Source organism: Amycolatopsis sp. NPDC051061, assembly GCF_040682935.1.
Classification (GTDB): Bacteria; Actinomycetota; Actinomycetes; order Mycobacteriales; family Pseudonocardiaceae; genus Amycolatopsis.
Genome location: NZ_JBFBBZ010000022.1, coordinates 110813 through 166040, shown reverse-complemented (window position 1 = coordinate 166040; position 55228 = coordinate 110813). Strand labels below are relative to the sequence as shown.

Genomic DNA, 55228 nt, shown 5'->3' with positions numbered 1-55228 from the left:
CACCCCGCTTCGGGGGCCGCGGGGACGAGCTGGCGACCATCGAGTCGCGGCTCCTCGTCGCGGCCGCCGCCCACCGGTCGGCGACCCTGTGGATCAGCGGGATGCCGGGGATCGGCAAGACCGCGCTCGCCGTCCAGGCGGCCTACCTCCTGCGCGAACGCTTCCCCGACGGTCAGGTGCTGGTGCAGCTCGACGGCTTCACGCCGAAGGTGGCCCCGGTGCCGACCGAGGAGGCGCTGGCCGGCCTGCTGACGGCGCTCGGGGTGCCGCCCGAACAGCACCCGCCCACGGTCAGCCAGCGCATCGCCTGCTACCAGGCCGCGCTGGCGGGCACCCGCACGCTCATCGTGCTGGACAACGCGGCGGGCGAAGAGCAGGCGCAGCAGCTGCTGCCGGCCGAACCCGGGTGCGCCGCGCTGGTCACCAGCCGGCGGACCGGCGGTGTCGACATCGCGGACGAGATCCAGCTGGGTCCGCTGCGGCCCGAAGCGGCCATCGAGCTGTTCCACGGCCTCGTCGGCGCCGACCGGGTCCGGGGCGAGTCGGCACTCGTCGACAGCCTCGTGACGCGCTGCGGCTACGTCCCGCTGCCCATCAAGATGCTCGCCGCACAGCTCCGCCTGCACGGATCCTGGTCGCTGCGCGAACTGACGGCGCTGCTCGACGAGTCGGGACCGTGGCGGGACGCGCCCGGGCTGACCGGACGCGCCGCCGGTGCCTGCGCGGTCTCCTACGGGCAGCTGAACGAGCTCGAACAACGGTTGTTCCGGCTGTTCGGGCGGTTGCCGGGGCACGACCTGAGCGTGCCCGCCGCGGCCGCCCTGGTGGGGACGGCCCCCGCGCGGGCACGTGAACTGCTGGAAGGCCTGCTGGGCGCGAGCCTGCTGGAAGAACCCGCGCACGGGCGCTACCGGATCCTCGACCCGCTCAAGGAGTACGCGGGCGGGCTCCACCCGCCGGGCCCGGACACCGAGCTGCTCGACCCGCTCCTCGACTTCTACCTCGTCACGACGGCCAACGCGATCCGGGCCGCCTACCCGTTCGACCAGGACCGCCAGCCGGCCGTCCGGCGGGAGTGCCCGTCCGCGGTGCGGTTCGACGACAACCGGGCGGCGCTGACCTGGCTGTCCGGTGAGCGCTCGAACCTCCTCGCGGTGATGAGGTACGCGGCGCGGCACGACTTTCCCGAGCACACCTGGCAGCTGGCCGTCCTCTTGTGGCGCTACTACTACTCGGGCGGTCTCCTCGAAGAGTGGTCCGAGTCGCTCGAGCTCGCGCGGAAGTCGCTCGAAACCGACGCGGCGAACCGGCCGGGGCTCGCGTACGTCCTGCTGCGGCTGGCCGGGGCGCACCGGACCGCCGGCCGGGCCGCGCAATCGCTCGAACTGGCCACCGAGGCCTTGCACCTGTGGACCGAGCTGGGCGATGACCTCGGCCAGGCCGGCGCGCGGTGCGCCATCGCGTCCGTCCATTCGGATCGGGGCGACAACACGTCGGCGATCACCCACTACGAGTCGGCGTTGACGAAGTACGAGCACGTCGAAGACCTCCGGGGCCAGGCGCACGCGCTCAGCAACGTCGGCCAGCTCCACGAGCTGCAGGGCGATCTCGAGCTCGCCGAGGTGCGGCTCGTCGCGGCCACGGACCTGCTGCGCCGGCTCAGCCACACCCAGGGCCTCGCCCACACCTTGGACAACCTGGGGGTGGTGCGGCGCCGGCTGGGCCGCCACGCCGAAGCGCTGGCGAACCACGAAGAAGCCCGTGCGCTGGCCGAGGAGGTGGGCGACCGCAGCTGCGAGGCCTACGCGCTCAACAACATCGGGGTGGTGCACCGCCTCGAACAGCGGCTCGACGACGCCGTCCACCACCACGAACTCGCCCGCGCCGTCGCCGACACCGTCGCCGAGCCCGGCCTGCGCACCCAGCTGTACCTGGACCGGGCGGCGACGCAGCTGGAACGCGGCGACCACGGCCAGGCCCTGACGTCGTACCTCGCGGCGCTCGACCTCGCCCGGGGAACCGGTGACCGCGGCAAGCAGGCCCACGCGCACCGCGGCGCCGCGCAGGTGCTGCACCGGACCGGCGAACACGACTCCGCCGCCGGGCACTGGCGGGCCGCCCTCGAGGAGTTCGGCGGACTGGGGTGGTCGGAGGCGGCGGACGTGCGAGCCGAGCTGGCCCGGCACCGGTGCGGGTGCACCGCGGTGGGCTAGGCGGGCGAAACCCGGGCGACCCTCAACGCGGCACCCAGTTCGGGCAGCAGTTCGCGCACCGCGTCGTGGTTGTGCCACCGCGCCAGCGTCCGCGACAGCTGGCGGAGGTCGAGCCGCACGGTGGCGGAGTCGACGTGCACCGCGTCCGCGAGCACCTCACGGGTGAGCGAGCAGGCGTGCTCGATTTCGCCATTGCCCGCGTGCGCCAGTGCGCGGCGGGCGCCGAACCGCGCGCGGGCCCGCCGGGCGTCCGCGGCGATCCGGGGCAGCTCCCGGTCGAGGATTTCCGCGGCGTCGGCGGGCCGCCCGAGGTCGTAGAGCGACCAGCCTTCGGCCAAGGCGACTTCGTCGGCGACGCTGGCGGAACCCAGCACCGGCCGCGACACCCCGGGCGGCGCACCTTCGGTCAGAAACGCCCTCGCGCGCTCCAGTGCGCGCAAGTAGCCGTCGGGGGCGCCGGCCAGCGCGTGCCCCTGCGCTTCGCAGCGGGCCGCGAGCCCGAGGATCCGTGGCCCCACCGAAGGATCGGCCTGCGCGCGCACCGCCAGCTCGATGGTGGTGAGGGAATCCTGTTGGTACAGAGCCAGTTCGGCCTGCCGCACCAACGCGTAGCTGCCGAGGTGGTGATCTCCGCCGGAGGCGGCGAAGGTGACCGCCTTCGCCGTCCACCACGCGGCGGCTCGGTCGTCGCCCGCTTCCTGGCTCATCCAGCCCGCGTACTCCGCGGCCCGCGAAGCGTGGACGAGCAACTCGTCGCGCACCTCGGGCGCCACCGCACCTTCGGCGAGGGAACGCACGGTGTGCACATGAGCGACGACTTGCGGCAGCACGATGCCCGGCCGGCTCGTGGTACCGAGCCTGCGGTACTGCTCGAACGCCTGGTGCAGGCCGGCGATCGTCGTGGGGTCGGCCACGGACCGCGCCCCACCGGTCAGCGCGTACCCCACCGCGATCCCGAGCCCGGCGAGGATCTGCCGCCGCGGGAGCCGGTGGAAACCGGCTGTCCCTTCGGGATCCATCACCATCACCCACACCTCGTCGCCGTCGCCGTCGCCGTCGCCGGCTTCGGTTCCGGGCCGGGGTTCCGGCACCGCCGGCGCTTCCGGCCGCACGGGAACGATCATCGCGGCGAGCGTGCCGCCGGTCTCGAGGGCGCTGTCGCAGCGTTTCGCTATGTCGGCCGTCGGCGCACTCAGCCCGTTTTCGATCTTGCTCAGGTAGCTCTTGCTGTAATTGATCTTCCGGGCGAGTTTCTCGAGCGAAAGACCGCTGCCTTGCCGCAGCATCCGCAGATTTTCTCCGAACGACTCGACCACGCCCGCCTCCCCATTTCGCGAGGTTCACCCTGCGGGCAGTACAGCACCGTCGCCGAGCGAACGCAACGCACCGGACGGCAATCCGCTTCTTCGTCGGAAACCCACCGGAAGAACCGGATTGCCGTCCGGGCCATTCAGTCGATCCAAGAGTGCCCGTCGGGAGCCGCCGAAGGCGGCGACGGCACGACCGGAACCGAGACCGAACCATCGTCGGCGAGCGACGTGACGACGCCGAAACCCGGGATGGCGAGGGCCGCCAGCGTGGTGGCCACGGCGGCGGCCTTGGCCAGGGCGCGGAAGGACGACGAAACAGACATGATGACTCCTCGGAATTGATTCCCCGTCAGCGCGATTGCGCTTGTCCCAAGGATTCATCCGAGACGAGAGAACAGACAATGCGTTGCACGTCTCCCGCGTTTCCGGAAACGGTGAACGGGCTCAGCGCACACCCAGCGCGCGAACCATGAGCAAGGCGAACGCGCTGCCGGCGTGGGGCATCCGGCCCTCGACGACCAGCGACAACGCCTCTTCGAAGGGGAGCAGGTGTACCCGCAGGTCGGCTTCGCCGGGCTCCAAGCGCGCGGTGCCGCGAGTCAGCCCCGTCGCCAGGAAAGCGTGGTCGCGGTGGTTCGTGAAGGAATCCGCGCAGTTGACGGTGCCGAGGTGACGCCAGCCCTCAGCGGAGATCCCGGTCTCTTCACGCAGTTCCCTGGCCGCCGCGGCCCGGGGACCGGAGTCGGCGGGGTCGATCCGGCCGGCGGGCAGCCGCCACTGGGTTTCCTCGTGCGTGTAGATCCATTGCCGGGTCACGGCGACGCGACCGTCCTCGGCCAGCGCCACCACCGTCACGGAACCACCGGACAAGACGTGGTCGTACCGGCCGGGGGAACCGTCCGGGCGGGTCGCCGCGTCCTGCCGGACGTCGAACCACGGCGAGGAGAACACGCTGGTGGATTTCTGCCGCGACCAGGTGCGCGGTGGGGGCTTCGGCCCGTCGTCGATCACTTCCCGAGTCAAGCACACCGCCCCGCACGGCGATACACATCCGATCCACGCTCGATCCATCGAAGCCACGCATCATCGCCGCAAACGGGTGAGGGCGGCCTCCGCGTACCCGGTCGCCGCCGGCGGACGGAAGCACGGACATGATCGCTCCCGCCGTACGAAAAAGTCGGGACGCCGCCTCTCGACGGTCATCTCTCACCGGAAGTAACGAATCAAAAACGTCGTAACGAGGACGAGCTCGACGTCGATCCTTAGGACGTCGAATTCGCCGGGAGCGAGTTCGGGTTCCGCTTCGAACTCGATTGTCGACTGCCGTCGAATCCCGAAGGAGAAATGATCGATGCGTCGCATATTCATCAGCTACCGCACCGAGGACAGCGTGCACGTGGCGCGGGAAGTCGCGGCCGGATTCGCGAAGGAAACCGGATGGCACCGCGTTTTCCGCGATCGCGACTCGCTCCGGCCGGGCGAACTGTACCCGGGATCCATCCGGGACGCGGTTTCCGCGGCCGATCTCGTGCTCGCGATCATCGGGCCCCACTGGCTCGCCGCCCACGACGACCACGGACGCCCGCGGCTGGCCGATCCGCGGGACTGGGTCAGATCCGAACTGCGCACCGCCTTCGAACGCGGCATCCCGGTGGTTCCGGTGCTCCTCGACGACGTACGGCTGCCGTCCTTCACGGACTTGCCCGCCGACATCGCGTCGCTGTCCCGCTCGACGTACCGGCGGCTCCGCGACCACAGCTTCGCCACCGACCTCCGTGGACTGATCGCCGAACTCACCGGCGCGGACGAGGAGATCGCGGCCGGCGATCCCGGCCGGCCGGCGGCGAGCGGTCCGCGGAACCAGCACACGTCGGTGTCCGGCGGCGGCACCACCTACGTCAACCAGGGCCCGCAGACGATCCACCACCACGGAGCCGAAGGAGGCCGGCGATGACGTACCCACCCGATCGCGAAAGCGACCCGCGTGGCCGGCAGTTCACCCACACCGAAGGTGATGGCACGAACTACATCAACCAAGGCTCGCAGACGATCCACAACGGGGACGTCGACCAGAGCCGGAACATCTACCAGCAGGCCGCCCGTGCCCGCTCGCACGCCGGCCGGTGGGTGCTGGCGATCGTGCTCGTCGACGTCGTCTTCTTCGCCTACGGAGCCGCGGCCTACACCGGCAACGCGGACGACCACGGCGATCTCGTCCGCGCCGTGATCTTCTTCTTCCTGCTCGCCACCACCGGGAGCCTGATCCGCCGCTGGTTCCGCGCCGGCTGACCCCGCTCGGCCGAGGTCCACGGTGGACGCTTCGCGCGGTCCATTCCCGATCCACCGCCGTTCCACGGAGCCGGGACAAGCTCGGCACCACCGCCCCCCGATGTCCGGCGCACCCCACGCCACCTTCCGCCAGGAGCCGTCATGTCGAAGAACCCGGACCGAGAGTCCGAAAAGCTGCGCCGGAAGGCGCTCCGCTACGGTCCCGTGGCCCGGCTGGCCGACCGGCGGGCCGGGCGCCAGGACGGCAAGTCGGGCTTCCCCGCGCTGCCGGTGGAGAACGAGTTCGCCGCGACGCCGTACCACGGGGTGCGCCAGCACCACCTCAACGTGTTCGCCGCCCGCGAGCTGCTCCGGCAGGAAGAGGACATCCACCCGCTGGTGCGCCGGCGGGAAGAGCTCGAGGGCGAAATCGCCGGCGCCGAAGAAAAGGCGGCCGACGCCCGCGCCCGGCTCGCCGCGGTGCCGGCGGTGCCGCCGGAGGTGGAGCTGACCCGGCGGAACGCCGTCGAGTCCGGAGTGGACGAACAGCTGGTCCGGACGCGGCGGCAGCGGGAGCACGACCGGCGCCGGAACCCGCTCGTGCAGGAGGAACAGCGCGCGGCGGAGCAGGCCCGCGCACTCCACGTCGAGCTGGCCCGGCTGCTGGGAGCGATCGTCGCCCGCAAGCGGCTGACCACGGCCCGGATCCAGCTGCACCACGAACACGCCCAGCGGCGGTGCCGTACCTACGAGCGGCACCTCGTGCGCCGGCACCCCGACGGCGGCGCGCTCATCCCGCTGCTCGAACTGGGCCGGCCCCGGCTGCCGAGCTGGGTCCACGAACCCGAAACCCCGCTCGCGCCCGAGCCCGCGGCGCAGCACTGATTCCCCCAAGTCCCGAACACACCACCGCGAAGGATCCATCATGTTCCGCCGCCGCCGCGCCAGATCCGAACCGGCCCAGCCCACCTGGCAGGACGTCATGCCCGACCGGCCCGGGCCCGCCGACAAGCCCGGTCCCTTCCTGCAGCTGACCGAGATCGACCGCTGGCGCGCGGTGCCGTTCGACATGCCGCCCGCCCCCGATCGGGGCACCTGCCGCCAGCGCGTGCGCCAGCTGGTGGAACAGCTGGGCGACGCGGTCGACGAAGGCACCGGCGCGGCGCTCGACCTGGTCATCGAGTCCTGGGTGGCGGCCTGGATCGAGTCCGTGCGCACCGAGTACCTCGACCACCAGACCGTGCTGGCCCTGCACCTCGGCCAGGCGACGCAGTACCGCCGCGAGCTGCAGCTGCAGGCCGGTCACGCGGGCGAAGAGCTCGACCGCCTGAACGAGGCGTACGAGCGGTGCCGCGCCGAGCTCACCGGCCGCCCGCGGGACGCCGGCCCGGAGCGGCCGGTGCCCGTTCGCGACGACGACGAGGAGGACGAACGATGAAGCGGATCTTCGGCAGCCGAACGCGGCAGCCCGCCGGGTGGGCGGCCCCGGAGCTGCTCGCCGGCCGCGGCTCACTCGGTCTCGTCGCCGCCGGCTTCCTCATCCTCGTCGGCGCGCTGACCGACACCGCCGCGTTCAAGGCCGTGCTCGACCTGCTGCTCAACGAGGCCGAGGTCTTCTCCTGGCTGATGGCGCTGGGCGCGACCGCGCTGGCGCTGATGGCCGCCGCCACCGCGGGGGTCGCGCTCGCCGGGTTGCGCCACGGCCGCACCGGGGTCGTCCCGGCGATCGTGGTACTCACGATCGCCTGGCTGGCCCTGGGCCTCGTGCTCCTGGTGGTCCGCTGGCACAGCGCCGAGCTGACCGAGTCCGCGCTCGGGTTCGGCGCGGGAGCGGCACCGGACGACGCCAAGGTCGAGCGCGGCCACTACGCCGCCTGGTTCTTCTTCGCCCTCTACCTCGTGAGCGGGCTGTGCACCGCGTTCGAAGCCGAACGCCTCTACAACCCCGTGTACTTCGCCCACCGTCGCTTCGTCCGCCAATCGGCGCGGCAGAACGCCGAAGTCGCCCGGCTCGACGCGCTGAAGGCCCGCGCGGACTCCGTCGTCGACCAGTGCGTCGGGGAGTTCGACCGGGAGGACGAGCGGATGACGGCCGCGATCCGGGAGCGCCAGGCACTCGGCGCCGAGCTCGCGAACTACGCGCGGCACCTGATGGCCGTGCACCTGCAGGATCCGGCCAAGACCGGCGTGACGGAGACCGGGCCGGTGCCGCTGCCCTCGCCCGGCCCGGCCGCGGAGCCGGACGACGACGGTGACGAGGAACTGCGGCGGGCCGGATGAGCCGGTGGTACCAGCGGTTCCTCGGCCAGGAAGCCGCTCAGGCACCGAAACCCCGCTGCCCGCACTGCCGCCAAGAGCTCGACGTGTGCGTGGCCTGCTCGGGCGCTTACGACCCGGGCCGGCTCTGCCAAGAGTGCATGTCGGGACTCGTCTGCCCGGCCTGCCGGCGGCACTGGACCTGGAACTGAACGGAGCGAACGCATGCGATCCCGCCGAAGCCGCCGCACGTCGATCGGGCCACTGGGCCGGTATCCGGACGTCGCCCTGCGCGCGGCCGGCACGCCGGCGCCCCCCGCGCCCCTCCCGCCGACCCGGTGGCCGGCCGGGCCGCCGCCCCTGGCCCACGGGGTCGACTTCACCTTCGCCCGGTGCCGCGGCCGGCACCCGGTCCGCTGGCGGCCGGGGCTCCCCATCACCGTCAGACCGGCCGAGTCCGCGGGGTGGCCGTCCCCGGCCGGCCTCGAGGAGGTCGTCGCCGAGCTGAGCCTGCTGACCGGGCTCGAGCTGCGGACGGCCGCCGCGCACCCCCCGGCGGCGCGGGCGGCGGACGTGGCCCCGGGCAGCATCGTCGTCCGTCCCGCCGCCGTCGGCGAAGCCTGCTGCGAGCTCAGCGCGGCGCACGGCGACGCGTACCTCGACCGCGGTCTTTGCGTGCTGGATCCCGGCCCGGCCGCCGCGCACCTGCGCCACCAGCTGGGACACGCGCTGGGCCTCGGCCACGCCCTGCGGGCCGGCGCCGTCATGCACCCCGGCCCCGCCACCGGGTCGTTCGGGCCCGGGGACCGCCACGGCTTGGCGGCCCTCGGTCCCGGCGCCACCCGGCCCGACATCCGAAAGTTGTGAGGAACCGTGTTCAGATCTCGTCGTCTCCCCCGCGTCCTGCTCGCTGTGGTGGTGCTGCTGCCCGCCCTGGCCGCGTGCGGCCCCGAATCGGCCGCCGTGGCACCCGCGGCCGCGCAGACCGGGCCGTGCCCGGCGGCGGGACCGCTCGCCGTCGCGGCCGGCGGCCGCGCCGGCAGCCCCCAGCCGGTCCTTCCGGAGCAGGTCGGGCGGCTCGTCCAGGCCGCGGTCGCCACGGTCCATGGCCACACCGAGGGGCCGAAGGTCTCGGTGGTCAGCGTCGACGGGCGCCCCGAGGTCACGGCCTCCGCGATGTTCTTTTCCGACGGCAACAACAGCGCCGCCCTGGAAAACGACCGGGCCGGCTTCGTCCGGAAGTTCGCCACCGCGGTGACATCGGTGCGAGCGAAGGTCGCCGAGGCGGACGTGCTCGGCGCGCTCGCCGTCGCCGCCCACGCGACCGGCGACGGCGCGGGCACGGTCGTGCTCGTCGACTCCGGCCTGCAGACCGTGCCACCGCTGGACTTCCGCCAGCCGGGTCTGCTCGACGCCGACCCCGGCGAGGTCGCGGGCGCGCTCGGCGACGCCGTCCCGGACCTGCGGCACAAGACCGTCCTGCTCGCCGGGATCGGCGACACGGCGGCACCGCAGGCGCCGCTCGACACGGCCCGCCACAACCAGCTGACCGAGCTGTACAAGGCGATCGCCAAGGCCGGGCAAGCGGACTGCGTCGCCGTGCTGCCCGAGCCCCACGGCGGAGCGGCCCCGGCCGGGGTGCCGGCGGTCGGCGCGGTCCCGGTCCCTCCGCCCGGCAACCTCGACCCGGACCAGTTCACGAAGCTCGTCCTGCCCGACGACGGCAAGGTCGGGTTCCGGCCGGACAGCGCGGAGTTCCGCGACGCCGCGGCGGCGGGCGAGGTGATCGCGCCGGTCGCCCGCTGGCTTGCCGCCCGGGGCCGTCGCGGCGTGCGGCTGACCGGGACGACCGCCCGCACCGGCGACCGGGCGGGCCAGATCGCGCTGGCCGACGCCCGGGCGAACGCGGTGGCCGGGCTCCTCGTCGAGCGGGGAGCCGAGCGTGCGCAGATCGCCACCGCCGGCGTCGGCAGTTATTTCGACGGTTACGTGCCCGACCACCACCCCGACGGCTCGCTGATCCCGGCCGCCGCGGCGCGCAACCGGACGGTGATCGTCGAGGTGACGCGCCGATGAGGTGCCGCCCCGGAACGGAACAGGAGCAGCCATGACCGACGAATCCGAGTACGAGTACGACTACTGCCTGTCGTTCGCGGCCGAAGAACGCGACTACGTCGAGGAGGTGGCCAAGCACCTCGTCGCCGCGGGTCTCCGCGTCTTCCTCGACTCCGACGAAACCGCGGACCTGCTGGGCGCGGATCTCTACACGCGGCTCGACGAGATCTACAACCACCGGTCGCGGTACTGCGTCCTGTTCGCTTCCGCGGCCTTCGCGCGCCGGATGTGGACCCGGCACGAACGGCGCTCGGCGCAGGACCGGGAGTTCCGGAGCGGGGACGGCTACCTCCTGCCGGTGCGGTTCGACGACACCGCGATCCCGGGGCTGCGCACGACCACGGGGCACGTCGACGCCGCCGTGACGTCGCCGGCGACCCTGGCCGCCCTGCTGGTGGCCAAACTCGGCGGCGGATCCGGCCCCGCGCCGGTCGCGTCGTCGATCGTCGTGCTGGCGGGCGGATCGCCGGACGTCCTCGGCGAAGTGCTGGACCACGCGCTGGCCGAATGCCGGGTCACGCTGTCCCCGGACCAGCTGTCCCCCGGCGCCTTCCGGACCGTCGCGGTGGTCCCGGAGTCCGCGCTGCCGGCCGCCGAGGTCGTGACGACGCTGGCCGGCGCGATCGAGCGGGCGGCGCGCGGCCGTCGGGCCGGCACCGTCCGGATCGCCGTGCACCGCGGCCAGATCCCGCTGTCCGGCCACCTGGCCACGCTCGACGTCACCACCGCGATCGAGGCCGCGCTGTCCGCCGCCGTCACCGATGTCCTGGACCGGGTACCCAGCGCGGACTGCGCGATCGTCGTCACCCAACGGGTCTACGACACGGTGATCCGGCGGGGCCGGGGTGGCAGCAACCCGTCGCTGTACACGCTCGTCACCACCGCGACCGGGACGGCTCTGTACGTGCGGCTGCCCGGCTACCCGCGGCTGCCCGGCCCGGATTCCTCGCCGCCCACGCCCGCGCCCGGACCCAGGTCTGTCCACCGCGGCAGCCGCTTCGAGTTCAACGGCCCGACGACCGCCCACCACATCGGCGACAACCACGGGGGTGCGGTCCATGACGACTGAGCCGCCCGAAGACAAGGAACCGGAACCGGCCGAAGACGCCGAAGCCAAGCCCTCGCCCGAGGATTCTCAGCAGGAAAAGACCGCCGACAAAGACAAGAAGACCGACGAGAAGTCCGAAAAGGACGAAGAAAAGGAGGAAGAGGACGACATCCGGGCCGCGCAGGACAAGGCGGCCGACCCGGAGAGCGCGCAGTCGTGGGGCCGGTTCAGCGACCAGGTCGACGCGGCCGTGCGGTCCTTGCTCGGCTGGGGCGCCGGCGGGCTGGCCGGTTCCTTCGGGACCGCGAACTTCTTCCTGGGCGACACCTCCGTCGGCCAGGTCGGCGACCGGCACGGAGCCGCCGGGTACCACGACGTCGACCTGCGGCTCCGCAGCGGGGAAGTACCCGGATCGGTGCTCGAACGCATCGAACAGTCCTATGTGGAGCCGGACGGGTACGCCGAGCTGCGGTACCGCCTCGAGCACCGGCAGCTGCTCATCATCCACGCCAAGAAGGGCACCGGCCGGACGACGACCGCGTTGCGCCTTCTGAACGAGACGTGCCGGGCCGGTGTCAGCAAACTGGATCCCGATCGTCCGCTCAAGGAGTTGACCACCCAGCATCTCGAGCCTGCGCACGGCTACCTCCTCGAGTCGTTGGATCCTCGCCAGGCCGCGGAGTTCCGGACTTTCCACGCGGAGCAGCTCGAGCGGATGATGCGCGAGCAAGGCTGCATGCTGGTCGTCATCGTCGACGAGTCCGTCCGCTTGATCGAAAGCGAAATCGGCGACTTCGTCGTGACGGACTTCGGCCGGATCCAGCCGAAGCCGCTACTGGAAAGGTATCTCGCCTGGGAACTCGCCGACTCCGCGACGGCGGACCGGGAGCTGCTGGCCCGGCCCGAAGTCCGCGAGATCGTGGAGCAGCTCGGTGAAGAGCTCCCGCCGCGGGAGCTGGCCAGGCTGGGCCGGTTGCTGATCGACGTCGCCAACGACCGCCTCGACCTCGCCTACGTCCGTGACCGTTATTCGCACGCCAGCTCGGTCGACTTCTCCCGGTGGTTCGACGCTTTGGCGGATACCGACCAGCGCGCGTTCGTGATCGCGCTGGCGATCTTCAACGACGAATCCGTCCAGACGGTGTCGGCGGCGGCGAGGTTGCTCGCGAACCGGTTCCAGCGGCTCGAAGTACCGCGCCGCGAGGATCGCGCCCGGCGCGTCTTCGCCACGCAGCTCTCCCAGCGGGTCGAGGCGGCCAGGGCGGAGCTCGTCGACAGCACGCAGGACACGAACCACGGCCAGGTGCAGGTCCGGAAGCTGCGGTTCCGGGACGAGCGGTTCCCCGCCCGGGTCCTGGACTGGCTGCGGCTGCAGTACACCGACGCCCTCGACGTCGTCCTGGACTGGTTGTTCGACCTCGGCGGGGACGACGAGCACGAGGTCCGCGCCCGGGTCGGCGTCGCGGTCGGGGCGTTGAGCCAATACGACTTCACCTACGTCTTCAACCGGATGATCTTCCGCTGGGCCGGTTCCGGCATCGCGGACGAGCGGCGCGCGGCGGTCGCGGCGCTCCGCGTGCCGGGGCAGCTCCCGGAGCTCGAGCACGTGGTCACCAAGGTGCTCAAGCACTGGGCCGAGCGCGGAACGCCCGCACTGCGCGCGACCGCCGCGGAAGCCCTGGGCAGCATGCCGACGATCAGCACGCGGCAAGCGCTGATCGTGATGCGCAAGGCCGCCACCCGGGCCACCGCCTACTCCGTCGGCGTGGGACTGAACGACCTTTTCCTGCGCGCCGATCCCGGGCAGGTCCTCGAAGCGCTCGTCCGCTGGTCAGACGACGGCCGCGCGCCCGACCGGCGCGACACCGCCCTGCTGACCGTGCTGATCATGTCGCGCTACGTACGGGTCCGGGTGGAGACCAGCTCGGAGCGCTGGCCGGTCCTGCTGTGGCTGGCCGACCAGGACGAAGACCGGCGGACACAGATCCTCGTGCTGTTCTCGCGGATGCTGCAGACCGCCGACTTCCTGCGCGACACGAACCAGGTGTTCAAGGACTGGGTCCGGATCTCCGGCAAGGACGACACGATCGCCGAGCCGCTGGCCCGCCTGCTCCACGACATCGGCCGGCACTCGGGTGACCTCGCCGGCATCCGCTACGACCTCGAGCAGTGGGCCGGTGCCCGGCAAGGCCCCACCGCCGCCGCACGGACCGTGCTCCGGCTCTTCGACGAGAAAGAGGAGAACTCATGACGACCCAGTCAGCGTCCCCGAACGACGCCGCGCCCGAGAAACCCGAGCCGGCTCCCACCGCGGCACCGGAGACTCCGCCCGAACCGCCGCCCGAACCGCCGGCCGGGCCGATCGTCCGGACGGTCGAGGTCAGCCGCACCTCCCTCCGCAAGGACAACCCGGCGACCTCCGGTCATTCGGCGGTCGTCTACGTGACGAAGAGCGGCGAGTACCGGCTCGGCACCGGCCGGCTCACCATGGGCGAGCTGTGGCTGGCAACGCCGCGAGAGATGTACTTGGTCGACGTCCAACCGCACTACGAGACCTATTCGATCGAGCTGCCTTCGAAGGAAGAGGCGTTCTACTTCACCGCGAGCGTTCGCGTGACGTGGCAGGTCCACGACCCGATCGCCGCGGTGAAGGCGCAGAAGGTCGAGCCACGTGCCGTCATCCGCGACATCCTCGAACGGCGGCTGCGGGACGTCACCCGCGATTTCGAGGTCGAGCAGAGCGCGAGAGCCGAGCGGAAGATCGACCACGGGTTCGGCCACCAGGTGATCCGGATCTCCGACGTCGTCGACGTCACCAGCTGCTCTGCGGTGCTCACTCTCGAAGAGAGCACGCGCGAGCACATGGCGAAACGGACTCAGCTGATCCGCGACCGGGAGACAGCGGTGGGTGCGCACGAGCTGAACTTGCTGCACGCCGGGCACCAGCGGGACCTGGAAATCATGAAGGAAAAGCACGAACTCGAGCTCAAGCAGGAGCGCCTGAGGTTCTACGCCGAGGTGCTTCGCGAAGGCGACATCAACATGCTCGCGCTGCGACTGTCGGGCAACAAGGAGGACGTCCAGGACGTGCTGGAACTGTGGAAGGACCAGAAGCAGCTCGACTACGACCGTTCGCTGACGGTGCTCAACACGCTGCTGGAAGCCCGGCTGGTGACCCGGCGGGACGTCGCCGGCCTGCTGGCCGACGCCAACGACACGCTCGTCGGCAAGCCCCACGTCCCGGACCCGCCCAAACCCGTGACGGCGAAGTCCAGCCGAACCGACCAGGACGACGAAGAAGACGAGGACGAAGACGATGGCGCCATGGCTTGAGGTGCTCAGCCCGGTAGCCGACGTGCCGGTGCTCGGTGGCCTGGTCGGACTGCTCGACGACGCGGCCACCCAGTTCGGGTTCCCGTTCTGGCTCCGGACCTTCGCGGAGCTGGTCGTCGCCGTGGTGCTGACGTTCATCCTGTTGCGCGTGCTCACGGCCAAGCTGTTCCCGTGGCTGGGCGGCGCACTGGTCCACCCGTTGACGCTGCTCACCCGGGGGCTGCTGGTCCTGTTGCTGCTCCCCGACCTCGGCGCCGGCCGGCTCGCGCGCCGGTTCGGCCGCACGCCGCCGGAAGTCGTGTACGGCTACGGCTCCGGTGTCATGGCCGTCATCGAGGGGATCGACGACCTGCTCAAGCGAGCGCTGCCCAAGCTCTCGCTGACCCGGACGATCCGGCCGTGGCTGCTGGCCGTCCTGCTGGCCGCCGGATTCCTGCTCTGGAACAACCAGGACTGCGCGTCGGGTACCGCACCGCGGTGCGCGAGCCCGGTGCAGGTGTGGCTGGCCTCGTTCGACCAGTGACCCGGCCGGCCCCGGCCTACCCGGTGTGACGGTCCGGGAGCCGTCACACCGGGCGTGGGTCACCAGCCGACCGCGACCACCAGCCACTGCGGGTCCCCGTGGGAGACGAACGAGGACTGGCCCGCCACGTCGTCGTACGGGAAGCCGTACGCCAGGTGGTTGATCCCGTGGTCGTGCCAGTACTTCGCGTAGTAGTTGGCCGGAGCCGCCTTGTAGTAGTTCGCCGGGTCCTGCTGCTGCGACTGCGGCAGCTGTGCCGTGTGGCGGTTCAGCGCCGCGCACATGTTCGGGTTGCCCGCCAGCGAACCGGCGCAGCCGGTGATGTTCGACGTCGGCTCGTTGACGCCCACCGACTGCGCGTACGCGGTGAAGTAGTTCGCGTACCGGCCGCCCGCGCGGAAGTCCGGGGCGCTGCCCGGGGCCGGGATCCGGTACGGCGCGTTCACCGTCGCCAGGCCCTTGAACTCCGTCGGCACCTCGGCCTGGAACTTGGCGAACGTGGCCGACCGGTCCTCCTGGAAGGTCCCGTAGTCGTCGCCCACCTGGACGTCGTAGCCGTCGTGCGCGTGCAGCCGCATGGCCAGCTTCAGCGCGAACGCGTCCACCCGGGTGGTGTTGCCGTTGAACACGTCCGGGCCGACGGTGAACTCGATGAAGTCGGCGTACTGGCCGTTCGGGGTGCCGAGGTAGAAGTACATCCGGCCAGCGGAATTGGCGGGCATGTCGATGTAGGGCTGCTCGGCGATCGAGTGGGTCTGGCCGCCGAAGTTCCAGAACACCTGGCTGTCCGGGTACTTGCCGTTGGTCCGGTTGAGCACCTTCACGGTGAGCACGTTGCGCGCGGCCGGGATGCTCGCGGTGTCACCCCAGAACGAGTCGGGCGGGACGCCGGCGCCGGGCTGCGTGGTCCCGCCGCCGGTGCCGAACACCTGGAATTCCCACAGCGAGACGCCGTACGGGGTGGCCCGCGCGGTCGTGGCGACGCGCACGTACCGCCCGGCCCCGGTCACGTTCAGCGTCTGCGTGCCCCCGGTTCCGGTCGTCGTCTGGTACACAGTGGACCACGCGGATCCGTTGTCGGACAACTGGATCTGGTAGGCCGTGGCGTAGGCGGCTTCCCAGTTCAGCACGACGCGGCCGACGGTCGCCGCACCGCCGAGGTCGACTTGGATCCACTGTGGATCGCTGAACTGCGAGGACCAGCGGGTGCCGGTGTTGCCGTCCACCGCGGCGGACGCCGGCGTCCCGGCGTTCTCCACCGAGGACGCCGTGGCGGCCTTTCCTTGCGAAATAAGCGTGTCGGCGGCGTTCGCCGGCGGGGCGGCGAGGCCGAGCAAGGCGACTGCGAGAGCCGCCGCGAGCGTCGCCAAGCGGGTACCGGGTCCGCGGCGACTGCGCCGCGGCTGGGCGTTCGAGGGCATGGTTCCTCCCTGGCCGGGAAAGGGGCGGACCCGCCGCCGGTCAGGGGACGGCGTCGTCCGGCTCGCCCCCTGAGCGCCGGGCGGATGCCCTCGAGGGCCGGCGGGGGACGACGGTGAAAAGGTTCATACCACCGCCCCCGCCTGTCAACCCTTGACAGCCGGGCGCCGCGGAGCGATCCTCGGAACCGGTTCCACCTCGACCCCTCTGCGTGGCGCCGCCACCCGCTCGGAGGCCGGCTCACCGGGAGTCAGCCATGTCCAGCGGTGCCCTTCGCACGATCGACGCGCTCGGCGGAACGCTCCCGTCCGGACGCCGGAGGCCACCTCGACCGCGGCCGAGGTGGCCCCGCGGATCAGGCCGCGCGTTCGCCCGGTTCCGGCCTCGTTTCGGGCGGAACGACGACCGGGGTCACCGGCGCCCGGTCCCGGCCGATGCGCTGGGCCAGCACGTTGGCCGGCCGCTCGACCAGCACGTAGCTGATCGTCGCCGCCACGATGCTGCCGCCGAGGACGAAGGCCAGCAGAGGCCAGAAGCCCACCTGGCCGCGCAGGCCGACCAGCGAGTCCGGGACCTTGCCGAACACACTGCCGTTGCCGAACCACAGGTAGATCATCAGCAGGTGCCAGAGGTAGATCCCGTACGAGATCCGGCCGAGGAACCGGACCGGGCGGTTGGTGAGCACCCCGTCCATCAGCCGGGAGCGCACGCCCGGCACCGTGAGCGGCGCGACGATCAGCACCGCGAACACCGTGATGAACACCAGCGCCAGCATCTCCTGGGCGAGGGCGCCGTAGTCGCCCATGCCCGGGTGCCCGAAGAACTCCGGCAGGTTGACCACGTACACCCCCAGCGCCAGCAGCCAGCACAGGTTCGGGTGCCGGACGATCAACCGGTACACCGCCGGCGGCCGGTCCACGGCCTGCGAGTACGCCGACAGCGTGCCGAGGAACATCCCGGCGGCGAAGAGCGAGAAGTACCCGAACGGCCAGAACGACAGGTAGAACACGTCCGTGCCGAGCGCCGGCAGGTACGCCATCGCCGTCCAGGCGAACCCGATCAGGGTGAAGACCGCCAGCGGCAGCACCAGCCGGCGGGCGCGGGCGCCGGGCGTCGACGCCTTGCGCGCGTAGCGGCCGCCGATCCACGCCACCACCGGGATCAGCAGGTAGAACGTCATCTCGGCGGGCACCGTCCACGTCGGCTCCATGCCGGCCATGGAAATGCCGTCGGGCCAGAAGAAGTGGAAGAGCAGGAACGGCCGCAGCACGTACCAGACACCGTCGATGCTGCGCAGGTTCAGCAGCAGCAGGTCGGCGACCACGAGCAGGAAGTAGGCCGGCAGGATCCGCAGCGCCCGCCGGGTCAGGAACGAGCCGACGGCCGGCTTGGGCGCGCCCGTGATGACCGACCGGGCGAACCCGCGGAACAGCAGCATTCCGGAAAGGACGAACAACGGTCCCAGGCAGACGGCGAGCCCGTTGCTGACCAGGCCCCAGATTCCCGCGCCGGGCTGGCCCATCCACGCGCTGACGCCGCTGATGAAGGCGACGTGGTAGACGAGCACCCCGACCGCGGCGAGCCCGCGGACGCCGTCGAGCGTCGGGACGCGCACCTTCGTACCTGGTGCCGGTAGCGGCCCGGTGGGCCTGACTGCGTTCCCCATGATGAACCCCTTCGAAGTCCAGAGAAGCCCATCGTTGACGCCGGATGTCGGGGCGCTCATCTCCGTTGGTGCGGTCCACAAGGGAAAACCGCAGCTCGGAAGCTCACCGACCGGCCACAGAGGACGGTGGATATTTTCGCACCGAGTCCACTTCGGACAAAAGAGACGTCCCCGGTGCGAGGCACCGGGGACGTCCTTGGGAACCTGCGCCTCAGCCGGCGAAGAACTCCTCGAGCACCGGCGCCAGCACGTCCGGCGCCACGTCGTGGCCCTGTCCTTCGAGGGTCCGCTCCCGCGCGTCGGCCAGCACGCCGGCCAGCGCCTTGGCCGCGTTGTGCATCACCGGGCCGCTGGCGCCGCCGTCGGAGACCAGCACCGGGACCCGCACCCCGGCCCAGCGGTCGGCCGAGACCGAGCCGTCGCCCATCAGCGCCGAGTCGTAGACCAGGGTGTGCGCCACCGACTCGAAGCCCGGCCACATCGGCGCCCCGCGCATCTGCGAGACGAACTCCGGCGGCACGGCCGCACCGTGGACGAGGAAGTGCTCGACGGCGTCACCCGGACGCCCCGCCTCGACCAGCTCCACCAGCTTGTCGTGGTAGCCCTCGGGCAGCGGCGGGCGGAGGTTGTCGACGATGAACGGCGCCTCGTAGACCGCGACCTTGGCGACCTTCGCGGCCGGGAGCCGCGCCGCGGCGTCCAGCGCCAGCACCGCGCCGGAGGACATGCCGAACAGGGACGCGGTCCCGCCGGCGGCGTCGACGAGCGCCTCGATGTCCTCGACCTCGCGGTCGGTCGAATACGGCTTGGTGTCGCCGCTTTCGCCGCGGCCCCGGCGGTCGTAGTGGATCGCGCCGAACCGCTCGCCGAGCAGCTGCGCCAGCTGCGCGGTGCTCGGATCGAAGGCGCGGAACTGGAAGGCGCCGCCGACCAGGATGACCGGCGGCCCGTCGCCGTAACGGTCGTAGGCGATCTTGGTGCCGTCCTGGGACGTTACCTCACTCATGGACTTCCTCCTCGTTGCTACAGGACACTGAGCACCCCGCCGTCGACGCGCAGTGCCACACCGTTCACATAGGACGCTTCGGCCGAAACCAGGTAGCCGACCGCGTGCGCGACGTCCGACGGCGTGCCGAGCCGCCGGGCCGGGATCCGTTTGACCATGGCCGCTTCCAGCACCGCCGGATCGCGGCCGAGCGCCCGCGCGCGGTCCGCGGCGACGGTCCGGTACATCGTGGAGTCGACCGGGCCGGCAAGGATTTCGTTGGCGGTGACGCCGGAACCGGCGTAGTCGGCGACGACGCTCTGGCAGAGGCCGCGCAGCGCGCTCTTCGTCAGGTTGTAGGGCGCGTTCCCCGGCGCGGCCACCTGCCCGAAGATCGAGCTGAGGTAGACGATCCGGCCGTGGCCCGCCGCCGTCATGGCGGGCAGGCAGGCCTGCGTCAGCCGGACGGCGCTCAGCACGTTGACGGCGAGCGTCCGGCGCAGGGTGTCCGCCGGCACGTCCGCGAGCTTCTCCCGGCCGAGGTTCACCCCGGCGCAGCAGACGAGGACGTCGAATCCGCCCGGGGGCAGCACTTCGGCGTCGGTCAGCTCGTCTATCCGGGTGTAGTCCGCCTGGAACGGCTTCGCGCCGGTCTCGTCCGCGAGCGCGGTCGCGGCGTCGGTGCCCGAGCGGTACTGGAACCAGACCTCGTGGCCCGAGCCGGCCAGCGTGCGCACGACCTCGGCACCGAGATCTCCCGTGCCACCGGACACGAAGGCCCGATATCCCCGCTCTACCACGGCGTATCACGCTGCCACCGGCGCCGGGGCGCCGCATCTCCGAACGTGCTGCCCGCCGGTTCTTCCGGATTGCGGGACGCCGGGACGACAGCCGGGAAAGCCGCGATCGCGCCTACTCTGACCGAAACGGCTTTCGTACGAACTGGGGAATGACCGGCCATGCTCGAAAATGATTTCGCACCCGCACCACCGAACTATTCGACGTATCTCGTCCTGGACGAAATGCTCGCTACGCAGCGCCCGGTTTCCGGGGAGCACGACGAACTGTTGTTCATCGTCGTGCACCAGGTCTACGAGCTGTGGTTCAAGCAGCTGCTGCACGAGCTCGCCAAGCTCCAGTCCGATCTGGCCGGTGGCCGCGCCGCGCAAGCGTTGCACACCCTCCACCGCTGCCTGACCGTGCTGCGGCTCGCGGTGTCCCAAGTGGACGTCGTGGAGACGATGACCGCGCGGGACTTCGCGCGGTTCCGCGACGAGCTCGGCACCGGCAGTGGCCTGCAGTCGGCCCAGTTCCGCGAGCTGGAGGCCGTACTGGGCCGCCGTGACGGCCGCATCACCGACGGTCACCTCGCGGGCAGCGCCGACCGGCTGCGGATCGAGGCCGCACTGGCCCGACCGTCCCTTTTCGACACTTTTGTCGAGTTTCTCGCCACCCAGGGCTATCCGGTCCCGCTGCGCCGCGATCCGGCGGCGCCGCCCGAGCCGTCGGCGGCGGTGCAACGCGTGCTGGTGCGCGTTTACGACGACGACGGCCTGCCCGCGCAGCTCTGCGAGCGCCTGACCGACTTCGACCGCATCTGGCAGGAATGGCGCTACCGGCACGTGCGGCTCGTCGAACGAATGATCGGCACGCTGCCCGGGACCGGCGGCTCGGCCGGAGCGTCCTATCTGTACACAACATTGTTCAAGCCGGTTTTTCCCGATCTCTGGATTATCCGCGGGAATTTCTGACGAAGTCCGGGAGCGCACGAGCGAAGATGCCCGTCGCCCGGCGCCCCTCGCATACTCGAATTCGATCACCGCGGCTTCCGCGTGCGCGGGTGAGATCCTGGAGGACGTTCGTGCAGCCCGATATTCCCGGTGTCCCGGTTCCGCCCGGGATGGACGCGCTCGCCGCGACCGTGCGCACGGCGGAAGAAGAGCTTTCCCGGAGTCGCGTGGCCCGGCCGCCGGCCCGCCACGAGGCGGACTTCGACGCGCTGATCGCGGCGGACCTGAAGATCGAGCCCCGCGACTGGATGCCGGAGGGCTACCGCGCGGCGCTTGTGCGCCAGCTCGCACAGCACGCGCACTCCGAGGTCGTCGGGATGCAGCCCGAGGCGAACTGGATCACCCGCGCGCCCGACCTGGCGCGCAAGGCCATCCTGATCGCCAAGGTCCAGGACGAGGCCGGGCACGGGCTCTACCTCTATTCCGCGGCGGAGACGCTCGGCGTGTCACGCGCCGAACTGCTCGACGCGCTCCACAGTGGACGGCAGAAGTACCTGTCGTTCATCAACTACCCCACGCTGACTTGGGCCGACACCGGCGCGCTGGCCTGGCTCACCGACGGCGCGGCGGTCGTCAACCAGGTCACCCTCTGCCGGACGTCCTACGGCCCGTACGCGCGCGCGATGGTGCGCGTCTGCCGCGAAGAGTCCTTCCACCACCGGCAGGGCTTCGACTCGCTGCGCGCGCTGACCCACGGGACGCCGGCCCAGCGGAAGATGGCGCAGGACGCGGTCGACCGCTGGTGGTACCCGGCGCTGGCGATGTTCGGCCCGCCCGACGAGCACTCGACGCACTCGGCCCGGTCGATGGCCTGGCGGATCAAGCGCTGCGGCAACGACGAGCTGCGGCAGCGGTTCGTCGACCTCTGCGTGCCGCAGGCGGCGGCGCTCGGCGTCGAGCTGCCCGATCCCGCCCTGCGCCGGGACGCCGGAAGCGGGCACCACGTGTTCACCCCACCGGACTTCGCCGAGCTCAAGCGGGTCGTCGCCGGGCACGGCCCGTGCAACCGGCAGCGGCTGCGCCACCGGCGGGCCGCCCACGAGGACGGCGCGTGGGTCCGGGCGGCCGCGACGGCCTACGCCGCGAAGCGCCGTGAAGCCGTGGCGGTGGCCGCATGACCGGCGCGACGGGCGACTGGCCGCTGTGGGAGGTCTTCGTCCGGGCCCGGCGCGGCGTCACCCACGCTCACGTGGGGAGCCTGCACGCCGCGGACGCCACGCTGGCCCTGCAGCACGCCCTCCGGCAGGTCAGCACGAAACCCGCCGCTTCCTCGCCGGCGTCGAGCGCGAAGCCGCCGCTCATCCGGACCGATCCGCTCAGCACGCGCGCCCGGCAGGTGCCGCACACGCCGGTCTGGCACGAGTAGGGCAGCTCCGGCCGGACGGTCAGCGCGGCGTCCAGGATGGAGCCGGCGCCGCCCATGTCCACTGTGGACATGCGGCTGTCGTGCACGCCGCGGACCCGGCGGCCGGCGGCGGCGTCCGGGACGGGGGCCACCGGCGGGACCGCGAGTCCGAAGAGTTCCGTGTGGACGGCGCGGGCGGGCACGCCCAGGCCGAGCAGGGTCCGCCGGGCCGCCGTCGCGAGACCGTCGGGGCCGCACACGAACCACTCGCGGCCGGGGGCCGGCGTGCCGAGCCCGGCCAGCAGCCGGGGCAGGGTGGCCGCGTCCAGCCGTCCCGCGGCCAGGCCGGCGGCCCGCTGTTCGCGGGAGAACACGTGCACCAGGTGCAGCCGCCGGGCGTGGGAGTTCTTGAGGTCGGCCAGCTCCTCGGCGAACATCGCCGAATCCGTGGTGCGGTTGCCGTAGTAGACGGTGAACGTGCTGAACGGCTCGGCCCGCAGCACCGAGTCCACTATGGACAGGATCGGCGTGATCCCCGAACCGGCCGCGACGGCGCCGTAGCGACGCCGCCGTCCCGGATCGGGCGTCGTGCCGAAGGAGCCGACCGGCGGCAGGACGTCCAGCGCGTCCACCCCGGCCAGCCGGCCGGACACGGTGCCGCCGGGCACGATCCGGATGCCCAGGCGCAGGTGCCCGTGGCGGGCCAGGTCCTCCGGCGTGGAGCAGACCGAATAGGACCGGCGCAGCTGAAGTCGCCGTTGGGCAGTTCCACCAGCTGCGCGTTGCGGAACTCCGCCGGCTCGCGCAGGTAGGCCAGCCGGATCTCGCCAAGCGTGTCGAGAGCGTGCGGGCGGTGCTCGCGGCGACCGAGGCCGACGCGGAACAGCGGCGCATGCTGCCCGAAGAGGCCTTCGGCACGCTCGCCGAGGCGGGTCTGTTCCGGCTGGCGCTGCCCACCGAGCTCGGCGGCCTGGAAGTGCCGCCGCTCGTGGAGATGGAGGTCTACGAAGCGGTCAGCCGGGTGAACACGGCGGCCTGCTGGAACCTCTCGGCCGGCTGTCTCTACTCGTCGTGGGCCGCCGCCTACCTCGGCGACGAAGCGGTCCGCGAGATCTTCGGCTCCGGCGGGCCGGCCGTGGTCGCCGGCCAGGGACCGCCGCGCGGGACGGCCGTGGCCGCCGAGGGCGGCGTCCGGGTGACCGGCCGCTACGGCTTCGGCAGCGGCATGAGCCACGCGACCTGGGTGCTCGGCGGGTTCACCGCCCCGGCACCGGAGGAGGAGTGGCGCGCGTTCGTCGTCCCGAAGGAGCGGGTCGAAGTCCTCGACAACTGGCACGCCGTCGGGCTCGCCGGGTCCGGCAGCGTCGACTACGCGGTCCGGGACCTCTTCGTGCCCGATGGGTACTGGTTCCCCCTCGGCCGGCCGCGGCCCCTGCGGGGTGGGCCGCGGTTCGCCGCGCCGATCGCGGCCCAGGTCGCCGCGGCGCACTGCGGGGTCGCGCTCGGCGCGGGCGAACAGGCCCTCGACGCGGTCGTGTCCGCGGCCCGGTCCGCGGGCTCGCCGCTGGCCGCGCGCGGCGCGTTCCACCGGGACCTCGGCGAGGCCCACACCCGGCTGAGCGCGGCCCGCGACCACGCCGCGCGGCTGCTCGGCGCGCTCGGTGACCGGCTGCGATCGGGCCCCCGCCCGGACCGCCTGTTCGTGCAGCAGCTGGTCGCCGCCGAAACGTACGTGACCGAGGTGGCCACCGACGTCACGACGATGGCCTACCGGTACGCCGGCACCGCGGCGATCCGGCTGGACCACCCGCTGCAGCGGATCCTGCGCGACCTGCTGGTCGCGCTGCAGCACAAGTTCATCGCCGACACGAGCTACGACGTGCTCGGCACGACGCTGCTCGACGACGTCCGGCGCAGCGCCTGACCCCTAGGAAAGGAAGATCATGGGCAAACCCCAGAACACCGACGAATACCTGGCCAACCTGGCCGAACCGTTGCGGGAGATCGCGAACCGGCTGGCGAAGGTGATCGACGCGAACCTCCCCGACGCCCACGGGCTGCTCTACTACGGCCACCCGTGGTGGGGCCACAGCGAGACCCCGGGCAAGCAGCTCGTCACGTACCTGAAGGCGTACAAGGCTTACGTCACCTTCGGGTTCTGGCGCGGGCAGGCGATCTCGGACTCCTCCGGCCGCCTCGAACCCGGTTCGGGCGGCATGGGCCAGGTGAAGATCCGCTCGGTGGACGACATCGACGAGGCGCTGTTCGGCGACTGGCTGCGGCAGGCCGCCGCGCTGGAGCAGGCCGGCAACTGACCGACGACCGGGCCGATGGGGATCGGCCCGCTGGGGGAAGGACACCACATGGCACCGCTGCGCGCCGCCGACGTACCGGCCGAGTTCAACCTCGCCGAGCACTTCCTCGACCGCAACGAAGACGGGCGGACGGCGCTGCTCACCGCGGCCGGGCCGGTCAGCTACGGCGAGGTGAAGGCGCTGGCCAACCGGACCGGCCACGCGCTGCGGGAGCTGGGCGTCCGGCGGGGCGACCGGGTCCTGCTGGCGCTGGGCGACGGCGTGGAGTTCGTCGCGACCTGGTTCGGCGTGCAGAAGACCGGCGCCGTGACGGCCGAGGTGTACACCTTCCTCAAGCCCGCCGACTACCGGTACTACCTGGACTACAGCCGGCCGGCGGTCGTCGTCGCGGACGCGGCGACGCTGGGTCCGCTGCGCGCGGCGGGCGCCCGGAACCTGCTGGTCGTCGGCGTCGACCCGGAGTCGCTGCGGCCGGGCGAGCACGACTTCGCGGCGGTCACGGCGGACCGGCCGGCCACTTTGGAGGCCGCGGCGACGCGCAGCGACGACATCGCGCTGTGGCGGTTCACCACCGGCAGCACCGGCTCCCCCAAGGCGTGCCTGATCCGCGCGCGCAGCCCGCTGCTGAGCTTCGAGTGGTACGCGCGCGCCGTCATGGACATCCGGCCGGACGACGTCGTGCTGCCGGTGCCGAAGCTGTTCTTCGGCTACGCGAACAACATGGCGGTGACGTTCCCGTTCGGCATCGGCGCGGCGGGCGTCGTGTTCCCGGAACGCAGCACGGTGGACCGGATGTTCGCGCTGATCGCCCGGTACCGCCCCACGGTGCTGGTCAACGTCCCGACGATGATGAACGCGATGCTGGAGCACCCGGCCGCGGCGGAGCAGGACTTCGGCTCGCTGCGCCTGTGCGTCTCCGGCGGCGAGCTGCTGCCGCCGGACCTGCACCGAAGGTTCGCGGACACGTTCGGTGTGGACACGATCGACGGGATCGGCGCGTCCGAGACCTACCACGGCTACATCTCGAACTCCCCCGGCCGCTCCCGGCCCGGCACCCTCGGCGAGGTGCTCCCCGGCTACCGCGTCCGGGTGGTGGACGACGAGGGCACCGAGGTCCCCCGCGGCGCGACGGGCCGGCTGGAGGTGACCGGCGAGACGGTGGCGGCGGGCTACTGGCAGGCCCCGGAGAAGACGGCCGAAGCGTTCCCGGCCCCGGACACGGTCCGCACGAGCGACCTGGTGTCGCAGGACGCGGACGGCTTCTTCCACTACGAGGGCCGGGCGGACGACCTGCTGAAGGTGGGCGGCCTGTGGGTCTCCCCGACGGAGATCGAGAAGTGCCTGGCGACCCACCCGGCGGTCGTGGAGTGCGCGCTGGTCGGGTTCCGGCAGGACGGCCTCACCCGCACGCGGGCGTTCGTCGTCTCGCGGGGCGGGGTCTCCGGCGAGGAGCTGCAGCAGTACGTGAAGTCGCGGTTGTCGCCGCACAAGTACCCGCGCGAGGTCCGGTTCGTGCCCCGGCTGCCCCGGACCGCCTCGGGGAAGGTGGACCGGGCCGCCTTGCGGGGCGAAGAACTTCCGGAAGCGGCTTGAGCCCGGATCCTCACGCCACGAGGTCGGTCAGCACCGCGGCCGCCGCCCGCTGACCCGACACCAGGGCGCCCTGCACCGACGGCGTGTCGCGGTGATCACCGCAGACGTACCGCCCGGGCGCGACCCGCACCGGGCGTCGCAGCGGGGCGTCCGGGCCGAACACCGGCAGCGCCTTCGGGATCGCGTACGTCTTCAGCAGCTCCCACCCGCGCGTGTCCGTGTCGTAGATCCGCGCCAGCCGCTGCCGTACGCGTGGCTCCAGGCCGGGATCGGCGCGGTCGGGCACCGACGCGGCGATCAGCGCCGAGCCGGGCGGGGCGTAGCCCGCCGCCACCTCGCTGAGCACCGCGGTGTTGAGCAGCAGCTCGTCGAGGCCGTCGACCAGCAGGGTCGGCGACCGCAGCGGGCTCACCGCCGCGCGGTAGTAGAAGGTCGTCACCGCGTGCCAGCCCGGGGCCGCCACCCCGGGCAGCAGCCGCGCGGCCGTGTCGCCGTCGGTCGCCACCACCACGGCCCGCGCCGGCACGTCTTCGCCATCGCTGGTGCGCACGCCGCCTTCGGTGATCGAGTCCACCTCGACGCCCGTGCGGACCGGCAGCCCGGCGGCCAGCTGACGCGGCAGGGCCTGCATGCCCTCGGCCGGCAATGCGCCCCCGCCGCGCAGGAAGCTGCGCCAGATCAGGTGGAACATCCGCCCCGACGTCGCCAGGGCCGGGTCGAGGAACACCCCGGCGAGGAACGGCCGCAGCACCTCCTCGACGGTGGACCGCGTCAATCCCCAGCGCCGCAGCTCTTCGGCGGTACTGCGTCCGGTGCCGGTGCGGTCGGCCCTCAGCAGGTCCCGCGCCGCGAGCGCCGCCATCCGCGCGCTGTCGGCGGGCCGGCCCGCGACGAACCCCACGGCCCCGCGCACCGCCGGGAGGCCGTGCCACGGAGCGGCGAGCCACCGGCGCCCGGAGCCGGTCATCGCGATCGTGCCGCGCGTGAACGGCCGGGGCCGCAACGCGCCGACGTCGGCCAGCCGCCGCAGCGCCGGATAGGCGGGCAACAGCACCTGGAACCCGCGGTCGAGGCGGAACCCGTCGACGACGTCGGTGCGCACCCGGCCGCCGACGTCGTCGCCCGCCTCCAGCACCGTGACCTCCGCCCCGGCCCGGCGCAACCGCCGCGCCGCGCTCAACCCCGCCAGCCCGCCACCCACGACGACGACGTCCATCCCGGTCTCCCTCCGTCCGGCGGGGAGTGCCCGGATCGCCCGCCGCCAACCACCGGGGCGCCGGATCTGGCACGATCGGGCCGTGGCCAGGACGCGGCGGGGGCGAGCGCTCGCGATGGCGGCCGCCCTGCTCCTGGTGCTCGCCGCCTGCAGCTCCGGGTTCGGCGACCTCCGGCTGCGGATCGCCGCGGGCAACCCCGGCGGGGTCTACGACAAGCTCGCCCAGACCCTCGCCACCGCATGGGCGGCCGGCCTGGACATCGACCGGCCCACCGTGCTGCAGACCCAGGGCTCGCCCGACAACCTCGACCGGGTGCTCGCCGGCCACGCCGACGTCGCGTTCGTCGCGGCCGACGTCGCCGCCGACCGCTACAAGAACGACCCGCGGCTGGCCACCCTCGCCCGGATCCACGACGACTACCTGCACATCGTCGTGCGCACCGACTCCGACATCCGGACCGTCGAGCAGCTGCGGGGCCGCAAGATCGCGATCGGCTCGCCGTCCTCGGGCGTCGAGTACATCGCCAGCCGGCTGCTGGAGGCGACCGGCCTCGCCGGCTCGGTCACCACCAGCGCGCGCGGGCTCGACGACTCGGTCAAGGCGCTGCTGAACGGCGACATCGACGCGTTCTTCTGGTCCGGCGGCCTGCCGACGCCGGTACTGGCGCGGTACAACGACAAGCAGTCCCTGCGCCTGCTCGACATCGCCGACGTGATGCCGAAGATGCAGGAGGTCAACCAGGTCTACGGCACCGCGTCCATCCCGGCCAGCACCTACAACCAGCCGGGCCCGGTGACCACGCTGCTGGTACCGAACTTCCTGGTCGTCCCGAAGTCGATGAGCGACGACGTCGCCGAGGCGCTGGTCCGCGGCCTGTTCGACGCCCGCCAGCAGCTGGCGGTGGCCAACCCGGCGGCCCTGTCGATCGACGTCCACCCGGGCATCGAAACCCAGCCGATCCCCCTGCACCCCGGGGCACTGCGCTACTACCGGGCCAAGAAGACCTAGACGGCCGGGAACGTCATCGCGATCCGCAGGCCGCCGCCCTCGGGCAGGTCCAGCGTCAGCTCGCCGTCGGAATGCGCGGTCAGCTCGCTGACGATCGCCAGGCCCAGCCCCGACCCCGGCACGTTCTGGTGCGCCGGGCTGCGCCAGAACCGGTCCAGCGCGCGGTCGAGCTCGTCGGCCGGCAGCCCCGGCCCGTGGTCGCGGACCGACAGGCGCACCCGGTCGCCGTCGCGCTCGACCGCGACCCGGATCTCGGTGCCGGAAGCGGTGAACTTCAGCGCGTTGTCGAGCAGCGCGTCCAGGATCGTCTCGGCGCCGCGCGGCGGCACGCGCACCCGGGCGCCGTCGCCGGCCGGGTCGACGACCAGCCGCACGTCCCGGGCCTCGCCGACCACCGACCAGTCGGCGACCCGCTCGGCGACGACGTCGTCCAGCACCACCGGGTCCAGCTCGCCGCCGGACGCCTCGGCGCGGGCCATCGAGAGCAGGCCGTCCAGGATCTGGTGCAGCCGCCCGGCGTCGACGCGCGCGGCTTCCAGGTCGGCGGCGGACTGCTCGTCGGCGACGTGACCGTCGAGGTTCCCGAGCCGGATCTTGAGCGCGGTCAACGGGTTGCGCAGCTGGTGCGAGGCGTCGGCGACGAACGCGCGCTGCGCGGCGAGCGCACTCGACACGCTCTCGGCCATCCGGTCGAAGGAGCGCCCGAGCTGCCGCAGCTCCGGCGGGCCGCCGCCCTCGCCCACCGGCTCGGCCTCCCGCCCGCTGACCACCGAGGCCACCAGCGCGCCGGTCGCGTCGTCGAGCCGCTTCACCGGCTTCAGGGTCCACCGGACCACCGGGATCGCCACGGCCAGCGCGACCACGAAGGCGAGGATGCCGCCCGCGGCGAGCAGCAGCCACCACCACAGCACGGCGGCGCGCTCGGAGTCGGTGGCGGACACGGTCAGCACCGCTCCGCGCACCTCCCCGTCGGCGAGAATCGGTTCGGCGAGCACCAGCGGCGTCGAGTCCCACGGCATCAGCACGCCGGCGGGCTGCGACCGGCGGCCGGCCAGCGCCTCGTGGACGGGGTCGCTGATCCGCTCGTCGCCGAGGTCGATCCGCGCGGCGGCCGGGCCGAGCGAAGTGACGACCGGCTTGCCGTCCTGGTCGACGACGACCACCTGGACGCCGTACACCTCGGTGTAGCGGCGCACGTCGGGCTCGATCAGGTACGGCTTGTTGTCCAGCAGCGGCCGCTGCGCCAGCGACGCGAACCGGGCGGTGTCGGTGAGCCGGTCGAGGAACAGGTCCTGCTGAGCGCCCGCGGCGATCGAGCTGGCCAGCGGGATGCCGAGGCCGAACACCAGCAGCGCGACCAGGGTCAGCACGATGCCCTGCAGCCGGACGCGCACGCCCTCAGCTCCGAGCGGCCTGGCCGCCGAGCCGGTAACCGACCCCGCGCACCGTCTCGATCAGCGCCGGGCGGCCCAGCTTCGTCCGCAACGTCGCGACGTGGACGTCCAGCGACCGGCTCTCCGCGGGACCCCGGTGCCCCCACACCTCGGTGAGCACGTGCTCGCGCGAGCACACCGCCCCGCGCGCGCCCGCCACGAGCGCGAGCACCTGGAACTCCTTGCGGGACAAGGCGATCGCGCGCCCGTCGACCAGCACCTCGTGCCGGGCGAGGTCGACGCTGACGTCACCCACCTTGATGACCACCGGCTCGGTGACCGCGTGTTCCGGACGGCGACGGCGCACCGCCTCGACCCGGGCGAGCAGCTCCTCGACGTCGTAGGGCTTGACGAGGTAGTCGTCGGCGCCCGCGCGCAGGCCCCGGATCCGGTCGTCGACCTCGCCGCGGGCCGACACCACGATGATCGCGACGTCGCTGACCGCGCGGATCTGGGTGCACAGGGTCACGCCGTCGATGTCCGGCAGGCCGAGGTCCAGAAGGATGACGTCGACCTCGTGCACGCGCTCGAGCACCCCGGCGCCGGTGGCCAGCCGGGCGATCGCGAGGCCGCGGCGGGCCAGCGCCGGGATGAGCGCGCCCGCGACCCGGTCGTCGTCCTCCACCAGCAGCACCCGCACCCGTCCGCCTCCCATGGTGACCTGCTCCACCGGCCGGTAGCGCCGAACTCTAGGACCTCCCGGCGCCGGGCGCACGGGCCACCCGGACGGTCACGTTCGGTGACCATCCGGCGACCCGGGTGGCGGCCACCCCGATACCCCCCAAAATGGACATCGATACGCAGTTGAAACCCTAAGTATTGCTCAAGCGGCCTTGCCAGCCGGTGAAGCAACGGTAGGTTCTCGCCATCGCGTGGTGACCCACGCCGCATTCGAACGACCCTGGAGGCCAGATGACCGCGGAGGTGGCGGCGCCGATGATCAAGGCGTCCGCCGTGAACAAGTACTTCGGCGACCTGCACGTGCTCAGGGAGATCACGCTCGAGGTACCTCGCGGCCAGGTCGTGGTGGTGTTGGGACCGTCGGGGTCGGGCAAGTCGACCCTGTGCCGGGCGATCAACCGGCTCGAGCCGATCAACTCGGGCGAGATCGCCGTCGACGGCGTAGCGCTGCCCGCCGAGGGCAAGGCCCTGGCGGCCCTGCGGGCCGACGTCGGCATGGTGTTCCAGTCGTTCAACCTGTTCGCGCACAAGACGATCGTCGAGAACGTCATGCTGGCGCCGACGAAGGTCCGCAAGGCCTCGAAGGAAGACGCGCGCAAGACGGCGATGGAACTGCTGGAGCGCGTCGGCATCGCCGACCAGGCCGACAAGTACCCGGCGCAGCTTTCGGGTGGCCAGCAGCAGCGCGTCGCGATCGCGCGGGCGCTGGCGATGCGGCCCAAGGTCATGCTGTTCGACGAGCCGACCTCGGCGCTGGACCCGGAGATGGTCCAGGAGGTCCTCGACGTCATGACCGGCCTCGCCAAGGACGGCATGACGATGCTGGTCGTCACCCACGAGATGGGCTTCGCCCGCCGGGCAGCCGATCGGGTGATCTTCATGGCCGACGGCGAGATCGTCGAGGACACGACGCCGGAAGAGTTCTTCACCGCGCCGAAGAGCGAGCGCGCGAAGGACTTCCTCGGCAAGATCCTGACCCACTGAGAGAACGTTCCGCGCCGCCGTTCGCGTCGCGGGTGACGACACACAGGAGAGATTCACATGAGGATCCGCACCCTCGCGGTGGGACTGCTCGTCGGTGGTCTGACGTTGACCACCATGACCGCCTGCGGCAAGGAAGGCACGCCGACCACGCCGGGCTCGGGTGACCAGAGCGGCACGAACGCCGCCGCGCTGCCGACCTACCCGGTGGCGACCGGCGTCGACCTGGCCGGCTCCCCGGTGTTCGCGAAGATGAAGTCGGCGGGCGCGCTGACCGTCGGCGCCAAGGACGACCAGCCCGGCCTGGGCCAGAAGGACCCGACGACCGGCAAGTTCGGCGGCTTCGACATCGAGATCGCGAAGCTCGTCTCGGCCGGCCTCGGCTTCGACCCGGAGAAGATCACCTTCCGCACGGTCGACTCCGGCGCCCGCGAGCAGACGATCGCGAACGGCGACGTGAACTACTACGTCGGCACCTACTCGATCACCGACAAGCGCAAGGCGCTCGTCTCCTTCGCCGGCCCGTACTTCGTGGCCGGCCAGGACCTGCTGGTGCGCAAGGACGACGCGTCGATCACCAGCAAGGACACCCTCAAGGGCAAGAAGGTCTGCTCGGTCACCGGCTCGACCCCGATCCAGAAGGTCCGCCAGGACAACCTGACCGAGGCCGGCAACATCGTCGAGTTCCAGAAGTACTCGCAGTGCGTCGAGAAGCTGCTGTCGAAGGACGTCGACGCCGTCACGACCGACGACGCGATCCTCAAGGGCTACGCGGCCCAGGACTCCGAAAACCTGAAGGTCGTCGGCCAGCCCTTCTCCACGGAGAAGTACGGCATCGGCCTGAACAAGGACGACAAGGTCCTGCGCGACAAGGTCAACGAGCTCCTGCAGAAGGCGCTGGACGACGGCACCTGGGACAAGATCTACGCCGCGACGCTCGGCAAGTCCGGTTCGCCGGCCAAGAAGCCGACCCTCGAGAAGTACTGACCTGACACAAGGCCGGTGGATCGGGTTTCCCGGTCCACCGGCCTTCTCCATCCACCACCACTTCACCTGACCACGGCCGCGGGGAAGGCTCCATGGACGTCCTGCTCAACAACCTGGACCTGTTCGGTCCGTTCTTCCTCCGCACGATCGAACTGTTCGTGCTCTCCGCCGTCGGCAGCCTGATCTGGGGCACCATCCTGGCGATGCTGCGGGTGAGCCCGGTGCCCGTCTTCCGCGCCATCGGCACGGCGTACGTGACGATCGCCCGGAACACGCCGCTCACGCTGGTGTTCGCGTTCTTCGTGTTCGCCTACCCGCTGCTCGACATCGTCAAGGTCGACTACTTCCCGGCCGCGGTGATCGCGCTGACCATGTACACCTCGGCGTTCATCTGCGAGGTCGTGCGCTCGGGCATCAACACCGTGCCGGTCGGCCAGGCCGAGGCGGGCCGCGCGCTGGGGCTGACCTTCGGCCAGATCCTCGGCCAGGTCGTGCTGCCGCAGGCGCTGCGCTCGGTCGTGCCGCCGCTGATCAGCACCCTGATCGCGCTGCTGAAGAACACCACCATCGCCGCCGGTTTCTCGGTCGGCGAGGCCGGCGCGATCCGCGCGTACCTGTCCGAACGCGGTGAGAGCCAGCTGGTCGGCCTCCTGTGGGTGGCCCTCGGCTTCATCATCCTGGTCGCCGTGCTGTCGTTCGTCCAACGCAGCCTGGAGAAGCGCTGGAGCGTGGCCCGATGAGCAACGTCCTGTTCGACGTCCCGGGCCCGAAGGCCCGGCTGCGGTACCGGACCTACGCGGTCGTCGGCACCCTCGTCGTCGCCGCGTTCATCGGCTACATCGGGTGGCGGTTCTACGACAGCGGCCAGTTCACCGCCCGCAAGTGGGAGTGGCTGCAGTACTCGCAGGTCCAGTCGGACCTCGCCAACGCGGTGCTCCAGACGCTCGAAGCGTTCGCGGCGGCGGCCGTGCTGGCCCTGGTCTTCGGGGCGATCTTCGCGGCCGGGCGGCTGTCCGACCACGCGTGGATCCGCGGGATCGCCGGGTTCGTCGTCGAGTTCTTCCGCGCCATCCCGGCGCTGATCCTGATGTTCCTGTTCTACTTCGGCCTGCCGACGCTCGGCGTGCCGACGACGCCGTTCCTCGGCGTGGTGTTCGGCCTGACGCTGTACAACGGCTCGGTGCTCGCGGAGGTCTTCCGCGCGGGCATCCAGTCGCTGCCGAAGGGCCAGAGCGAAGCTGCGTACGCCCTGGGCATGCGCAAGACGCAGGTCATGTTCCTGGTGCTGCTGCCCCAGGCGATCCGGGCGATGCTGCCGACGATCATCAGCCAGCTCGTCGTGCTGCTCAAGGACACCGCGCTCGGCTTCATCATCACGTTCCAGGAGCTGCTGTACTACGCGCGCTACATCGGCTCGCAGGGCGCGTTCGGCCGGCCGATCGTGCCGTCGACGATCGTGGCGACCGGCATCTACGTCGTGATGTGCCTGCTGCTGACGGCGCTGGCGACGTACCTGGAGCGGCGCAACCGGCGCAGCAAGAAGGTCGTGGGCACCACCCCGCCGACGGCGGCGCAGGAAGCCGTCGCCGCGTCCGCCTGAGTCACCCTTGGCGAGGCCCCCGGGATCCGTCCCGGGGGCCTTGTCCTGTCCCGGGGTCTCCCCTAGCGTCGGGTCCATGGGTGTCGCACTGGTGACCGGGAGTTCACGAGGGCTGGGCCGGACCATCGCCCGGCGGCTGGCCCGCGACGGGTTCGCGGTGGCGGTGAACGCGCTGCACGACGATCCCGACCTCGAGACCGCCGCGGAGGGCGTCCTCGCCGAAGGCGGCAAGGCCGCCGCCTTCGCCGCCGACGTGACCGACCGGCACCAGGTCGGCGAGCTGGTCGACGCGGTGACGGCGTTGCTGGGCCCGATCAGCGTCCTGGTCCTCAACGCCACGGGCCCGCAGCCGGACGTCTTCCTGTCCGAAGTGGACTGGCCGGACCACCTGGGTCACCTGGACTTCTTCGTGCAGTCGCCGGTGCTGCTGGGCCACGCGGTGCTGCCGGGCATGCGCGCTCGCGGCTACGGCCGGATTATCCACATCGACTCCGAGGTCGCCGAGCGCCCGCCACCCGGCCGCTCGGCGTACGCCACGGCCAAGGCGGCCCAGGTTGGCCTGGCCCGCGCGTGGGCCCGCGAACTGGCCCCGGACGGCATCACGGTCAACTCGGTGGCGCCGGGCTTCGTCCCGGTCGAGCGCCACGCGGAGGTCCCGGAAGCCGAGCGCGAGGCCTACCTTTCGGGGGTGCCGGTGGGCCGGCTGGGCACCCCGGAGGACGTCGCGGCGGCGGTGAGCTTCTTCGCGTCGAAGGACACGGGCTTCATCACCGGCCAGCGCCTCCTGGTCGACGGCGGCCGCGCCCTCGGCTGATCCCGCGCCGGTCAGGTCGCCTTCCGCCGGTTGACCTGCAGCACCCCCAGCACCGCGAGGACGAGCACCAGGGCCAGCGCGAGCGCCGTCCACATCGCGACGTGCAGCTGAAGCAGCCCGCCCGCGAACGCGCCCGCCAGCATCGCGCCCACGGCGGCCACCTTCCGCAGCGGGTGCGCCCCCTCGCCGCCGGCGACCTTCGAGTCCGCCGCGAAGCCCGTCAGCGTCATCGTCAGGACCGTCGTCGTCAGGTCGGGCGCACCGATCCGGCGGACGGCCGCGTTCTGCAGGCCCATCGCCACGCCCAGCACGACGATCAGCAGCTCGCTGCCCGGCCGCGTGCCGCTGCCGAGGGTCGCCGCCAGCACCACCGCCACCGCGATCAAGGCCGCCTGGGCCAGGGTCGCCTGGCGGAGGGTGTCGTGGTCGTCCTCGCGGCGGGCCAGCCGCCCGCCGGCGAGCGCGCCCGCCAGGAACGCCAGCACCGCCGTCAGCGACGCGAGCACCGACAGCGTCGCCTCCCCCGCCGCCGCGAACCCGAGGAAGACGACGTTGCCGGTCATGTTGGCCACGAACACCCGGCCCAGCCCGAGGAAGCTGACGGCGTCGACGACCCCGGTCACGACGGTCAGCGTCAGCAGCAGGGCGGCCAGGTCCCGCGGTTTCGGTTCAGCCATGCGCGCAGTCAACCACCGCGCGGGTCAGCGCGCGGTGCCCGAGCGCGTCGGTGCTGTCGACGAACTGGTCGCTCGCCCCGATCAGCAGCTCGAACGACGTCCCGGCGAGCAGCGGCGGGGCGGGACGTCATGAAAGGGTCGTTCATGACGTCGCCAACCCCCGCCCAACGTCGCGAATGACTCATTCGGGACCTCCGGCGCCCCCAATGACTCATTCGCGACACCCGACTCGCATGCTTCCCCACGATTCCGGTGGCCCGAACAGATTTTCGATCGCGCGGCCCTTTACAGAGAAATCCGCTACTGGCTTACTAACTGGCGAAGCGCTCTTCGTCGTGCGAAGCTGCTTCGCAGCACTTCGCGAGCGGAATCCGTTGTCACACAGGCGGAACACTGACCTCCTTGCGGTGAATCCCTGCGCGGCTTGGGGTGTTTTGTCGGGGGTCGCCTCTACCGTGCGGGCATGACCGAAAAGAGCACGGTGCGCACCCGCGAAATGGCCGTGGAGCTGAAGGCACAACGTGAACTGAAGCAGCTGACGCTGCGAGAGGTGGCCCGTCGCGCGGACTGGTCGGCCTCGAAGGTGTCGGCGTGGGAGAACGGTCGCCGCATCGCGCCGATCGACGCGGCGATCTACCTCGCCCACTGCGGCACCAAGGCCACCGAACGCTCGAGGCTCCTCGAACTGGCGAAGCCGCCGGGCGACCTGTACTGGGTACGCCCGTACTTCGACAAGCTCGTCGACCCGATGAAGTCCCTCATCATCCAGGAAAACCTCGCGGACAAGATCGTCTACTACAGTCCGGCCGCCCTCCCCGGGATGTTGCAGACGGAGGAGTACGTCCGCACCTGCTTCGAACTGACCGGGCGCTACACCACCGAGCGCTTGGGTGTACTGACGCGAGCGCGCGTCGATCGGCAGCACCTGCTCCAACGCCGGGAAGCGGCCAGCTGCACCTTCTTCGTGCACGAGCGGGCACTGCGCTCGGTCGTGGGCGGGCCGGAACTCATGCACGAGCAGCTGCAGAACCTCGTCCTCACCACGAATCTGCCGCATTGCGTCATTCGCGTGGTGCCGGAGTCGGACCCGACGTTCCGGGTGCTCACCACGACGTTCACCGTCATGGAGTTCCCCGAACACCCGCCGGTGGTCTACGAAGAGACCTACACCGCCGGGCTGTTCGTGGACGACCGCGTCGCCGTCGAAGCGTTCTACATCCTCGTGACGCGGCTGGAACAGGCGGCGCTTTCCGAGGGACAATCGAGGGACTGGCTCGTCCGGTTCGCGGACGGGTACGAACGCATGAGGGAGTGATCCATGACGCCCCACGGCCGGACCTGGTTCAAGAGCAGCTACAGCGAAGGGCAGGAGCACCAGACTTGCGTGGAGATCGCGCTACACGAGACCGGCACCGCGGTCCGTGACTCCAAGGCCCCGGAGGCCGGGCACCTCACCGTCCCCCACCGGGCGTGGTCCGGACTCCTCACCTCGCTTCGCTGACCCGTTTCCCGTCGTGCCAGACGGCACGAACCCGGCCCGGCAAGTCCGTCACGTCCAGGTCCGGGCCGTCGAGCAGCACGACGTCCGCGCGCAGGCCCGGCTCGACACGGCCACGGTCGTCGTCGAGCCGGAGCAGGCGGGCCGCCTCGGACGTGGCTGCCTTCAAGGCCGCCGCGTCGCCGAGGACTTCGGCCAGCAACCGCAGCTCGGTCGTCAAGTCGACATGGGGCCGCGGGGCGAGGTCGGAACCCGCCGCGATCCGGACGCCCGCCTCCACCGCGAGGCGCAGCGAACGCCGGTGCGCGCCGGCGAAGTCGGTGTCGCTCATCGGCGACAGCGTCGGCACGTACCAGGCGTTCGCCAGGGCCGCGACGGCGTCGTCGTCGAGGAACGTGCCGTGCTCGATGCTGCGCACGCCGGCGCGGGCCGCCGACACCACCGCCGCCGCCGTGTGCGCGTGGGCCAGCACGTCGCGGCCGCAGCGGCCGGCCTCGTCGACCACGGCGGCGAGCTCGTCGTCGGTCGGGCGGACGTCCACGCCCGCGCGGACCGCCCGCATCGAGCCGCTCGCGCCGAGCTTGATCCAGTCGGCGCCCGCCCGCACCATCCGGCGCACGGCCGCGCGGGCGGCGTCCGGCCCGTCGAACAGCGGGTCCGGCAGCGACGGGTCGCCGTAGTTGTCGACGGCGCCCGCGGCCGGGTCCCACGGGTCGCCGAGCCCGCCGGTCTGCCCCAGCTGACGCAGGCTGACCAGCAGGTCCGGTCCGGTGACCCACCCCTGAGCGAGCGCGTGCTTGAACCCGGCGTCGGCGCCCCAAGCGTCCCGCACGGTGGTGATCCCGCGCGCCAGCAGCCGGCGCAGCACCGGCACGGCCTCGAGGATGCGCGCGCTGCGCGGCAGCGACTCGGGCCGCCGGAACGCGACGTGCACGTGACAGTCGATGAGCCCGGGGATCAGCAGCCCACCGGAACAGTCGACCCGCTCCTCACCGTCGAGGCCCAGGCCGACCTCGGCGATCCGCGAGCCGTCCAGCCGGACGTCCGCGCGGGTCGTCTCGCCGGTTTCGGGGTCGAACACGCGCGCTCCGGCGAGCAGCGTCACGCGAGTTCCTTGCGGTAGATGAGGAAATCGCACGGCGTGGCCAGCGACGGCGCGAGGTGCGGGTAGTCCGCGGCGAGGTCGGCGCGGTGCGTGACGCGGTAGCCGAGCCGGTCGTACCACTCCCCGAGGAACTGCTTCGCCGGATGCGTCCACTCCCGCGGCACGAGCAGTTCCAGCTGCATCTCGCGGCAGCCCGCGTCCCGGCTCGCCCGCTCGGCGAACGTCACGAGGTCCCGCCCGATGCCGAGCCCACGCCGCGCCGGGTCGGCCGCGAGCATACCGAACTCGCCGGTCGCCTCGTCGAGCCGCTGGATGCGCACCGATCCGGCGAGGTCACCGTCCACGAAGACCGCGGCGATCTCCCCGGCCCGCACGAAGCCGGCCACCTCGTCGGTGGACGTCCGGTCGGTGCTGCCGAGCCAGAGCCCCTTCTCGGACTCGGCGTAGACCTGGTTGACGAGAGCGGTGACCCGCGCGATCACCGCGTGGTCAGCCTCGGACGGCAAGAACTCGATTCCCCGACGCGATTCGGCTTCCACGAGATCTCATCCTGCCACGCCCATCGATGCGACGGCAGGGAATCAAGTGCCCGAGAGCGTGGACAAGCACGAACTGCGACTGATCACCCCTCGCCGTAACGACGCTCGCGAACCGGCGACCGCCGCCTCCAGGGCGGCCAGTACACGGTTCGCGAGCGTCGAACGGGACAGCGTCACTGATCGCGGCGGAAGAGCTTGTTGCCCAGCCACACGATCGGGTCGTACTTGCGGTCGGCGACGCGCTCCTTCATCGGGATGAGCGCGTTGTCGGTGATGTGGATACCTTCCGGGCAGACCTCACTGCAGCACTTGGTGATGTTGCAGTAGCCGAGGCCGTGCTCGTCCTGCGCCGCGTCACGCCGGTCCGCGACGTCGAGCGGGTGCATCTCCAGCTCGGCGATGCGCATCAGGTACCGCGGCCCGGCGAAGGCTTCCTTGTTCTCCTCGTGGTCGCGGACCACGTGGCAGGTGTTCTGGCACAGGAAGCACTCGATGCACTTGCGGAACTCCTGCGACCGCTCGACGTCCACCTGCTGCATCCGGTACTCACCGGGCTTGAGGTCCGCGGGCGGGGTGAACGACGGGATCTCGCGCGCCTTCGTGTAGTTGAAGGACACGTCGGTGACGAGGTCGCGGATCACCGGGAACGTCCGCATCGGCGTCACCGTGATCACCTCTTCCTCGGTGAACGTCGACATCCGCGTCATGCACAGCAGGCGCGGCTTGCCGTTGATCTCCGCCGAGCACGAACCGCACTTGCCCGCCTTGCAGTTCCAGCGCACCGCGAGGTCCCCTGCCTGCGTGGCCTGCAGCCGGTGGATGATGTCGAGGACGACCTCGCCCTCGTTCACCTCCACCGTGAAGTCCTCCAGGGCGCCGCCCGTGTCGTCGCCGCGCCAGACCCGGAAACTCGCCTTGTAGCTCATGCCTTGCTCCCGGGGTGCGCCTCGAGCTCGTCGTCGGTGTAGTACTTCCCGAGCTCGCCGAACTCGAACAGCTCCAGCAGGTCCTGCCGCAGCGGCAGCTGCTCCTTCACCACGACGCCGACGTCCGGGACGACCGGGTTGTCGCCCTCGGCTGCCGAGCACACCAGCAGCTTGTGACGCCACTCGGCGTCCATGCCCGGGAAGTCGTCCCGCGTGTGCCCGCCACGGCTCTCGGTTCGCGTCAGCGCGGCCTTCGCGACGCACTCGCTGACCATCAGCATGTTGCGCAGGTCGATCGCGAGGTGCCAGCCGGGGTTGAACTGCCGGTGGCCTTCCACCGTGACGCGCAGGATCCGCTGCCGCAGCTCGGCCAGCTTCGTCAGCGCCTGCTCGATCTCGCCGGCCTTGCGGATGATGCCGACCAGGTCGTTCATCGACTGCTGCAGCTCGGTGTGCAGGGTGTACGGGTTCTCGGCCGTGGTGCCCTCGGCCGGGTCGAACGGCGCGAGCGCCATCTTCGCCGCGGCGTCCACATCGGACTGCGCGACCGCGGGCCGGTCGGCCAGGCCGAGCACGTACTCCGCGGCGCCGAGTCCCGCGCGGCGGCCGAACACCAGCAGGTCGGACAGCGAGTTGCCGCCGAGCCGGTTGGATCCGTGCATGCCGCCCGAGCACTCGCCGGCGGCGAACAGGCCGGGCACGCTCGCCGCGGCCGTGTCCGGGTCGACCTCGATGCCGCCCATGACGTAGTGGCAGGTCGGGCCGACCTCCATCGGCTCCGCCGTGATGTCGACGTCCGCCAGCTCCTTGAACTGGTGGTACATCGACGGCAGCCGCTTTTTGATCTCCTCGGTCGGCAGCCGGCTCGCGATGTCGAGGAAGACGCCGCCGTGCGGGGAGCCGCGCCCCTCCTTGACCTCGGAGTTGATCGCGCGGGCCACCTCGTCGCGGGGCAGCAGGTCCGGCGTGCGCCGGTTGTTGTCCGCGTCGGCGTACCAGCGGTCGGCTTCCTCTTCGCTTTCGGCGTACTGGCCCTTGAAGACCTCGGGCACGTACTCGAACATGAACCGCTTGCCTTCGGAGTTCTTGAGCACGCCGCCGTCACCGCGCACGCCTTCGGTGACGAGGATGCCCTTGACGCTCGGCGGCCAGACCATCCCGGTCGGGTGGAACTGGACGAACTCCATGTTGATCAGGTTCGCGCCCGCCCGCATGGCCAGCGCGTGGCCGTCCCCGGTGTACTCCCACGAGTTCGACGTCACCTTGAACGACTTGCCGATGCCGCCGGTGGCGAGCACGACCGCGGGCGCCTCGAACAGGATGAAGCGGCCGCTCTCGCGCCAGTAGCCGAACGCGCCGGCGATCTTCCCGTCGGTGGTGAGCAGCTCGGTGACCGTGCACTCGGCGAAGACCTTGATCTTCGCTTCGTAGTCACCGGTCTCGGCGAAGTCCTCCTGCTGCAGCGAGACGATCTTCTGCTGCATCGTGCGGATGAGCTCGAGACCGGTGCGGTCACCGACGTGCGCCAGCCGCGGGTAGGTGTGCCCGCCGAAGTTGCGCTGGCTGATCCGGCCGTCGGCGGTGCGGTCGAACAGCGCGCCGTAGGTCTCCAGCTCCCAGACGCGGTCGGGCGCCTCCTTGGCGTGCAGCTCGGCCATCCGCCAGTTGTTGAGGAACTTCCCGCCGCGCATGGTGTCGCGGAAGTGGACCTGCCAGTTGTCGTTCGAGTTCGCGTTGCCCATTGACGCCGCGCAGCCGCCCTCGGCCATCACCGTGTGCGCCTTGCCGAACAGGGACTTGCACACGACCGCTACGCGGAAGCCACGTTCTCTGGCCTCGATCACCGCGCGCAGGCCGGCACCACCGGCACCGATCACCACCACGTCGTAGCTGTGCCGTTCGACCTCGGTCATGTAGGAATTCCACCTCGGAAATGGGGACGTCGTTGTCGGGAAGGGCGGGGCGTCAGTTCACGAATCTCAGGTCCGAGATCGCCCCGCTGGCCACGAGCATGACGTAGAAGTCGGTCAGCACCAGCGTGCCGAGCGTCGTCCAGGCCAGCGCCATGTGGCGGGTGTTGAGTTTGGTCACCTGGGTCCAGATCCAGTACCGCACCGGGTGCTTGGAGAAGTGCTTCAGCCTGCCCCCGGTGACGTGCCGGCACGAGTGGCAGGAAAGCGTGTAGGCCCAGAGCAGGACGACGTTGGCGAGCAGGACGAGGTTGCCCAGCCCGAAGCCGAAGCCGCCGGTCTTCCCGTGGAACGCCGTGATCGCGTCGTAGGTGTTGACCAGCGAGACGACCAGCGCGACGTAGAAGAAGTAGCGGTGGACGTTCTGGATGATCAGCGGCAGCCGCGTCTCGCCGGTGTACTTCGCCTTCGGTTCCGCGACCGCGCAGGCGGGCGGGGAGAACCAGACGGCCCGGTAGTAGGCCTTGCGGTAGTAGTAGCAGGTCAGGCGGAACCCGAGCAGGAACGGCAGCACGACGAACCCGAGCGGGATGAACCCGGGCAGGTCGCCGAACCAGTGGCCGAAGTGGCTCGAGCCCTCTACGCAGGACGTGGACAGGCAGGGTGAGTAGAACGGCGTCAGGTAGTGGTAGTCGGGCACCCAGTACGCGGTGCGCACGAACGACCGGACCGTCGCGTAGATGATGAACGCGGCGAGCCCGAGCACGGTCAGCAGCGGCTGGAGCCACCACCGGTCCGTGCGGAGGGTGCGCTCGGCGATCCGGGCCCGCTTCGGGGACCGGACGCCGGTGCCGACGCCGTTGTCAGCCGGAGCGCTCACCGCTGGTCGCGCTTGTAGCCGCCGACGCCTTCGTCGTCCGCGCCGTGCCACAGCGCGGGGTCGTACGGCGTGTCGGGCACTTGCACCCGCTCGGTGGGCTTCGCCTGGGACGGCACCGCCAGTGGCGTGCCGTCGAGGTCCGCGGTGTCGATGTCGAGGCGCTCCACGTCGTTGGCGAGCCGGCGGACCGCGGAAGCGTCGCCGTAACGAGAGCGCAGTGCGCCGACGCACTGCCTGAGCTGGCCGATGGTTCGCCGCAGCTCGGCGATCTCGGAGGTGGACATCATTCCTCCCGGGTGGTGGTGGGGCTGGCAGGGAACCGGCCGGGCGATCGCTCGCCGTAGGGCTTTGCCACGCGTCGTGCAGATGTGACAACTAGCACACTAACGGTTCCCCGGGTGATCGGGGTCACGCGGGTGGATCTTCTGAATCGATTTTGATTCGGCGTTTTCCCGAGGTACTGTGGCCAGAGTCACGACCCAGAGGCGCCAGCGCTGCCGTCCCGCGGACCACCACACACCAGTGATCCGGAGCCGGACATGAGCCCCACTCCCACCACGCTGCACCCGGTCGTCGCAGAGGTCACCGCCCGCATCGCCGCGCGCAGTGCCCCGACCCGCACCGCCTACCTCGAGCGCATGGCCGCCGCCCACGCCGAAGGCCCGGTCCGCCGCGGCCTCGCGTGCAGCAACCTCGCCCACGGCTTCGCCGCCATGGAAGGCGCCGACAAGGAGGCGCTGCGGGCCGCGCGCGCTCCCGGCGTCGCGATCGTCTCGTCCTACAACGACATGCTCTCGGCGCACCAGCCGATGCAGGAGTACCCGGCCTGGCTGAAGAAGTCCGTGCGCGCCGCCGGGGGTGTCGCCCAGTTCGCGGGCGGCGTGCCCGCGATGTGCGACGGCATCACCCAGGGCCGCGCCGGCATGGAGCTGTCCCTGTTCAGCCGCGAGGTCATCGCGATGTCGACGGCGATCGCGCTCTCGCACGACATGTTCGACGCGGCCCTGCTGCTGGGCGTCTGCGACAAGATCGTGCCCGGCCTGCTGATCGGCGCGCTGTCGTTCGGGCACCTGCCGGCCCTGCTGGTCCCGGCCGGCCCGATGAACTCCGGGCTGCCGAACAAGGAGAAGGCGCGCGTCCGGCAGCTGTACGCCGAAGGTCTCGCGACCCGCGAAGACCTCCTGGACGCCGAAGCGGCGTCGTACCACTCGGCCGGCACCTGCACCTTCTACGGCACGGCCAACTCCAACCAGATGGTCGTCGAGGTGATGGGGCTGCACCTGCCCGGCGCCAGCTTCGTCCAGCCGGGTTCGTCTTTGCGTCGCGCTTTGACCGAGGAAGCCGGGCGGCGCGTCGTCGCGATCTCGCGCGGCGAGGAGTACACGCCGGTCTCGCGGATCCTCGACGAAAAGGCGTTCGTCAACGGCGTCATCGCGCTGCTCGCCACCGGCGGGTCGACCAACCACACGATGCACCTGGTCGCCGTCGCCGCGGCCGCGGGCATCCAGCTGACCTGGGACGACTTCTCCGAACTCTCGGCCGTCGTGCCGCTGCTGGCGCGGGTCTACCCGAACGGCAGCGCCGACATCAACCACTTCCACGCCGCCGGCGGCATCCAGTTCCTGGTCGGCACGCTGCTCGACGCCGGGCTGCTGCACGAAGACGTCCACACCGTGGCCGGCTTCGGGCTGCACCGCTACCGGGCCGAGCCGATCCTGTCCGACGGTGAGCTGGTCTGGCGCGACGTGCCCACCCACAGCCTCGACGAGGAGGTGCTGCGCCCGGCGTGGCGCCCGTTCGCCGCGGACGGCGGCCTGCGGATGGTCGAGGGCAACCTCGGCCGCGCGGTGGTCAAGGTGTCCGCGGTGGCGCCCGAGCATCGGGTCGTCCAAGCGCCGGCGCGGGTGTTCACCACCCAGGAGGCGTTCACGGCCGCGTTCCAGGCGGGCGAGCTGGACCGCGACGTCGTCGTGGTGGTCCGGCAGCAGGGCCCGCGGGCGAACGGCATGCCGGAGCTGCACGGCCTCACCCCGGCGCTGGGCGTGCTGATGGACCGCGGGCACGCCGTGGCGCTGCTCACCGACGGCCGGATGTCGGGCGCGTCGGGCAAGATCCCGGCCGCCATCCAGGTGACGCCGGAAGCCGCGGCGGGCGGCCCGATCGCGCGGATCGCCGACGGCGACGTCATCCGGCTCGACGCTTCCTCGGGCTCTCTCGACGTCCTGGTCGGTGACGAAGAACTCGCCCTCCGTGAGCTTGTGGACGGACCGCCGTCCGAAGCATCCTGGACCGGCACCGGCCGAGAGCTGTTCGCCGCGTTGCGCCGTGCCGTCGGCCCCGCTGACCAGGGCGCATCCGTGTTCGGCGGCTTGACGCCGGAACACTTCGGAACGCCCGCTTTCGCAACCCAGGAGGTCGGTCAGTGACCACCGGTCAGGACCTGCTCGAGCTGTCCCCCGTGATGCCCGTCGTCGTGATCGACGACGCCGCCGACGCGGTGCCGGTCGCCCGGGCCTTGCTCGCCGGCGGGATCGGGGTCATCGAGCTGACCCTGCGCACCCCGGCGGCGCTGTCCGCGATCGAGCGCGTCGCGGCCGAGGTGCCCGACATCGTCATCGGCGCCGGCACCATCACCTCGCCGGACCAGGCGAAGCAGGCCGCCGACGCGGGGGCGAAGTTCCTCGTGACGCCCGGCTGCACCGACGTCGTCGTCGACGCGTGCTTCGAGACCGGGCTGCCGTTCCTGCCCGGCGCGAGCACGGTGTCGGAAGCGATGAAGCTGGCTGAACGCGGGCTGACGGCGCTGAAGTTCTTCCCGGCGGAGGCGTCCGGTGGGGTCGCGTACCTGAAGTCGATCGCGGGTCCGTTGCCCGGCCTGAAGTTCTGCCCGACCGGCGGGATCACGGTGGCTTCGGCCCCTTCGTATCTGGCGCTGCCGAACGTCGGCTGCATCGGCGGCTCGTGGCTGACGGCCTCGCTCGATTTCGCGAAGATCGAAAAACTGGCCGCCGAAGCCGCCAAGCTGTAGCCGAGATCACCCCGGGAATTCCGGACCCGAACGGCCGAATCGGCGTCCGGATTCCGGGAGTGCCGTTCCCAAGCGCTGGAACGGTACTCCCAACGGGTGTGGCGGCGGTCATGGGTTCCGCCGTTTGTGCCAGTGATCGGTCCATTTGCCTGACAGTCGGTGATTCACCCCCTGTTATCGTTCCTCCTCGCTGTTTCGAGCGAGGAGAACCGGTGTCCCTGACCGATGTGGTCGCCCCCAGTCCTGCCCCCGAGAACGTCGCCGCCCTCATCGGCGAACGGCTTTCCCTGTCCGCCCTCCACCAGCTGGGCGGCACCCTCGGTGGCTATTCCTTCGTCAAGGTCGTGGTGGACCGGGAAAACTCGGTCATCCACTTCCTGAACGACGCGCGCCATTCCTTTCACGCGATCTATATCGGGGAAGAGATCCTCGGCGTCCCCGAAGAACGGGTGCGCGCCGAGATCGATGCCTACAACCAGGACTTCTACCACGCGCCGGACCGCCGCTTCCTGCTCGGCATCCTCGCCCTCCACCCGCAGATGCTTTCGCTGGAGACGGTCGAGGTCGACACCATGCCGGCCGAGCTGATCCGCGAGTTCCACGCCTTCGTGGCGCGGTACGTCGACCCCGCGCTGCCGCTGGTGTTCAAGCCGGCCAACCAGCTGCAGGAGCGGATCGTCCGGGAGATCCCGCCGAGCGAGCTGCCCCGCGTGTTCGCGCACGAGCTGTTCTCGACGGCGCTGTTCGTCGCGCTGAACCCGGGCACGGCCACGGGCCGGTTGCGCGCGTTCCGCAGCGAGGCCGAGTACCGGGCCGCGACGCTGGACTGGTCGGACATCATCGTGATGGACCGCGTGCCCGACGACATCCCGCGGCTGGCGGGCATCGTCAACGCCCGGCACACGACGCCGTTGTCGCACACCAACGTGCTCGCCACCGGCTGGCAGATCCCGAACGCCGTCCAGCTCGGCGCCTTGGCCGACGTCGAGCGCCGCGGGCTCGACGGCAAGTGGATCGAGTACACAGTGGACACCCAGGCGCTCTCGCTGCGGGAGGTCCCCGAGCCGGCCGTGGCGACGCCGCCGAGCTGGTACGCCCAGCGCGTCACGCTGGAGGAGCCGGAGTCCGAGCACCGCCCGATCGTGAACCTGGCGCGGCTGTGCGCGGCCGATCGCCACCGCTACGGCACCAAGGCGGCCAACCTCGGCGAGCTGCACCACGTGCTGGCGCACGGGTCGCAGCGCCTGCTCGGCTTCTACCAGGTGCCGCGGCCGCCGCGGGAGAACCTGCTGCCGTACCTGGCCCGGCTGCTGGACGTCCCCGCCTCGGGTTCCGACCTCGCCGCGGCCGCGCGTCGGCTGCTCGACGACCACGTCCGCGTGCCCCGCGGCATCGCGCTGCCGTTCTCGCTGCAGCGGCGGTTCCTGGAGTCGTCGCCGCGGATCCAGCAGGCCATCGGCAAGCTGAAGATGGCCCTGGAGCTGGACGCGCGGGAGATCGAGCCATTGTGCGTCGAGCTGCAGGGCCTGATCCGGTCGGCGCGGATGCCGGGCGCGCTGGCCGGCGAGATCGACTCCGCGCTCGTGTCGCAGCTGGCCGGCGTGCGGACGTTCGTCGTGCGCAGCTCGTCGAACGCCGAAGACCTGGCCGGGTTCTCCGCGGCCGGGATCTACGAGTCGCTCAACCACGTCACCACGGCCGAGCGGATCTTCGCCAGTGTCAAGGAAGTCTGGGCCTCGCTGGTGTCGGTGCGCAGCGTCCGGCTGCGGCGGCAGGCCGGGATCTCCCTCGACGAGTGCTACATGGGCGTGGTGATCCAGGAGCAGGTCGCGGCCGACTTCGGCGGCGTGCTGGTGACGACGAACCCGATGAACCGCGCGGACTTCCGCACGGTGTACGTCAACGTGTCGCCTCACGTGACCGACGTCGTCGAGGGGTCGGCCCTGCCGATGCAGTACCTGTACTCGACGGTCGAGGGCGGCGGCCGCACGGTGTCGCTCGGCGACGCCACCGAGGACCTCGACTCGCGCGCCCACGACCAGCTGCAACGGCTCGCGATCGCCGGCCGTCTGCTGCAGGGGCACTTCTCGCCCGACTACACCTTCGACTCGCCGGTGGACGTCGAGTGGCTCGCCGACGGCGACCACCTCCACCTCGTGCAGCTGCGTCCGTATTCTGTTTGAGCTTCCGGGAGACACGACCATGCTGGGCCTTCGCCTGCCCGCGAACCCCGCCGTCCGCCGCACCGTGCGGCTGACCTACGGGTTCCAGTTCTTCTTCGGCCTGCTGCTGTGGGTGCCGATCTTCTACCAGTACCAGAAGCTCCTCGGCCTGTCCGACGGCGAGATCTTCGGCATCCAGAGCATCTACTACATCGTGTTCTGCCTGCTGGAGATCCCGACCGGGATGATCGCCGACCGGTTCGACTACCGCACCTCGCTGGCGGCGGGCGCCGGCGTGCTCGTGGCGGCGAACCTCGTGCCGGTGTTCCTCGGCTCGTACCCGGGGTTCCTGCTGCACTTCATCCTGATCGCGCTGGCCCGGTCGCTGGTGTCCGGCGCACAGAGCGCGTACCTCTACGAGTACCTGCACGCTTCCGGTTCGGGCGAGCACTACTTGCGCGTCGAAGGCGTCGGTCGCGCGTTCAGCCTGGTCGGCAAGATCGTGTACTGGCCGGTGATCGGCCTGCTGATGACGTGGAACTTCTCCTCTCCGTATTGGTTGACGGCGATCAACGCGGGCATCGCGCTCGGGTTCGCCTTGAAGCTCCCCGCGATCCCGGGCGGCCGTCGTGTGCGTGACAAGACGGCCTCGCTGCTCGCCGGAGTCGGCGGCGCGCTTTCGGCGTTGCGTTCGTCGCGGTGGCTGATGTTGCTGATGGTGCAGGGCATCGCGATGTTCACGCTGGTCCGCATCTGCCAGGTGAACCTGTTCCAGCCGATCCTGGAGTCGAAGTCGCTGTCGGTGAACTGGTACGGCGCGGTGCTGGCCGCGATGACGGTCTTCGAGGCCCTGGGCGCGGCCCGCCCGCACCGGCTCCGCCGCGCGATCGGCCCGGTGGGGTCGGTGTTCACGCTGACGATCGTGATGGCGCTGTGTCTCGGTGTGGTCGTGTTCGTGGGTTCCTTCGCGACGGTGGTCCTGTTGTGCGTCTTCGCGGTGGCGACGGGGATTTCGTTCCCGGTGCAGAAGCAGCTGCTGAACGACTCGATCCCGGACTCCCGCTACCGCGCGACCCTGTTGTCGATGGAGTCCATTGTGGACCGCGCGGGGTGCGCCCTGGTGGCGGTGGCCCTGGGCGCGTACCTGGCGGCCGGGCAGCTGAACGAGTTCCTGGTGCTGTCGGCGGTGGTCACGTGCGTGGTGATGGGGTTGCTGGCGCTGCTGTTGCTGGCGGTCCGCAAGCACCGCTCGGACCGGCGCCGGCCGGCCGAACGGGAGGCGGTGCCGGCCACCACGGCGTGACGCGCCCGGCGAGCACCGGCGGCCGCCACGACCGGCCCGGCCGTCGTGGTCACCGAGCCGGGTTGGCCGATCCCGCTGTCCACACCTACCACCGTCCGGCGCGCTTTCCGCGCGCCGGACCCGCCGTCAGTCGATGTAGGCGTCGTCGAGCAAGGTGGACTCCGCGCCGTACTCGCGGAGTTCCTCCTTGATCACCGTGTACGCCAGCCCCTGCGGATATCCCTTGCGAGCCAGGAAACCGAGCAGCCGCCGCAGCGCTGTCTGCTCATCGACGTTGCCCAGGGACCCGAGGCGCTTGCGGACCAGTTCCCTGGCCATCTGCTCCTCGGACTCGCGATCGACCTCACCCGCCGCCTGCGCGGCGACTTCGTCGTCAACGCCCTTGCGCCGCAGTTCGGCCAGCAGCGCGGTGCGGGAGAGCCCCTGGGTCTCGTGCCGGGACTTCACCCACAACTCGGCGAACTCCGCGTCGTTCACCAACCCCGCCCGGTCGAGCTTGCCGAGCAGGGTTTCGCTGGTTTCCTCGTCGAACCCCTTGCGGTGCAACGCCTGCCGGAGCTCCTCCTGAGTGCGCGCACGCACGGCCAGGAGGTCGTAACAGATCTCCTTGGCTTTCTTGTAGCGCTCCTCGGGAGGCAGCTCGGCCGGCGGAACCTTCGGCGCCCTCGCCACCCTCGATCACTCCTCGTTCTTCACAAGCCCAAAGCCACGCTCACCACACAACGCGACCACACCGGGAGTCCAGGGGTCGGCCCCCGGGAGGCACGATCAGAAGTCGACCGGCGCCGGCACGGCTTCGACGGCCTCGGCGTCGATCTGCGCGCCGATGCCCAGCTTCTCCTTGATCCGCTTCTCGATCTCGTTGGCGATGTCCGGGTTGTCGCGCAGGAACTTCCGCGCGTTCTCCTTGCCCTGGCCGAGCTGGTCGCCCTCGTACGTGTACCAGGCGCCGGACTTGCGCAGGATCGCCTGGTCGACACCCATGTCGATGAGCGAACCCTCGCGGGAGATGCCGTGGCCGTACAGGATGTCGAACTCGGCCTGCTTGAAGGGCGGGGCCATCTTGTTCTTCACGACCTTGACGCGGGTGCGGTTGCCGACCGGCTCGCCGCCGTCCTTGAGCGTTTCGATGCGGCGCACGTCGAGCCGGATCGAGGCGTAGAACTTCAACGCCTTGCCACCGGTCGTGGTCTCCGGGGAGCCGAACATGACGCCGATCTTCTCGCGCAGCTGGTTGATGAAGATCGCGGTGGTGCCGGAGTTGTTCATGGCACCGGTGATCTTGCGCAGCGCCTGGCTCATCAGGCGGGCCTGGAGGCCGACGTGCGAGTCGCCCATCTCGCCCTCGATCTCGGCGCGCGGCACGAGCGCGGCCACGGAGTCGATGACCAGGATGTCGAGCGCGCCGGAGCGGATCAGCATGTCCGCGATCTCCAGCGCCTGCTCACCGGTGTCCGGCTGGGAGACGAGCAGCGCGTCGGTGTCCACACCGAGCTTCTTGGCGTAGTCGGGGTCCAGCGCGTGCTCCGCGTCGATGAACGCCGCGATGCCGCCGTTGCGCTGTGCGTTCGCCACCGCGTGCAGGGCGACCGTGGTCTTACCGGAGGACTCCGGGCCGTAGATCTCGATGACCCGGCCGCGGGGCAGCCCGCCGATGCCGAGGGCGACGTCGAGGGCGATCGCGCCGGTGGGGATCACGGCGATGGGCGCGCGGCCCTCTTCGCCGAGGCGCATGACCGAGCCCTTGCCGTACTGCTTGTCGATCTGCGCGAGCGCGAGCTCGAGCGCCTTGTCCTTGTCGGGTGCTGCAGGCATGGAAGTCCACCTCGCTGGTCCGAGCCCCCGTCGAGGGCTCTCTGTGTCTGTTCTTCAGCTGTCCGGTCCGACGCTAGCGGCGGGGTCCGACAATTCCAGGCGCGGCGCCCAATCTGTGGATCGCTGGACCCGATGTGGACAACACCCTAGACGAACACCTGTTCGAGGTCGGCAGCGACACACCCTTGCGCTAGGGTTTTCGCCCACCCGGGTCGGCCCTGCGAGGATCCGCGCAGGTCAGCGCCGTTCACGGGGGACGTCGAAGGCGTCGCAGACCTCTCGCCAGACCTCTTTGGCCGGGATTCCCGCGGTCAGCGCCTGGTCGACGGTGCGGCCGCCGAGCCCGCTGAGCACGTGGTCCCTGGACAGCACCTGAGCCCGCCCAGGGCCGAACTCGTCGGCCATCAGCCGCCGGAAAACCGTGATCCGCATCGAACCCACTCTATCCGGAGGGCGCGAACGGTCCGTTCGCTGCCCGCCCGGCCGCCCGCCCGGTGCGGTGACGTCTTGAATGGCTCATTCAGGTCTTCGGAGGCCAGGGCCCCGGCAAAGTCACGGCCGCGCGCGGAGTCGGGTGTCCCGAATGAGTCATTGGGGACGCCGGAGGTCCCGAATGAGTCATTCGCGACGTTGGGCGGGGGTTGGCGACGTCATGAACGACTCTTTCCTGTCGTCCAGCGTCATGAACGACCCTTTCATGACGCCCAGCCCGGCAAACGCGACTTTGCCGGGGCCCTGTCTTGGAGGCCCTGAAGACTCATTCAAGACCCTCGCCGAGCCGCCCGCCTACTCCCCGGGCTGGACGCTCGCCTCGAAGTAGTTCGCGAGGGTGCCCGGCGTGGTCGCCTCGGCCTGGTCGCTCGAGTTCAGCTGGTAGATGAAGCCCACCAGCGGCCGGTCCGACACCGTGAACACGAGCACCGCCGCCGTCTTGCCCGCGGCCGACGAGTAGTGCCCCGCGAGCCCGTTGCCGCCCCAGTCCGCCTCGGTGCGGTCGCCGCCCGCCGAAGCGAGCAGGCCGTCGGTGTACTGCTTGAGCTTGTCGGCGTCGTCACCCTGGACGTAGGTCACCTGCGTGCCCGCCCGACCCGGCGCCGAGCAGGTCGAGGCCACCCCGAGGCTCTGCGCCGGGGCCGCCGGGCCGTTGCCCATGCCCGGCTTGCAGTCACCGGTGTCGGCGATCTTCCCGGCGAGCTGGCGCAGGCAGCCGGTGAGGCCCTTGTCGTCGGCCTGACCGGGCGTCTTGCACTGGTCGGCGGTGAAGGTGGCCGTCGAGGACGACGACGTCAGGAAGAAGGTCAGCCCCGCCGCGAGCACCAGCACGACGGCGACCGCGATCCCGACGAGCAGCTTCTTCTTCCCGCCGGGCTTCGGCTCGGCCCGCTCCGGCGCGGGCGAGTACGCGGGGAAGTTCGACGGCACCGGCTGCGGCCCGCTGGGAGGGAAGTTGGACGGCGCGTAACCCTGGTACGGCGGCGGCGCGTACTGCGGCCGGCGCGGGGCGCCCGCGGCCACCGCCCCTTCGACGTTCTGGGTGCGCGCGCCCACCCCGTCCCGGGCGACGTGCTGGGCGCCCAGCGCGACGGCGGTCTCCGGCTGGTCGAGGCTGCCGGGCACGACACCGAGCTTCTCCGCGATCATCGTGCCGACCAGCGGCAGCCGGCTCGACCCGCCGACGAGGTAGATGCCGGCCAGCCGGTCCGGGGTGAGCCCGGACGAGCGCAGCGTCCGCGAAAGCAGTTCGACGCTGCGCAGCATCGCCGGCCGGACCAGGCCCTCCAGCTCACCGCGGGTGACGAGGACGTCCTTGAACGGCTCGGGCATCGGCACCTCGGTCTGCGGGTGCCGCGACAGCGCCTCCTTGGCCGCTTTGACGTCTTCCTGCAACGCGCGGCGAGTACGCCGGTCGCCCGTGGACTCCGGCCGCAGCAGCCGCTGCCAGCGCTGCGGGTCGGAGTGCGAGACCTCGCGCCCGACGTGCACCATCAGCGCCTGGTCGACGTCGAGGCCGCCGAGGTCGGGCAGGCCGTCCTCGGCGAGCACGGTGAACCCGTTCTGCGTGGCGCCGACGACGGCGACGTCGAACGTGCCCGCCCCGAGGTCGTAGACCGCGAGCGCCTGGCCGGGGGCCAGCGACTTGCCGGGGAACGACGCGAAGTGCGCCGCCGCGGCGACGGGTTCGGGCACCAGCAGGATGTTCTGGCCCATCCCGGCGAGCCGGGCGGCCGACATCAGGACGTTGCGGCGGGTCTGGCCCCACTGCGCGGGGTGGGTCAGCCGGACCTCGTCGGGCTGGTCGCCGCCGAGCTGGCGGGAGGTTTCTTCGAGGACGCGGCGCAGGATGGCGGCCAGCGCGTCGGTCACCGGCACGACGTCGGTGCCGAGCAGCAGGGTCTGCTCGTCGATGCGGCGCTTGGGGTTCGGCTCGAAGCGCGTCGGGTCGAGACGGGCCCGGCGCTCGGCGTCGCGGCCGACCATGATCGTGCCGTCTTCGCCGGCGAACACCGCCGACGGCATGTTGGCCGAGCCGTCCACTTCGACGACCCGGGGCGGCATGCCGTGCGCCGAAAGGACGGCGACGGTGTTGGACGTCCCGAGGTCCACCGACAGGATCCGCACTGCACTCCCCTTTGCGAACCTTTGCGAAAAACACGCCTTGACGGCGTCCGCCGTGATGCTGCCATGCGCGCGGTCACCGTGCGTGCGGACCCGCGAAAGTCGCCGCTCCTTGACTTCGGCGGTGATCACAGTGCACGATAGTTGCGCAGTTCGGTCATCTGAGTTGCACAGATCGCGCAGAAGGGAGCGTTCGATGCCGAAGTTGCTCGTCCTCGGGGACGATCTGACCGGCAGCAACGCGACCGGAGCGCGGTACGCCCGCTTCGGGCGGCGCGCGGTTTCCGTCAACGCGCCGCTCGAACCGGACGCGCCCTGCTTCCGCGCGGAGAGCGGGATCGACGCCCTCGTGGTGAACCTGGGTACCCGCCACGCCTCGCCACCACACGCCGCGCGGGCGGTGCGGGCCGCGATCGAGCCGGCCGGGCCCGTCGAGCTGACGGTGAAGCGCGTCGATACGACACTGCGGGGCAACGTCGGCGTGGAGACCGAGGCCGTCCTGGCGTCGGAGCGCGGCGCCCGCGCCTTGGTCGTGCCCGCGTTCCCGGACGCGGGCCGGGTCACGCTCGGCGGCCTGCACCTGGTCGACGGCGTGCCCCTCGCGGAAAGCCCCGCGGCGCGCGATCCGCTGGCGCCCGTGAAGACGTCGCGGATCCGCACGCTCCTGCGCTCGGCTATCACAGTCGCCTGCCTGGAACACCTGAACCACGTGCTGGCCACCGGAAGGAAGAACCCGTGAGCGACCTCCCCATCCTCGCCGTCACCCTCGGCGACCCCGTGGGTATCGGCCCCGAGATCACCCTCAAGACGCTCGCCGAGCCCGAGTCCCTGCAGCTGGCGCGCGGGGTCGCGGTCGGCGACGCGATCGTGCTGGAACGCCTGGTCCGGCACCTCGGCCTGCACCTGGAGGTCAACCCGATCGCCACGGTCGCCGACGCGCGCTTCACCACGGGCGTGATCGACATCCTCAACCTCGGCGTGGTCCGGGAAGACCTGCCGTGGGGTGAGGTCAACGCGACCGCGGGCGCCGCCGCCGTGGGCGCGATCGAGGTCGCCACCCGGCTCGCGCTGGCCGGCGAGGTCGACGCGGTCGTGACCGCGCCGATCAACAAGGAGGCGATCTGGGCGGCCGGCTCCCAGCACCTGGGGCACACCGAGATGCTCGGGGAGCTGACCGGGGCGACCCGGTTCAACACGATGTTCTGGGTGTCGGGGCTGAAGATCTTCTTCGCCACCCGGCACCTTTCGCTGCGCGAAGCGATCGACCAGATCACGCGGGAGAACATCGAACACGCGATCCGCGAGGCCTACACCGCGCTCGAGGTGTTCGGCACGGAGAAACCGAGACTCGCCGTGGCAGCGCTGAACCCGCACGGCGGCGAGAACGGCAAGTTCGGCAACGAGGAGATCATCGCGATCGCCCCGGCGGTCGCCGCCGCGCGGGTGGCCGGGCTCGACGTGGTCGGCCCGATCCCCGCGGACTCCGTTTTCCACCAAGGGATCCAGGGCCGGTTCGACGGTGTGCTCTCGCTCTACCACGACCAAGGGCACATCGCGTCGAAGACGTACGACTTCGACGGCACGGTGTCGGTGACGGTCGGCCTCCCGATCCTGCGCACGTCGGTCGACCACGGCACGGCGTTCGACATCGCCGGCACCGGCCGGGCGTCGCACGGCACGATGGTCGCGGCGTTCAAGGCCGCGGCGACCCTGGCGCCGTACGCGCGGAAACTGCCCGCCATCTACCCACCGAGCCGATGACGTCGCTCGCGGTGCCCCGCCGGCGCTGGGCGTACGTCATCCCGGTCGCGGTGGTCATGTACATGCTGGCCTATCTCGACCGCACGAACGTCGCGGTGATCCTGCCCT

Annotated in this window: 56 protein-coding genes and 2 pseudogenes (2 of these 58 cut by a window edge); 35 read left to right on the top strand and 23 right to left on the bottom strand. The window is 71.2% G+C overall.

The window, feature by feature from the left end:
- On the top strand, nucleotides 1–2213 hold the 3' portion of the coding sequence (locus AB0N03_RS28280; RefSeq protein ID WP_364377650.1) for a tetratricopeptide repeat protein. It extends 754 nt beyond the left edge of the window; 2213 of the gene's 2967 nt are visible here — the last part of the coding sequence; the start codon falls outside the window, past its left edge; the stop codon is at nucleotides 2211–2213.
- On the opposite strand, the gene AB0N03_RS28275 is transcribed toward AB0N03_RS28280, so the two are convergent.
- From AB0N03_RS28275 to AB0N03_RS28265, 3 genes are all read right to left on the bottom strand, one after another.
- Nucleotides 2210–3529: a helix-turn-helix transcriptional regulator gene (locus tag AB0N03_RS28275; RefSeq protein WP_364377648.1), complete on the bottom strand. Its 1320-nt coding sequence runs from the start codon at nucleotides 3527–3529 to the stop codon at nucleotides 2210–2212. The genes AB0N03_RS28280 and AB0N03_RS28275 overlap by 4 nt on opposite strands.
- A gap of 134 nt (nucleotides 3530–3663) precedes the next feature.
- On the bottom strand, nucleotides 3664–3846 hold the full coding sequence (locus tag AB0N03_RS28270) for a hypothetical protein (RefSeq protein WP_364377646.1): 183 nt from the start codon (nucleotides 3844–3846) through the stop codon (nucleotides 3664–3666).
- A 121-nt stretch (nucleotides 3847–3967) separates the two neighbouring features.
- A complete protein-coding gene (locus tag AB0N03_RS28265) occupies nucleotides 3968–4534 on the bottom strand; it encodes an NUDIX hydrolase (RefSeq protein ID WP_364377644.1) in 567 nt (188 codons plus the stop codon).
- A gap of 340 nt (nucleotides 4535–4874) precedes the next feature.
- Between AB0N03_RS28265 and AB0N03_RS28260 the strand changes: the two genes are divergently transcribed.
- The 12 genes from AB0N03_RS28260 (at nucleotide 4875) to AB0N03_RS28205 (ending at nucleotide 15066) form a co-directional block, all read left to right on the top strand.
- Nucleotides 4875–5477, top strand: a complete 603-nt coding sequence (locus AB0N03_RS28260) for a toll/interleukin-1 receptor domain-containing protein (protein ID WP_364377642.1) — start codon at nucleotides 4875–4877, stop codon at nucleotides 5475–5477.
- A complete protein-coding gene (locus tag AB0N03_RS28255; RefSeq protein ID WP_364377641.1) occupies nucleotides 5474–5812 on the top strand; it encodes a hypothetical protein in 339 nt (112 codons plus the stop codon). Before AB0N03_RS28260 ends, AB0N03_RS28255 begins: the two co-directional genes overlap by 4 nt.
- 141 nt (nucleotides 5813–5953) lie before the next feature.
- A complete protein-coding gene (locus tag AB0N03_RS28250; protein ID WP_364377639.1) occupies nucleotides 5954–6676 on the top strand; it encodes a hypothetical protein in 723 nt (240 codons plus the stop codon).
- Between the two features lie 40 nt (nucleotides 6677–6716).
- The gene (locus tag AB0N03_RS28245; protein WP_364377637.1) at nucleotides 6717–7229 is read left to right on the top strand and encodes a hypothetical protein; all 513 of its coding nucleotides are present in this window, start codon (nucleotides 6717–6719) and stop codon (nucleotides 7227–7229) included.
- Complete coding sequence (locus AB0N03_RS28240) at nucleotides 7226–8071, top strand: hypothetical protein (protein ID WP_364377635.1); 846 nt, start codon at nucleotides 7226–7228, stop codon at nucleotides 8069–8071. The genes AB0N03_RS28245 and AB0N03_RS28240 overlap by 4 nt, the downstream gene beginning before the upstream one ends.
- A complete protein-coding gene (locus AB0N03_RS28235; protein ID WP_364377633.1) occupies nucleotides 8068–8259 on the top strand; it encodes a hypothetical protein in 192 nt (63 codons plus the stop codon). The genes AB0N03_RS28240 and AB0N03_RS28235 overlap by 4 nt, the downstream gene beginning before the upstream one ends.
- 13 nt (nucleotides 8260–8272) lie before the next feature.
- The gene (locus tag AB0N03_RS28230) at nucleotides 8273–8914 is read left to right on the top strand and encodes a hypothetical protein (protein ID WP_364377631.1); all 642 of its coding nucleotides are present in this window, start codon (nucleotides 8273–8275) and stop codon (nucleotides 8912–8914) included.
- Nucleotides 8915–8920: 6 nt separating this feature from the next.
- A complete protein-coding gene (locus tag AB0N03_RS28225) occupies nucleotides 8921–10123 on the top strand; it encodes an OmpA family protein (protein ID WP_364377629.1) in 1203 nt (400 codons plus the stop codon).
- 31 nt (nucleotides 10124–10154) lie between these two features.
- Nucleotides 10155–11231: a TIR domain-containing protein gene (locus AB0N03_RS28220; protein ID WP_364377627.1), complete on the top strand. Its 1077-nt coding sequence runs from the start codon at nucleotides 10155–10157 to the stop codon at nucleotides 11229–11231.
- The gene (locus tag AB0N03_RS28215; RefSeq protein ID WP_364377625.1) at nucleotides 11221–13461 is read left to right on the top strand and encodes a hypothetical protein; all 2241 of its coding nucleotides are present in this window, start codon (nucleotides 11221–11223) and stop codon (nucleotides 13459–13461) included. Before AB0N03_RS28220 ends, AB0N03_RS28215 begins: the two co-directional genes overlap by 11 nt.
- Nucleotides 13458–14543: a hypothetical protein gene (locus AB0N03_RS28210; RefSeq protein ID WP_364377624.1), complete on the top strand. Its 1086-nt coding sequence runs from the start codon at nucleotides 13458–13460 to the stop codon at nucleotides 14541–14543. Before AB0N03_RS28215 ends, AB0N03_RS28210 begins: the two co-directional genes overlap by 4 nt.
- Entirely contained in the window at nucleotides 14527–15066 is a 540-nt protein-coding gene (locus tag AB0N03_RS28205) for a hypothetical protein (RefSeq protein WP_364377622.1), read from the top strand. Before AB0N03_RS28210 ends, AB0N03_RS28205 begins: the two co-directional genes overlap by 17 nt.
- A 59-nt stretch (nucleotides 15067–15125) precedes the next feature.
- Here the strand turns inward: AB0N03_RS28205 and AB0N03_RS28200 are convergent, their stop codons facing one another.
- The 5 genes and pseudogenes from AB0N03_RS28200 to AB0N03_RS28180 all read right to left on the bottom strand — a co-directional run bounded on the left by AB0N03_RS28200 (nucleotide 15126) and on the right by AB0N03_RS28180 (nucleotide 19909).
- Nucleotides 15126–15764 carry a glycoside hydrolase family 64 protein gene (locus AB0N03_RS28200; protein WP_364377681.1) on the bottom strand — a complete coding sequence of 213 codons (639 nt, stop codon included), beginning with the start codon at nucleotides 15762–15764 and terminating at the stop codon, nucleotides 15126–15128.
- Between the two features lie 198 nt (nucleotides 15765–15962).
- A pseudogene (locus tag AB0N03_RS28195) lies at nucleotides 15963–16487 on the bottom strand (discoidin domain-containing protein); the annotation flags it as partial.
- Nucleotides 16488–16840: 353 nt separating this feature from the next.
- The gene (locus AB0N03_RS28190; protein WP_364377620.1) at nucleotides 16841–18100 is read right to left on the bottom strand and encodes an acyltransferase; all 1260 of its coding nucleotides are present in this window, start codon (nucleotides 18098–18100) and stop codon (nucleotides 16841–16843) included.
- A gap of 262 nt (nucleotides 18101–18362) precedes the next feature.
- A complete protein-coding gene (locus AB0N03_RS28185) occupies nucleotides 18363–19157 on the bottom strand; it encodes an alpha/beta hydrolase (protein ID WP_364377618.1) in 795 nt (264 codons plus the stop codon).
- A 17-nt stretch (nucleotides 19158–19174) separates the two neighbouring features.
- Nucleotides 19175–19909 carry an SDR family oxidoreductase gene (locus tag AB0N03_RS28180; protein ID WP_364377616.1) on the bottom strand — a complete coding sequence of 245 codons (735 nt, stop codon included), beginning with the start codon at nucleotides 19907–19909 and terminating at the stop codon, nucleotides 19175–19177.
- A 186-nt stretch (nucleotides 19910–20095) separates the two neighbouring features.
- Between AB0N03_RS28180 and AB0N03_RS28175 the strand changes: the two genes are divergently transcribed.
- From AB0N03_RS28175 to paaB, 3 genes and pseudogenes are all read left to right on the top strand, one after another.
- Complete coding sequence (locus AB0N03_RS28175) at nucleotides 20096–20887, top strand: tryptophan 2,3-dioxygenase family protein (protein WP_364377615.1); 792 nt, start codon at nucleotides 20096–20098, stop codon at nucleotides 20885–20887.
- Between the two features lie 110 nt (nucleotides 20888–20997).
- Nucleotides 20998–22044, top strand: a complete 1047-nt coding sequence (paaA, locus tag AB0N03_RS28170) for a 1,2-phenylacetyl-CoA epoxidase subunit PaaA (RefSeq protein WP_364377613.1) — start codon at nucleotides 20998–21000, stop codon at nucleotides 22042–22044.
- Nucleotides 22041–22163 (top strand): annotated as a pseudogene (gene paaB / locus AB0N03_RS28165) (1,2-phenylacetyl-CoA epoxidase subunit B); the annotation flags it as partial. The gene paaA and the pseudogene paaB, both read left to right, overlap by 4 nt.
- Here the strand turns inward: paaB and AB0N03_RS28160 are convergent.
- On the bottom strand, nucleotides 22112–22903 hold the full coding sequence (locus AB0N03_RS28160) for a 2Fe-2S iron-sulfur cluster-binding protein (protein WP_364377679.1): 792 nt from the start codon (nucleotides 22901–22903) through the stop codon (nucleotides 22112–22114). The pseudogene paaB and the gene AB0N03_RS28160 overlap by 52 nt on opposite strands.
- A 221-nt stretch (nucleotides 22904–23124) precedes the next feature.
- Between AB0N03_RS28160 and AB0N03_RS28155 the strand changes: the two genes are divergently transcribed.
- Genes AB0N03_RS28155 through AB0N03_RS28145 form a run of 3 tightly spaced genes read left to right on the top strand, consistent with a single transcriptional unit; the run spans nucleotide 23125 to nucleotide 26179 of the window.
- Nucleotides 23125–24195, top strand: a complete 1071-nt coding sequence (locus AB0N03_RS28155; RefSeq protein ID WP_364377611.1) for an acyl-CoA dehydrogenase family protein — start codon at nucleotides 23125–23127, stop codon at nucleotides 24193–24195.
- Nucleotides 24196–24214: 19 nt separating this feature from the next.
- Nucleotides 24215–24586: a DUF1801 domain-containing protein gene (locus AB0N03_RS28150; RefSeq protein WP_364377609.1), complete on the top strand. Its 372-nt coding sequence runs from the start codon at nucleotides 24215–24217 to the stop codon at nucleotides 24584–24586.
- A 48-nt stretch (nucleotides 24587–24634) separates the two neighbouring features.
- The gene (locus tag AB0N03_RS28145; RefSeq protein WP_364377607.1) at nucleotides 24635–26179 is read left to right on the top strand and encodes a benzoate-CoA ligase family protein; all 1545 of its coding nucleotides are present in this window, start codon (nucleotides 24635–24637) and stop codon (nucleotides 26177–26179) included.
- A 10-nt stretch (nucleotides 26180–26189) separates the two neighbouring features.
- Here the strand turns inward: AB0N03_RS28145 and AB0N03_RS28140 are convergent, their stop codons facing one another.
- The gene (locus AB0N03_RS28140; protein WP_364377605.1) at nucleotides 26190–27395 is read right to left on the bottom strand and encodes an NAD(P)/FAD-dependent oxidoreductase; all 1206 of its coding nucleotides are present in this window, start codon (nucleotides 27393–27395) and stop codon (nucleotides 26190–26192) included.
- A gap of 82 nt (nucleotides 27396–27477) precedes the next feature.
- On the opposite strand from AB0N03_RS28140, the gene AB0N03_RS28135 reads away from it, so the two are divergent.
- A complete protein-coding gene (locus AB0N03_RS28135) occupies nucleotides 27478–28404 on the top strand; it encodes a TAXI family TRAP transporter solute-binding subunit (protein ID WP_364377603.1) in 927 nt (308 codons plus the stop codon).
- Here AB0N03_RS28135 and AB0N03_RS28130 read toward each other — a convergent pair.
- Together AB0N03_RS28130 and AB0N03_RS28125 are read right to left on the bottom strand one after the other, a co-directional pair.
- Complete coding sequence (locus tag AB0N03_RS28130; RefSeq protein WP_364377602.1) at nucleotides 28401–29798, bottom strand: HAMP domain-containing sensor histidine kinase; 1398 nt, start codon at nucleotides 29796–29798, stop codon at nucleotides 28401–28403. The genes AB0N03_RS28135 and AB0N03_RS28130 overlap by 4 nt on opposite strands.
- Before the next feature lie 4 nt (nucleotides 29799–29802).
- A complete protein-coding gene (locus AB0N03_RS28125; protein WP_364377677.1) occupies nucleotides 29803–30477 on the bottom strand; it encodes a response regulator transcription factor in 675 nt (224 codons plus the stop codon).
- 296 nt (nucleotides 30478–30773) lie between these two features.
- Here AB0N03_RS28125 and AB0N03_RS28120 point away from each other — a divergent pair, with 296 nt between their 5' ends.
- From AB0N03_RS28120 to AB0N03_RS28100, 5 genes are all read left to right on the top strand, one after another.
- Nucleotides 30774–31502 (top strand): amino acid ABC transporter ATP-binding protein, encoded by a 729-nt coding sequence (locus AB0N03_RS28120; RefSeq protein ID WP_364377675.1) that lies wholly within the window; start codon nucleotides 30774–30776, stop codon nucleotides 31500–31502.
- 57 nt (nucleotides 31503–31559) lie between these two features.
- A complete protein-coding gene (locus AB0N03_RS28115; protein ID WP_364377600.1) occupies nucleotides 31560–32486 on the top strand; it encodes a glutamate ABC transporter substrate-binding protein in 927 nt (308 codons plus the stop codon).
- Between the two features lie 92 nt (nucleotides 32487–32578).
- Nucleotides 32579–33226: an amino acid ABC transporter permease gene (locus tag AB0N03_RS28110; protein WP_364377598.1), complete on the top strand. Its 648-nt coding sequence runs from the start codon at nucleotides 32579–32581 to the stop codon at nucleotides 33224–33226.
- Complete coding sequence (locus AB0N03_RS28105) at nucleotides 33223–34086, top strand: amino acid ABC transporter permease (RefSeq protein WP_364377596.1); 864 nt, start codon at nucleotides 33223–33225, stop codon at nucleotides 34084–34086. Before AB0N03_RS28110 ends, AB0N03_RS28105 begins: the two co-directional genes overlap by 4 nt.
- Before the next feature lie 76 nt (nucleotides 34087–34162).
- Nucleotides 34163–34900 (top strand): SDR family oxidoreductase, encoded by a 738-nt coding sequence (locus AB0N03_RS28100; RefSeq protein WP_364377594.1) that lies wholly within the window; start codon nucleotides 34163–34165, stop codon nucleotides 34898–34900.
- Between the two features lie 11 nt (nucleotides 34901–34911).
- Here the strand turns inward: AB0N03_RS28100 and AB0N03_RS28095 are convergent, their stop codons facing one another.
- Nucleotides 34912–35577, bottom strand: a complete 666-nt coding sequence (locus tag AB0N03_RS28095; RefSeq protein ID WP_364377592.1) for a YoaK family protein — start codon at nucleotides 35575–35577, stop codon at nucleotides 34912–34914.
- Here AB0N03_RS28095 and AB0N03_RS28090 point away from each other — a divergent pair.
- The 3 genes from AB0N03_RS28090 to AB0N03_RS28080 all read left to right on the top strand — a co-directional run bounded on the left by AB0N03_RS28090 (nucleotide 35576) and on the right by AB0N03_RS28080 (nucleotide 37078).
- Nucleotides 35576–35710: a hypothetical protein gene (locus tag AB0N03_RS28090; protein WP_364377590.1), complete on the top strand. Its 135-nt coding sequence runs from the start codon at nucleotides 35576–35578 to the stop codon at nucleotides 35708–35710. The two genes, AB0N03_RS28095 and AB0N03_RS28090, sit on opposite strands and share 2 nt — an antisense overlap.
- 330 nt (nucleotides 35711–36040) lie before the next feature.
- The gene (locus AB0N03_RS28085) at nucleotides 36041–36892 is read left to right on the top strand and encodes a helix-turn-helix transcriptional regulator (protein ID WP_364377588.1); all 852 of its coding nucleotides are present in this window, start codon (nucleotides 36041–36043) and stop codon (nucleotides 36890–36892) included.
- A gap of 3 nt (nucleotides 36893–36895) precedes the next feature.
- The gene (locus tag AB0N03_RS28080; protein ID WP_364377586.1) at nucleotides 36896–37078 is read left to right on the top strand and encodes a DUF397 domain-containing protein; all 183 of its coding nucleotides are present in this window, start codon (nucleotides 36896–36898) and stop codon (nucleotides 37076–37078) included.
- Here the strand turns inward: AB0N03_RS28080 and AB0N03_RS28075 are convergent.
- From AB0N03_RS28075 to AB0N03_RS28050, 6 genes are all read right to left on the bottom strand, one after another.
- Nucleotides 37062–38180: an amidohydrolase family protein gene (locus AB0N03_RS28075; protein ID WP_364377584.1), complete on the bottom strand. Its 1119-nt coding sequence runs from the start codon at nucleotides 38178–38180 to the stop codon at nucleotides 37062–37064. The genes AB0N03_RS28080 and AB0N03_RS28075 overlap by 17 nt on opposite strands.
- Nucleotides 38177–38686, bottom strand: a complete 510-nt coding sequence (locus tag AB0N03_RS28070) for a GNAT family N-acetyltransferase (protein WP_364377582.1) — start codon at nucleotides 38684–38686, stop codon at nucleotides 38177–38179. Before AB0N03_RS28070 ends, AB0N03_RS28075 begins: the two co-directional genes overlap by 4 nt.
- Nucleotides 38687–38892: 206 nt before the next feature.
- Entirely contained in the window at nucleotides 38893–39645 is a 753-nt protein-coding gene (locus tag AB0N03_RS28065; RefSeq protein WP_364377580.1) for a succinate dehydrogenase/fumarate reductase iron-sulfur subunit, read from the bottom strand.
- Nucleotides 39642–41558: a fumarate reductase/succinate dehydrogenase flavoprotein subunit gene (locus AB0N03_RS28060; RefSeq protein WP_364377578.1), complete on the bottom strand. Its 1917-nt coding sequence runs from the start codon at nucleotides 41556–41558 to the stop codon at nucleotides 39642–39644. The genes AB0N03_RS28065 and AB0N03_RS28060 overlap by 4 nt, the downstream gene beginning before the upstream one ends.
- Before the next feature lie 52 nt (nucleotides 41559–41610).
- On the bottom strand, nucleotides 41611–42435 hold the full coding sequence (locus tag AB0N03_RS28055; RefSeq protein WP_364377576.1) for a hypothetical protein: 825 nt from the start codon (nucleotides 42433–42435) through the stop codon (nucleotides 41611–41613).
- Nucleotides 42432–42719, bottom strand: coding sequence for a hypothetical protein (locus tag AB0N03_RS28050; protein WP_364377575.1), 288 nt, complete (start codon nucleotides 42717–42719; stop codon nucleotides 42432–42434). The genes AB0N03_RS28055 and AB0N03_RS28050 overlap by 4 nt, the downstream gene beginning before the upstream one ends.
- A gap of 255 nt (nucleotides 42720–42974) precedes the next feature.
- Here AB0N03_RS28050 and edd point away from each other — a divergent pair, with 255 nt between their 5' ends.
- The 4 genes from edd to AB0N03_RS28030 all read left to right on the top strand — a co-directional run bounded on the left by edd (nucleotide 42975) and on the right by AB0N03_RS28030 (nucleotide 48928).
- A complete protein-coding gene (gene edd, locus AB0N03_RS28045) occupies nucleotides 42975–44861 on the top strand; it encodes a phosphogluconate dehydratase (RefSeq protein WP_364377573.1) in 1887 nt (628 codons plus the stop codon).
- Nucleotides 44858–45463: a bifunctional 4-hydroxy-2-oxoglutarate aldolase/2-dehydro-3-deoxy-phosphogluconate aldolase gene (gene eda, locus AB0N03_RS28040; RefSeq protein WP_364377571.1), complete on the top strand. Its 606-nt coding sequence runs from the start codon at nucleotides 44858–44860 to the stop codon at nucleotides 45461–45463. The genes edd and eda overlap by 4 nt, the downstream gene beginning before the upstream one ends.
- 212 nt (nucleotides 45464–45675) lie before the next feature.
- Complete coding sequence (locus AB0N03_RS28035) at nucleotides 45676–47646, top strand: PEP/pyruvate-binding domain-containing protein (RefSeq protein WP_364377569.1); 1971 nt, start codon at nucleotides 45676–45678, stop codon at nucleotides 47644–47646.
- A 19-nt stretch (nucleotides 47647–47665) separates the two neighbouring features.
- Complete coding sequence (locus AB0N03_RS28030; RefSeq protein WP_364377567.1) at nucleotides 47666–48928, top strand: MFS transporter; 1263 nt, start codon at nucleotides 47666–47668, stop codon at nucleotides 48926–48928.
- A 126-nt stretch (nucleotides 48929–49054) separates the two neighbouring features.
- Here AB0N03_RS28030 and AB0N03_RS28025 read toward each other — a convergent pair whose 3' ends face one another.
- The 4 genes from AB0N03_RS28025 to AB0N03_RS28010 all read right to left on the bottom strand — a co-directional run bounded on the left by AB0N03_RS28025 (nucleotide 49055) and on the right by AB0N03_RS28010 (nucleotide 53362).
- Entirely contained in the window at nucleotides 49055–49600 is a 546-nt protein-coding gene (locus AB0N03_RS28025) for a regulatory protein RecX (protein WP_364377565.1), read from the bottom strand.
- Nucleotides 49601–49696: 96 nt separating this feature from the next.
- Complete coding sequence (recA, locus tag AB0N03_RS28020; RefSeq protein WP_364377563.1) at nucleotides 49697–50743, bottom strand: recombinase RecA; 1047 nt, start codon at nucleotides 50741–50743, stop codon at nucleotides 49697–49699.
- Between the two features lie 237 nt (nucleotides 50744–50980).
- The gene (locus AB0N03_RS28015; RefSeq protein WP_364377561.1) at nucleotides 50981–51175 is read right to left on the bottom strand and encodes a DUF3046 domain-containing protein; all 195 of its coding nucleotides are present in this window, start codon (nucleotides 51173–51175) and stop codon (nucleotides 50981–50983) included.
- A gap of 354 nt (nucleotides 51176–51529) precedes the next feature.
- Complete coding sequence (locus AB0N03_RS28010; RefSeq protein WP_364377560.1) at nucleotides 51530–53362, bottom strand: Hsp70 family protein; 1833 nt, start codon at nucleotides 53360–53362, stop codon at nucleotides 51530–51532.
- A gap of 193 nt (nucleotides 53363–53555) precedes the next feature.
- Between AB0N03_RS28010 and AB0N03_RS28005 the strand changes: the two genes are divergently transcribed.
- The 3 genes in view from AB0N03_RS28005 to AB0N03_RS27995 are tightly spaced (each overlapping or abutting the next) and all read left to right on the top strand, a layout consistent with a single transcriptional unit that may run on beyond the window.
- A complete protein-coding gene (locus AB0N03_RS28005; protein ID WP_364377558.1) occupies nucleotides 53556–54098 on the top strand; it encodes a four-carbon acid sugar kinase family protein in 543 nt (180 codons plus the stop codon).
- Nucleotides 54095–55120: a 4-hydroxythreonine-4-phosphate dehydrogenase PdxA gene (gene pdxA / locus AB0N03_RS28000; protein WP_364377556.1), complete on the top strand. Its 1026-nt coding sequence runs from the start codon at nucleotides 54095–54097 to the stop codon at nucleotides 55118–55120. Before AB0N03_RS28005 ends, pdxA begins: the two co-directional genes overlap by 4 nt.
- Nucleotides 55117–55228 carry the start of an MFS transporter gene (locus AB0N03_RS27995; RefSeq protein ID WP_364377554.1) on the top strand. It continues 1178 nt past the right edge of the window, so only the first 112 of its 1290 coding nucleotides appear in the window; it begins with the start codon at nucleotides 55117–55119; its stop codon lies off the right edge, out of view. The genes pdxA and AB0N03_RS27995 overlap by 4 nt, the downstream gene beginning before the upstream one ends.

What these genes read in the sequence shown, in the direction of transcription:
- AB0N03_RS28270 (WP_364377646.1), bottom strand. Translation starts at nt 3,846, where the DNA reads ATGTCTGTTTCGTCGTCCTTCCGCGCCCTGGCCAAGGCCGCCGCCGTG.
- AB0N03_RS28260 (WP_364377642.1), top strand. Translation starts at nt 4,875, where the DNA reads ATGCGTCGCATATTCATCAGCTACCGCACCGAGGACAGCGTGCACGTG.
- AB0N03_RS28255 (WP_364377641.1), top strand. Translation starts at nt 5,474, where the DNA reads ATGACGTACCCACCCGATCGCGAAAGCGACCCGCGTGGCCGGCAGTTC.
- AB0N03_RS28250 (WP_364377639.1), top strand. Translation starts at nt 5,954, where the DNA reads ATGTCGAAGAACCCGGACCGAGAGTCCGAAAAGCTGCGCCGGAAGGCG.
- AB0N03_RS28245 (WP_364377637.1), top strand. Translation starts at nt 6,717, where the DNA reads ATGTTCCGCCGCCGCCGCGCCAGATCCGAACCGGCCCAGCCCACCTGG.
- AB0N03_RS28240 (WP_364377635.1), top strand. Translation starts at nt 7,226, where the DNA reads ATGAAGCGGATCTTCGGCAGCCGAACGCGGCAGCCCGCCGGGTGGGCG.
- AB0N03_RS28235 (WP_364377633.1), top strand. Translation starts at nt 8,068, where the DNA reads ATGAGCCGGTGGTACCAGCGGTTCCTCGGCCAGGAAGCCGCTCAGGCA.
- AB0N03_RS28230 (WP_364377631.1), top strand. Translation starts at nt 8,273, where the DNA reads ATGCGATCCCGCCGAAGCCGCCGCACGTCGATCGGGCCACTGGGCCGG.
- AB0N03_RS28220 (WP_364377627.1), top strand. Translation starts at nt 10,155, where the DNA reads ATGACCGACGAATCCGAGTACGAGTACGACTACTGCCTGTCGTTCGCG.
- AB0N03_RS28215 (WP_364377625.1), top strand. Translation starts at nt 11,221, where the DNA reads ATGACGACTGAGCCGCCCGAAGACAAGGAACCGGAACCGGCCGAAGAC.
- AB0N03_RS28210 (WP_364377624.1), top strand. Translation starts at nt 13,458, where the DNA reads ATGACGACCCAGTCAGCGTCCCCGAACGACGCCGCGCCCGAGAAACCC.
- AB0N03_RS28205 (WP_364377622.1), top strand. Translation starts at nt 14,527, where the DNA reads ATGGCGCCATGGCTTGAGGTGCTCAGCCCGGTAGCCGACGTGCCGGTG.
- AB0N03_RS28200 (WP_364377681.1), bottom strand. Translation starts at nt 15,764, where the DNA reads ATGTACTTCTACCTCGGCACCCCGAACGGCCAGTACGCCGACTTCATC.
- AB0N03_RS28185 (WP_364377618.1), bottom strand. Translation starts at nt 19,157, where the DNA reads ATGAGTGAGGTAACGTCCCAGGACGGCACCAAGATCGCCTACGACCGT.
- AB0N03_RS28175 (WP_364377615.1), top strand. Translation starts at nt 20,096, where the DNA reads ATGCTCGAAAATGATTTCGCACCCGCACCACCGAACTATTCGACGTAT.
- AB0N03_RS28150 (WP_364377609.1), top strand. Translation starts at nt 24,215, where the DNA reads ATGGGCAAACCCCAGAACACCGACGAATACCTGGCCAACCTGGCCGAA.
- AB0N03_RS28145 (WP_364377607.1), top strand. Translation starts at nt 24,635, where the DNA reads ATGGCACCGCTGCGCGCCGCCGACGTACCGGCCGAGTTCAACCTCGCC.
- AB0N03_RS28140 (WP_364377605.1), bottom strand. Translation starts at nt 27,395, where the DNA reads ATGGACGTCGTCGTCGTGGGTGGCGGGCTGGCGGGGTTGAGCGCGGCG.
- AB0N03_RS28120 (WP_364377675.1), top strand. Translation starts at nt 30,774, where the DNA reads ATGATCAAGGCGTCCGCCGTGAACAAGTACTTCGGCGACCTGCACGTG.
- AB0N03_RS28115 (WP_364377600.1), top strand. Translation starts at nt 31,560, where the DNA reads ATGAGGATCCGCACCCTCGCGGTGGGACTGCTCGTCGGTGGTCTGACG.
- AB0N03_RS28110 (WP_364377598.1), top strand. Translation starts at nt 32,579, where the DNA reads ATGGACGTCCTGCTCAACAACCTGGACCTGTTCGGTCCGTTCTTCCTC.
- AB0N03_RS28105 (WP_364377596.1), top strand. Translation starts at nt 33,223, where the DNA reads ATGAGCAACGTCCTGTTCGACGTCCCGGGCCCGAAGGCCCGGCTGCGG.
- AB0N03_RS28100 (WP_364377594.1), top strand. Translation starts at nt 34,163, where the DNA reads ATGGGTGTCGCACTGGTGACCGGGAGTTCACGAGGGCTGGGCCGGACC.
- AB0N03_RS28090 (WP_364377590.1), top strand. Translation starts at nt 35,576, where the DNA reads ATGCGCGCAGTCAACCACCGCGCGGGTCAGCGCGCGGTGCCCGAGCGC.
- AB0N03_RS28095 (WP_364377592.1), bottom strand. Translation starts at nt 35,577, where the DNA reads ATGGCTGAACCGAAACCGCGGGACCTGGCCGCCCTGCTGCTGACGCTG.
- AB0N03_RS28085 (WP_364377588.1), top strand. Translation starts at nt 36,041, where the DNA reads ATGACCGAAAAGAGCACGGTGCGCACCCGCGAAATGGCCGTGGAGCTG.
- AB0N03_RS28080 (WP_364377586.1), top strand. Translation starts at nt 36,896, where the DNA reads ATGACGCCCCACGGCCGGACCTGGTTCAAGAGCAGCTACAGCGAAGGG.
- AB0N03_RS28065 (WP_364377580.1), bottom strand. Translation starts at nt 39,645, where the DNA reads ATGAGCTACAAGGCGAGTTTCCGGGTCTGGCGCGGCGACGACACGGGC.
- AB0N03_RS28060 (WP_364377578.1), bottom strand. Translation starts at nt 41,558, where the DNA reads ATGACCGAGGTCGAACGGCACAGCTACGACGTGGTGGTGATCGGTGCC.
- AB0N03_RS28050 (WP_364377575.1), bottom strand. Translation starts at nt 42,719, where the DNA reads ATGTCCACCTCCGAGATCGCCGAGCTGCGGCGAACCATCGGCCAGCTC.
- edd (WP_364377573.1), top strand. Translation starts at nt 42,975, where the DNA reads ATGAGCCCCACTCCCACCACGCTGCACCCGGTCGTCGCAGAGGTCACC.
- AB0N03_RS28030 (WP_364377567.1), top strand. Translation starts at nt 47,666, where the DNA reads ATGCTGGGCCTTCGCCTGCCCGCGAACCCCGCCGTCCGCCGCACCGTG.
- recA (WP_364377563.1), bottom strand. Translation starts at nt 50,743, where the DNA reads ATGCCTGCAGCACCCGACAAGGACAAGGCGCTCGAGCTCGCGCTCGCG.
- AB0N03_RS28015 (WP_364377561.1), bottom strand. Translation starts at nt 51,175, where the DNA reads ATGCGGATCACGGTTTTCCGGCGGCTGATGGCCGACGAGTTCGGCCCT.
- AB0N03_RS28005 (WP_364377558.1), top strand. Translation starts at nt 53,556, where the DNA reads ATGCCGAAGTTGCTCGTCCTCGGGGACGATCTGACCGGCAGCAACGCG.